The organism is Klebsiella sp. 4_1_44FAA (genome assembly GCF_000238715.1).
Classification (GTDB): Bacteria; Pseudomonadota; Gammaproteobacteria; order Enterobacterales; family Enterobacteriaceae; genus Klebsiella; species Klebsiella pneumoniae.
Genome location: NZ_JH414805.1, coordinates 144,493 through 199,574, shown reverse-complemented (window position 1 = coordinate 199,574; position 55,082 = coordinate 144,493). Strand labels below are relative to the sequence as shown.

The window sequence follows — 55,082 nt, the reverse complement described above, 5'->3', positions numbered from 1 at the left end:
CTGAGTTCCCGGGCGGCAGCGGCAACGCCGATGCGCTCCGCAAGCTTCAGGGCTTCGCTGCGGAATTCAGGCGAATGCTGTTTACGTGGTTTCTTACTTACGGTTGCTGATTTAGTCATGTGAGATACCTCTGTCTGGGAGTTTACTCACTTAGTCGCGTGTCCACTATTCGCGGGTAGGATCATCCGCCCGCACCGGCACAGACATACCTTCGAACTTTTACTGCCGCTGAAAGGCCGATTTGTAGTGCTGAATTTTGATGACCACGGCGTGGTCACCAACCGGGTGGTGCTGGGTGAAACCTGTACGGCGCTGGAAATGGAGGCTGGCACCTGGCATACGGTGCTCTCGCTCGACGCAGGCGGCATGGTATTTGAAGTCAAACAAGGCGCTTATCAACCGCTTGCCGAAATGGACACTATGGCCTGGGCGCCTGCTGAAGGCCAGCCAGGCACTGCCGAAATGATGGCCTGGTATGCCATCGCGCAACCGGGTGACCGCTTCCTGTCTATGCCGCAATAACTACAGGTAGGTTCGACAGGCGCCGCAGGCGTCTGTTTGATACTTCCTGCCGACCACAAAGTTTGCCAAATTGACCGTCCCTTTTTTCGTGCTCCGCTCATACTCACCTTAAATATTGCTGCTAAACAGGAAGAAACGCTTATATTCAGCAAACTATTTTTCTCTACGAATAAGAGATGATAAGATAACGGGAAAGAGTAAATATCGGCAGCAAAAACAATAAAAACAGCCAATTTATCGATATATTATTCTCAATGTGAATGGATTTTGTTAATCAGGTAAAGGAAGTCAGCAGAAAAAATAAATCATTGTTATTGATGCTTTTGCTCACCATGGCGATTTATTTTTTCATCGACATACAATTCTTATGAATATTACAGAACGGAATATCTGGAAGCTAAATAATTTACCGCCAATGGAGTATTGCTCTCTGGCGCGGGCGCAAAAATTATTAAACTGCGAACTGGAAGACATTCTTCACTGGCATGATATTGGCGCAATCAATCTATGTCTTAAGCTTAACCCAACGCCGGGAATATTAAAAATCGCCGTCCTCTCCCATCAGGAAAAAGAGGTAACCAGCGCGTTTAATCCATTTACCTCAGTCGAGGCAGGAGAAACAGTCTGGTCGCATCACTCCCATATCCGCAGCATTCTGCGGCTTGAAGGCGATATTCCGACGATGGAAACCCTGCGCGGAAATACGGTAACCCAGTTCAACGTAAAGGTATTTGCTTCAGGGCTCTGGCATCCACACTGTCGGAACCTAATGGCGCTGCTGGAGGCGCCAGATGATATTCTTTACGAAAACCGCCTCAGCATGATGCTGCCGGATAAACCATTTGTTTATTGTCATTTCATTCCAGAGGAAGACGAACGCCCCTCGATATCATTGAACCGCATCTATATCACCAGCCAGGCCATTGAGAAAATATACGCCCACAGTATTAGCGCCCGGCCTATGGACGTGACGAAAAATCCGCTACTGGATCAAACCCGTTACATCCAGCAGGAATTAACCGTCCTGCCGCAAAGTGAGGTATTGCTGGAATTTATCCATTATCTTATTCAGTCCCATACTGTATTTAATGAGAAGTTGCAGAGTATGGCTGAGCCAGACAAGACTCAGCTCTTTCATCACGTGCTGGAAAGGCTTAAGGAAGAAGGCATGCTTATAGAGAATGCCCAGCCCGATGAAGGCGATATCGGCAGCGAAGCCAGCCGTGAGTCGCAGTTCGCCGGCGAGTAACGTAGTCCTTCAGGCAAGGGACTGGCGGTTTTCCTGCTCAATCGTTATCGCGTTCTCTCGGGCCAGGGTGATGAATTCGCGCGCTGCGGCGCTCTGCCAGGCGCCCTGCCGCTGCAATAAACAGGCCGTGCGCTGCAGCAGCGCAGGTCTTAGCTCAATCGCCACCACATCATCAAACTGCCCGGCGATCGCCGCCGGCAGCAGCGTTGCTAACGTTGTGCTTCGAATAACCGACAGAACGGCCCCGATGGAGTTGGCCTCCATCCGCACGTCTGGTTCGAGCCGATGAAGGCGGCAATAACGATCAATCTGCTCGCGGGTAGCAAACTCGCTGCTCAGTAAAATTAGCGGCTGGGCGTCGAGAGCCTGCAGTTGCAAGTCGCGCTCTCCTGCCAGCGGATGCGCACGGCTCACCACCAGCGCAAGCGTTTCCGTCAGCAGCGGCTGAACCACAATTTCCTGTGACCGGCAATCGTCAAAGGCAATCCCCACATCCAGTTCATCCTCCAGCAGCATCGCCTCCATCCGCTCCTGGTTCATCTCCTGGATAAGCACTTTTACTCCAGGGTAGCGTCGGTAGTACGCCTCCATCAGCGGGCCCAGCATATAGGTAGTGAAAGTTGGCGTCATAGCAATGCGGAGTTTACCGTGCTGGAGATCTTCTGCGTCATGCAAGGCGCGCCGACCTTCCTCAAGCTCGCGTAACGCGCGACGGGCATACTCCAGCCAGATCTCACCGGCATCGGTCAGGCGAATACGTCGGCCAGAGCGGTCGAAAAGCTGAACCTCCAGCATCGCTTCCAGCTGGCGTATCTGCTGTGACAGCGCAGGCTGGGAGACATGCAGCGCCGCGGCGGCGCGGGAAAAGCCACAATGTTCAGCCACAGCGATAAAGTAGGAAAGTTGGCGCAGAAGCATCGGCCCACCTATAAGAAATTCCAATAGGCATTATCATAAATAAGTCTTTTAACTTATGAAACAAGAGACGTACCCTCTTCGCACGACCCTCAACATATTTCACCTTTAACATCGTTTTATGCAGGAGTGACTATGTCCGCTCACGATCGTTATCTTCAGCGCGCATTAGTGCTGGCAAAACAAAACATTGCTGACGGTGGGCGCCCCTTCGGCGCCGTGCTGGTGCGGAATGATGAGATTGTCGCTGAAAGCGTCAATACCTTTCATCTGAGCGGTGACCCAACGGCGCATGCCGAACTGAACGCCGTTCGCGATCTTGCCGCCAGACTGGGAAGCGCGGTGTTGCGTGAATGCGTCATCTATGCCAGCGGACAACCTTGCCCTATGTGCCTGAGCGCGCTCTATTTAACCGGCGTGCGGGAAGTGTTTTTCGCCAATAGCAATCAGGACGGGGAGCCTTTTCAGCTCTCGACCGCCGCGATTTATCAGCAGCTGCAGCAGACGCTGGCCCAGCAAACGCTGCCGATCCATCATCGCCCGCAGCCGGAGGGAACTGAACTTTATCAGCGCTGGGCGGAACGGCAGTCATGACACCAGCGCTGCGACAGAACCTGACGCTGGCAGTCCTGGTACTGACTGGGATCAATATGCGGCCGCTGCTTACCTCCATTGGTCCTTTGCTGCCGGACATCCGCGCAGCCAGCGGCATGAGCTATACCCTGGCCGCACTCCTGACCGCGCTGCCGGTGATCGCGATGGGGGTGCTGGCGCTGGCCGCTGGCTGGGTCGATCGCTATATCGGTCAAAAGCGCAGTATTGCGCTGAGCCTGCTGATTATCGCGGCAGGCGCCCTGCTGCGGGAAATCGCTCCGAATAGTGGCTTACTACTCACCAGCGCTCTGGCCGGAGGAATTGGCATCGGCATTATTCAGGCCGCCATCCCGGCGGTAATTAAGCACCTCTTTCCCCGACGGACGCCGCTGGTGATGGGACTATGGTCAGCGGCGCTGATGGGCGGCGGCGGGTTAGGCGCCGCGTTCACCCCATGGCTGGCGTCACATAGCGCGGCCTGGCATGATGCGCTAGCCTGGTGGGCGCTCCCTGCGCTCCTGGCTCTGCTCAGCTGGCTGGCGATTTGTCGGCATTTGCCTGGCGCACCGCATCAGACCAGCGCTTCCCCCCGGGTCGCGATTATTGGCCAGCGCCGCGCCTGGACGCTGGGACTCTATTTCGGACTGATCAATGCCGGTTACGCCAGCCTGATCGCCTGGCTGCCTCCTTACTACATCCAGCTAGGCGACAGCGCCCAGTACAGCGGTTCGCTGCTGGCGCTGCTGACCGTCGGGCAAACCGCCGGCGCGCTGCTGCTCCCGGCGCTGGCTCGCCAGGAGGATCGGCGCCAGCTTCTTCTGCTAGCGCTGGCGCTACAGCTGATTGGCTTCTGCGGCTTTATCTGGCTGCCAGAGCATTTCTCTGCGCTCTGGGCCATTGCCTGCGGCGTGGGGTTGGGCGGCGCGTTTCCTCTGTGCCTGGTGCTGGCGCTGGATCACGCCGGACAACCGGCGGTGGCCGGCAGGCTGGTAGCCTTTATGCAGGGGATCGGATTTATCATCGCCGGTCTGTCGCCCTGGCTTTCCGGCCTGCTGCGTAGCCTGAGCGGGAACTACACGCTTGACTGGTCCTGGCATGCGATCTGCGTCCTGCTACTCATGGCGCTGACGCTGCGCTTTATCCCGGCACACTACCCGGCCGAGTGGCGACAGCGCGCCTCAGACCTGCCCTGAACCGACGGCGGCGCGTGGCAAAGATAATGCCGCGCGCTCTCGTTGGCCTTCTCCGCCCGCCCCATCGCTAAAACCCGTTTCCTTCGCGTCGCTGGCGCTAAATTTATTACCCTGTGAAATTAATGTGTCGCCGAATCACGACACTCGTAAGTAACTAAAAATTAATAAAAAAATGCCTCTTGTTTCCCTGATTTTTTAGGCGTACATTAGCGCCATCTGGAGCACTAAACGCACAGAATTACGGGCTGCTGCAGGGTGAAGTTACACTGGCGACAGCCCTTGAAAAACAGAACAATTAATTCATTTGAACGTCGCACAAGCGCGTGGAGTGATGAGTCGTGAAATACTTCTTTATGGGCCTCTCTTTTATGGTCATCGTTTGGGCCGGTACTTTTGCCCTGATGATCTAGACTGCAGCGGTGTCAAAAAAAAACGGGAGCCTTCATGCTCCCGTTTTTATTTTGCCGTGCTGCCCGCAGCGCTAGCTCGCGGAGGCCAGCAGACCATCCGCGCGGAACATCGCCTTGATACCGCGGATCGCCTGGCGCGTACGGTCCCGGTTCTCGATCAGCGCGAAGCGGACGTGGGTATCACCATAGTCGCCAAAGCCAATCCCCGGCGAGACGCAAACCTTCGCTTCATTAAGCAGCTTTTTCGCAAACTCCAGCGACCCCATGGCGGCGTAAGGTTCCGGTATTTTCGCCCACACGTACATAGACGCTTTCGGACACTCCACCATCCAGCCGGCCTCATGAAGCCCTTTGACCAGCACATCGCGACGGCGCTTATACTGTTCGGCAATATCGCGCACGCACTGCTGATCGCCCTCCAGCGCAGCTATCGCCGCCACCTGCAGCGGAGTAAAAGTCCCGTAGTCATGATAGCTTTTGATACGAGCGAGGGCATTCACCAAAGTCTTATTACCCACCATAAAGCCAATGCGCCAGCCGGCCATGTTATAGCTTTTCGACAGGGTAAAGAACTCGACGGCGACATCCCGCGCGCCGGGCACCTGCATGATGGAGGGCGCTTTCCAGCCGTCATACACGATATCGGCATAGGCCAGATCGTGGACGACCAGAATGTCATACTGCTTCGCCAGAGCGACAACCTTTTCAAAGAAATCCAGTTCGACGCACTGCGCGGTCGGATTTGAGGGAAAGCCAAGGATCATCATCTTCGGCTTCGGATAGCTCTCGCGGATGGCGCGTTCCAGCTCGTTAAAGAAATCCACCCCTTCCACCAGCGGCACTGAGCGCACCTGCGCCCCGGCGATTACCGCGCCATAGATATGAATCGGATAGCTGGGGTTCGGCACCAGTACGGTGTCGCCATGATCCAGCGTCGCCAGCATCAGGTGCGCCAGCCCCTCTTTCGAACCAATGGTGACGATCGCTTCCGATTCCGGATCGATATCGACGTTATAGCGTTCTTCATACCAGCGTGAAATGGCGCGACGCAGGCGCGGGATCCCCCGCGAGGTAGAGTAACCATGGGTGTCAGGCCGTTGAGCAACGGTGCAGAGTTTTTCCACGATATGCGGCGGCGTCGCGCCATCGGGATTACCCATACTGAAATCGATAATATCTTCGCCGCGCCGACGCGCAGCCATTTTCAGTTCAGCAGTAATGTTAAAAACGTACGGAGGGAGACGATCGATACGCGTAAAACGGCGTTCAGGACTGGATTCAGCCATAGGTTCCTCTAATTAACGTTAGCGCCCGGACCGTCCGAGCGACGCTGCCGCTGTTGCGGCTCGTTTAGAAAATAACCTGAAAAAATTCATGTTGTCGAGAGGCCCGTTAAAAAATATTCCCTGGCATATAAAACGGGTATCGACTGCGCTAAATGCGGCAGTTCATTGGCGGAATAATCCCGGGTTGTATAAAAGTGGTAACACACTGATATCTTTCTTAACACAGAATATTATCGTTAATGGCGAAGACCGCCGCTATCGCGATGCTTTTTAATTAATCCCCTTTAAAAAGTGCGACTTTTCCGCTTTATGGTTCCACGGCTGGTCTTCTGCCGTCAGGTTTTTTATCATGTCCCTTTCTGGCCACTGACGCGGCGCACCCATGCACGAAATCTTTACTATGATGCTGGCGGTCTATGATCGTGCGGCCCTGATGCTTATTTGCCTCTTTTTCCTTATTCGCCTGCGCCTGTTCCGCGAACTGTTGCATAAGTCGGCCCATACTCCGAAAGAGCTGCTGGCGGTGACAGCCATTTTCTCGCTGTTCGCGCTATTTAGTACCTGGTCCGGCGTCCCGGTTGAGGGGTCCCTGGTGAACGTGCGCATTATCGCCGTGATGTCCGGTGGGATCCTGTTTGGTCCCTGGGTGGGCGCGATTGTCGGGGCGATTGCCGGCGTGCACCGCTATTTGATTGATATCGACGGCGTGACCGCGGTGCCCTGCTTTATCACCAGCATTGTCGCCGGCCTGCTGTCGGGGTTGATTAATCGTAAAGTGGCCCGCGAACAACGGTGGAAAATCGGCATTCTGGCGGGGATGATGTGTGAAACTCTGACCATGATCCTGGTGGTGGTCTGGGCGCCTTCCCTGAGTCTCGGCGTAGATATTGTTTCGAAAATTGGTATCCCGATGATCCTCGGCAGCGTCTGCATCGGCTTTATCGTGCTGCTGGTGCAGAGCGTTGAAGGGGAAAAGGAGGCCAGCGCGGCGCGGCAGGCGAAACTGGCGCTCGATATCGCCAACAAAACCCTGCCGCTGTTTCGACACGTTAACAGCGATTCTCTGCGCCAGGTTTGCGAGATTATCCGCCGCGACATTACCGCCGACGCGGTGGCGATCACCAATACCGAGCACGTGCTGGCCTACGTGGGCGTCGGTGAAGCCAACTATCAACGCCACGACGATATGATTAGCCCCACCACCCGGCAGGCGATTCGTTATGGGAAAATCATCATAAAAAACAATGACGAAGCCCACCGTACCCCGGAGATCCACTCCTTGATGGTGATCCCGCTGTGGGAAAAAGGGGTGGTGACCGGCACGCTAAAAATCTATTACTGCCACGCCCATCGCATCACTTCGACGCTGCAGGAGATGGCGATTGGCCTGTCGCAAATAATCTCCACCCAGCTGGAAGTCTCCCGCGCCGAACAGCTGCGGGAGATGGCCAACAAAGCGGAGCTGCGCGCCCTGCAAAGCAAAATTAACCCGCATTTTTTATTTAATGCGCTGAACGCGATCTCCTCCTCGATTCGCCTTAATCCGGACACCGCGCGCCAGCTCATTTTTAATTTGTCGCGCTACCTGCGCTATAACATCGAATTAAAAGACGATGAGCAGATTGATATCAAACGAGAGCTGTATCAGATCAAAGATTATATCGCTATTGAACAGGCGCGATTCGGCGACAAGCTGACGGTCATCTACGATATTGACGACGACGTCAGCTGCGTGATCCCGAGCCTGCTTATCCAGCCGCTGGTGGAAAATGCCATTGTTCACGGTATTCAACCCTGTAAAGGCAAAGGCGTGGTGACGATCGGCATTAACGAGTGCGGCAATCGGGTACGCATCAGCGTTCGCGATACGGGCAACGGTATCGATCCCGCCGTGGTCGCCCGCGTGGAAGCCGATGAGATGCCGGGTAACAAAATCGGCCTGCTCAATGTGCATCATCGGGTGAAACTTCTCTACGGCGAGGGTTTGCATATCCGCAATCTGACGCCGGGAACCGAAATCGCCTTTTATGTCCCCAATAACTCTACGCCGCAGGCGCTGACGGAGTCGCTGTTGTCATGAGCGGAGAAAAGATGAAAGTTATCATTGTGGAGGATGAGTTTCTGGCCCAGCAGGAGCTCTCCTGGCTTATTAACACCCATAGCCAGATGGAGATCGTCGGCAGCTTTGACGACGGCCTGGACGTGCTGAAATTTCTCCAGCACAACAAGGTCGACGCCATCTTTCTCGATATCAATATTCCGTCGCTCGACGGGGTTCTGCTGGCGCAAAACATCAGCCAGTTTGCCCATAAACCTTTTATCGTCTTTATCACCGCGTGGAAAGAACATGCGGTGGAATCCTTTGAGCTGGAAGCCTTTGACTACATCCTGAAACCTTACCAGGAGTCGCGCATCATCAATATGCTGCAAAAGCTGACCACCGCCTGGCAGCAGCAAAATAACGCTGCTTCAGGATTAGCCAGCGCAGCGCCACGGGAAAACGACACCATCAATCTGATCAAAGATGAGCGGATCATCGTCACCAGTATTCATGATATTTATTATGCCGAGGCACATGAAAAGATGACATTCGTCTATACCCGCCGGGAGTCATTCGTCATGCCGATGAACATTACTGAATTCTGCAGCAAACTGCCCACCGCGCATTTCTTCCGCTGCCACCGCTCGTATTGCGTAAATCTCAGCAAAATTCGGGAAATTGAGCCGTGGTTCAACAACACCTATGTGCTGCGCCTGCGTGACCTGGAGTTTCAGGTTCCGGTCAGTCGCAGTAAAGTGAAAGAGTTTCGCCAGCTGATGAATCTGTAGAGAGCGGAAAGCACCGCCATCCGGGCTACGACGGTAGCCCGGGAGAAGAATGCTTAAAGCACCTGGCCCAGCGTCTGACGCAGATGCGCGCCGGAGCCCAGCAGGCCTGGGTTATCATGCACAATCAGGTAAACCGGGATATCCTGAACATAAGCTTTAAAACGGCCTTTGTCTTCAAAACCGCCGCGGAAACCAGAGGCTTTAAAGAACTCCAGGAAGCGCGGCACGATGCCGCCGGCGATATACACCCCGCCAAACGTCCCGAGGGTCAGCGCCAGGTTACCGCCGAAGCGTCCCATAATGACGCAGAACAGCGACAGCGCCCGACGACAGTCGGTGCAGCTGTCCGCCAGCGCTCGCTCGGTCACCTCACGCGGCTGCAGGTTCTCCGGCAGTCGGCCGTCCGATTTGACAATCGCGCGATACAGGTTGACCAGCCCGGGACCTGAGAGCACGCGTTCTGCGGAAACATGCCCCAGCTCGGCGCGTAGCTCTTCCAGAATGATCCCTTCTTCTTCGCTGTTCGGGGCAAAATCAACATGACCGCCTTCGCCCGGCAGGCTGACCCAACGCTTATCAACGTGGACCAGATGCGCCACGCCGAGCCCGGTCCCGGCGCCATAAACGGCGATCGGTTTGCCCGCTACCGGCGCACTGCCGCCAAACTGAATAAGGTGCTCAGCTTTCAGCATCGGAATGGCCATTGAAACAGCGGTAAAATCGTTAATTATCTCCAGATGGGCAAAGCCGAGGTTGCGCTTCATTTCGGCGATAGAGAAAGCCCAGGTATGGTTGGTCATCGCCACCCAGTCGCCGGTAATCGGGCATGCGATGGCAATACAACCTTCGTTGACCGTTACCTGGTGCTCCTCGAGGTAGACGCGCACCACTGCCTCCAGACTGGGGTAATCGAGCCCGGAATAGGTCTTTGCACGAGAGATCTCTCCACTCGCCAGATCACATAGCGCCAGGCGGGCGTTGGTCCCCCCGACATCTCCTACTAAAGCAAATTTTGTCATTCCGTTACGGCTCCGCTAAAGTCAAAATAAATCTTTTGGCACACTGTAAATTCATGGCGGCTTAACAACAACGTCCAACGCGCAGACGCCCCTTGTTTAGCGACACAGGTCACATTTAGTTTGTAATCTATGCAAGGTAGCCTGTAAAGGACGCGCCGGATATCAGATGTCATCTTAACTTTATCGTTTCAGCACCATTTGCATCGACGGTCTCCGCTGACGAAGGCAAAGTAGTGCTCCAGCACTTTTACAAGGACATTTCCATGCTCCATCCTCGCGCCAGAACAATGCTGATCCTGTCGGTGCCGGCCATCCTGATAGGTATCGCCTGCAGCCTGATCCTGATCGTGGCGATGAAGGTTGCCGCGCTGCTGCAGCGCGTGCTGTGGAGCAATCTGCCCGCGCAGTTGGGGGTGAGCGCCGACAGCCCGCTGTGGATCATCGCCATGCTGACGGCGACAGGCATCGCGGTGGGTCTGGTCATTCGTTACAGCCCCGGGCACGCCGGGCCGGATCCAGCGACCGAGTCGTTAATCGGCGCTCCCATTGCCACCGGCGCGCTGCCCGGACTCCTGGCCGCACTGATCCTCGGCCTCGCCGGCGGCGTCAGCCTCGGCCCGGAGCATCCGATTATGGTGGTGAATATCGCGCTGGCTGTCGCCGTCGGCTCCCGTCTGTTTCCGCGCGTCAGCTCGCTGGACTGGACCATCCTCGCGGCCTCAGGCACCATCGGCGCCCTCTTCGGTACCCCGGTTGCCGCCGCGCTGATTTTTTCGCAAACCCTCAATAGCAGCAACGATACGCCACTGTGGGATCGCCTCTTTGCTCCCCTCCTCGCCGCCGCCGGCGCGTTGACGACGGGTCTGTTTTTCCATCCCCATTTTTCGCTGCCGATCCCGCACTATGGTCAGATGCGCTTCGTTGATATTCTCAGCGGCATTATCGTCGCCCTGATCGCTATCGCCGTCGGCATGGTGGCCGTCTGGTGTCTGCCGCGACTGCATGCCCTGATGCATCGGTTGAAAAATCCAATCCTGACCCTCGGCATCGGCGGGCTGCTGCTGGGGATCGTGGGGACGATAGGCGGGCCCTTAACGCTATTTAAAGGGCTGGATGAGATGCAGCAGCTGGCCTTCAGCCAGACGCTAACCGCCGCGGATTTTCTGCTTATCGCGCTGGTCAAACTGGCGGCCCTGGTTCTTGCCTCAGCCAGCGGCTTTCGCGGCGGGCGAATTTTCCCGGCGGTGTTCGTCGGGGTAGCGCTGGGGCTGATGCTGCATGCTCATGTTGACGCGGTGCCGGCGGCAATCACCGTTTCCTGCGCGATCCTCGGCATGGTGCTGGTCGTCACTCGCGACGGCTGGTTGAGCCTGTTTATGGCCGCCGTGGTGGTCCCGGATACGACTTTGCTGCCGCTGTTGTGTATGGTGATGCTCCCGGCCTGGCTGCTGCTGGCCGGGAGACCGTTGATGATTGCCAAACGGCATACCGATTAAACGCGGCTGTTTCGCTCCTCAAGGGCCTGCGTCACCGCGCGCAGGAAATCGGGGATATCCATTTTCGGCAGCATCACTTCTACCAGAGTGAGGGTATCGGAGGTGATGCTCTCCGTCATCGCCTCCCGCAGTTCAGACGTCTGAGTGACCCGTCGGCAGCGCGAAGCAACGTCAGGGGCGAAGGCTTCCGGCAGCCGCTGCCAGTCCCACAGAGCGATGTCATTGTAGCGCTGCTCTGGACCATGAATCGCCCGTTCCACGGTATACCCTTCGTTATTCAGCAGCAGAATAAGCGGCTTTTGCTTATCACGCAGCATGGAGCCCATCTCCTGAATGGTCAGTTGGGCCGCGCCATCGCCGACAATTAGCACCACCCGCCGCTCCGCCGCCGCGGTTTGTGCGCCATAGGCGGCCGGGAGAGTAAAACCAATCGAGCCCCACAGCGGCTGGACGATCAGCGATGCTTCAGAGGGCAGCTTCAGCGCCGCAATGCCAAAGGCGGCCGTCCCCTGATCGGCGAGAATAATATCCCCCGGACGCAGGGCGCCCTGCACCGTCGCCCAGAAATTTTTCTGGGTCAACTCGCCTTCAGCGCCCTCCTCAGCCTCCGGCGCCACGATCTGAGGTGTAGCCCACTCCGCCGCCAGCGGGGCGGAAAGCGTCATCAGCGCGGCCAAAGCCTTATCCATCGGCACCCCGCTGAACCAGTGATCGCCCACCCTGACGGCGAAGGGCTGGATCTCAATAGTCTTTTCCCGCGCCAGATGTTGGGTAAATCCTGCGGTGATGGTGTCGGTGAAGCGCGTGCCAATGCAGATGATGGTGTCGGCGTTTTCAATCGCCTCCCGGGTCTGCGGCGCGCTGGCAATCCCGCTGTAGGTGCCGACAAACCCGCTCTGCTGCTCATCAAACAATCCCTTACCCATGAGCATCGTCGCATGGGCGACAGGCGTTTTCGCCACCCACTCCCGGAGCGTCTTCTGCAGGCCATAACGTTGCGCCAGGAAGTCCGCCAGCAGGGAAATGCGTCGGCTGCCCCGCAGCAGGCGGCTGGCATGTTCGCAGAACCCGGCAAGCTGGTTTTCATCCGCCGGAGCGGGCTCCACCAGCAAGCGCTGGGCTGGGGCAATCGCTGCCGCTCTGGCGACATCGGCTGGCAGCATCAAATAGCCGGGGCGATGATGCGTCAACATATCGCGCAGCACACGGTCGATTTCATGGCAGGCGTTGCCGGCGGTCAGCAGCGCCTGGCTACAGGTGATCTGCTCGCTCATGCGGGCGAAATGGCGAAAATCGCCATCGCCGAGGGTATGGTGCAGCAGTTCGCCGCGCTGCTGGGCGCCGGTAGAGGGCGCACCGACGATATGCAATACCGGAATATGTTCCGCATAGCTACCCGCAATGCCGTTCAGCGCGCTCAATTCGCCGACGCCGTAAGTGGTCAGCAGCGCACCGGCCCCTTTGATGCGCGCATAGCCGTCAGCGGCATATGCCGCATTCAGCTCGTTGGCGCAGCCGACCCACCCCAAGGCGCTGTGCGCGATGACGCGATCGAGAAACTGTAAGTTGTAATCTCCCGGCACGCCGAACAAGCGGTCAATACCGCAGTCGACAAGGCGATCCAGCAGATAATCCCCAATAGTGTAGGTCGGTTGCATATCCATTATCCTCATTTTGGTGCAGGTGTAATTTGAGTATTGAATAAGCGATCCGCCTGTCCAGATGGGAGGTGATAATGGCAGTGTAAAGCAATAATTACGCAGAAAAAGCAGTGTACTCCACGCAGAACATTGTTTAGTGTAAACGTATACACACCCTGTTTTGTCGGCGGAGGAAGAATGGTTTACCAGGCAAGCACCACGCGATATCAAACGATGGAGTACCGTCGCTGCGGCCGCAGCGGTCTGCAACTACCGGCCATTTCCCTTGGCCTGTGGCATAACTTTGGCGATGAAACGCGAGTGGAAACCAGCCGGCAGATGCTCCTGCACGCTTTTGACCTCGGTATAACCCATTTCGATTTGGCCAACAACTATGGGCCGCCGCCGGGCTCGGCGGAAAGCAACTTTGGCCGCATTCTGAAAGAGTCGCTCCTGCCTTATCGCGATGAGTTAATCATCTCCACTAAAGCAGGCTACACGATGTGGGACGGCCCTTACGGCGACTGGGGATCGCGAAAATATCTGGTAGCCAGTCTTAACCAGAGCCTTAAACGCATGGGATTGGAATACGTCGATATTTTTTACCATCACCGGCCTGATCCACAGACGCCGCTGATGGAAACGATGCGTGCGCTCGATCATCTGGTTCGTCAGGGTAAAGCACTATATGTCGGGATCTCCAACTATCCTCTGGCCCAGGCGCGGGAGGCGGTGAAGATCCTTAACGACCTCGGCACCCCCTGCATCATTCACCAGCCTCGCTACTCGATGTTCGAACGCGGCGTGGAAGAAGGATTGCTGGATTTTCTGCAGACGGAAGGGATTGGAAGCATAGCGTTTTCACCGCTGGCCGGTGGGCAACTTACCGACCGCTATCTCAACGGCATTCCGGCCGACTCGCGCGCCGCCAGCAGCAGTCGTTTTCTGCAGCCGGAGCAACTGACTCCAGCCCGATTAGAAAAAATTCGTCAGCTTAACAGGCAGGCGGAAGCGCGTGGGCAGAAGCTGTCGCAGATGGCGCTGGCCTGGGTGTTGCGTGAAGAGAAAGTCACCTCGGTGCTGATCGGCGCCAGCAAAACCGCGCAACTGGATGATGCCGTCGGCATGCTGCAGAATCGCCATTTCACCACCGAGGAGTGCGCGGCCATTGACGCCATCCTTGCGCTGTAAAGCAAATGTTACTTTAGCAAAAAGTGCTCTTTCCTGCGCTTTCGGAGTTCGTCCGATGCGGCGGGTCTTTACCGGCCCGTAATATCAGGTTAACAGGCCGCTTACGGCCCCGATCGTGAAGGAGAAGAGTATGTTCAGGTCACTGATTCTGGCAGCAGTACTGCTGGCCGCAGGGCCACTGGTCGCTAACGCTGGTGAAATCACCCTGCTGCCGTCGGTAAAATTACAAATAGGCGATCGTGACAATTACGGTAACTACTGGGACGGTGGCAGCTGGCGCGACCGTGATTACTGGCGTCGTCACTATGAATGGCGTGATAACCGTTGGCATCGTCATGACAACGGCTGGCACAAAGGCTGGTACAAAGGCAGAGATAAAGCCTGGGAGCGCGGCTATCGTGCTGGCTGGAACGACCGCGATGACCACCGCGGCGGCTGGGGACGCGGCCCGGGTGGGCGCGGTCACGGTCATGGACATGGCCATCACTAACAAACGAAAAGGGGAGCCCATCGGCTCCCCTTTACTTTATTCAGCATCAGGAATCAATTAATCCACCCCGAGCAGCGACCCCACTATTAACCAGCCGTTCAGGCTCACCACAATAGCGACTATCGCCCAGCCGATGCCTCTCACCCAACGGGTATTCACCAGGTCCCCCATCAGCTTCGCATTGCTGGTAAATATCAGCAGCGGCACCAGGGCAAGCGCAATGCCAAAGCTGAGCAACACCTGACTCATTACCAGGATGCGCGTAGGATCCAGCCCCAGCAGAATGACGACAAACGACGGCAGCATGGTGATCGCCCGGCGAAACCACAGCGGAATATGAAAGCGGATAAATCCCTGCATAACGACCTGACCTGCCAGAGTGCCCACCACGGTCGACGATAAACCGGCGGCAATCAGGCTGAGGCCAAAGATGGTCGCCGCCGCGTGGCTCAGCAGCGGCTCCAGCGTCATGTAGGCCTGATCGAGATCGGCGACGCCGGTATGGCCATTAAAGTGGAATGCCGCCGCAGCGGTCGCCATCATCGCCAGATTGACGAACCCGGCAATGGTCATGGCGATCGCCACATCCCAGCGGGTCGCGTTATAGCGTTCTTTTCGCGTTCCGCCATGCAGATGCTGGGTAAGCGAGGAATGTAAGTAGATAACGTGCGGCATAATGGTCGCCCCCAGTACCCCGGCGGCTAAGAATACCGCCTCCCCGTTGGGCAGCGTGGGGATCACCAGCCCTTTCGTCAGAGGAGCCAGCGCGGGCTGGGAAAAGATCAACTCCACGACATAGGCCACGGCGACAAACAGCAACAATCCACCGATCACCTTCTCCAGTGGTTTTTGCCCGCGCCGCTGCAGCATCAGGATCAGAAAAGTCGCCACCCCGGTCAGCACCGCCCCCTGCAGAAGCGACACGCCGAGTACCAGCTTAAAGCCAATTGCGGCGCCGATAAATTCAGCCAGATCGGTGGCCATGGCGATAATTTCCGCCTGTACCCAGTAAAACCAGACAACAGGACGCGGGTAATGGTCGCGGATCTGCTCGGCCAGGTTTTTGCCGGTGGCAATGCCCAGTTTGGCAGAAAGCACCTGGATCAGCATCGCCATCAGGTTAGCCCACACCACGACCCACAGCAGCTGGTAGCCAAAGCTGGCGCCGGCCTGAATGTTAGTGGCGAAATTACCCGGATCGATATAGCCAATGGCAGCGACGAAAGCCGGGCCCATTAAGGCGAGCTTCACCTTGCGCGCGGCGCGACTACTGCTATTCTCAACGCGACTGCTAGTCATCTTCTGCCTCTGGAAATATAGCCTTTGCTATGTTTCATGCTATCAAAATGCGAATGATTATCAAGTTCATTTAGAATGGAGATAATGATTGCTGTGATAGAAGGGAACAATAGCTGGCCGGAAATGAAATACGGGCGTCAGAAAACGAGATCCAGCCCGCTATTAAGAGTAGTACAAGAATGCAACTTTTAAAACCTTTACGTAACATAACAAAAGTGGATGTTGGATCACTATTTTTGCCATTGGTCACAGTTCCTTGCAATAGTGTGCAATTGATCTCGTTTTCTTTAAAGCCGTTGCATAGAATGTGCACGGAAATTTAACCTGCCTCATATTTGGAGCAACTATGGACCGCGTCTTGCATTTTGTCCTCGCGATCGTTGTGGTGGCTATACTGGCCCTGTTGGTCAGCCATGACCGCCAAAAGATCCGTATTCGTTATGTTGTTCAACTGCTTGTCATTGAAGTCCTGCTGGCCTGGTTCTTCCTCAACTCCGATATTGGTCTGGGTTTTGTGAAAGGATTTTCCGAGATGTTTGAAAAACTCCTCGGGTTTGCCAACGAAGGGACAAACTTCGTGTTCGGCGGCATGAACGATAAAGGCCTGGCCTTCTTCTTCCTCAAAGTTTTGTGCCCTATCGTCTTCATTTCGGCTTTGATCGGCATTTTGCAGCATATTCGTATCCTGCCGATTGTCATTCGCGCGATCGGTACCGTCCTGTCGAAAGTTAACGGCATGGGCAAGCTGGAGTCCTTCAACGCCGTGAGCTCGTTGATCCTCGGCCAGTCGGAAAACTTTATCGCGTATAAAGATATTCTCGGCAAAATGTCGCGCAACCGCATGTACACCATGGCGGCGACGGCGATGTCCACCGTGTCCATGTCCATCGTAGGCGCTTACATGACCATGCTGCAGCCAAAGTATGTCGTTGCGGCGCTGGTGCTCAACATGTTCAGCACCTTTATCGTTCTGTCATTAATTAACCCTTACCGCGTGGAAGAGAGCGAAGAAAATCTGCAGATGTCGAATCTGCACGAAGGTCAGAGCTTCTTCGAGATGCTGGGCGAGTATATTCTGGCAGGTTTTAAAGTCGCGATTATCGTGGCGGCGATGTTGATCGGCTTCATCGCGCTGATCTCGGCGCTGAATGCCCTGTTCGCCACCGTGACCGGTTGGTTCGGCTATAGCATTTCCTTCCAGGGTATCCTCGGCTATATCTTCTACCCGGTCGCCTGGGTGATGGGTGTGCCGGCAAGCGAAGCGCTGCAGGTGGGCAGTATTATGGCTACCAAACTGGTCTCCAATGAATTCGTCGCCATGATGGATCTGCAGAAAATTGCCTCGACGCTCTCCCCGCGCGCGGAAGGCATTATCTCTATCTTCCTGGTCTCCTTCGCCAACTTCTCATCTATCGGCATTATTGCCGGGGCGATCAAAGGTCTGAACGAAGAACAGGGCAACGTAGTTTCTCGCTTCGGTCTGAAGCTGGTGTACGGCTCCACGCTGGTTAGCGTGCTGTCCGCCTCGATTGCGGCGCTGGTTCTGTAACAGACGTCAGTCATCTGAGCCGGGCAATGCCCGGCTTTTTTTTGCCCGTCATTCACCCAGCGGCTGTGGTTTACCGATCAGATAACCCTGCAGATAATTCACGCCCAGCTCCAGCAAGCGCGCTTTTTGCGGTTCGCTTTCGACATATTCCGCCACCACGCTCATCTGTTTCGCCCGCGCCATCTCGACAATCGATTTCACCATGATGGCGTCCAGCGGGTCCGTGAGGATGTCGCGGACGAAGCAGCCGTCAATCTTAATGATATCGGCCTGTAGATGTTTCAGACGTTCATAGTTCGCATAGCCGGTGCCAAAGTCATCAATAGCGATGGCGCAGCCAAACGCGCGCAACGCTTCAAGATTTTGCCGACTGGTGTCCGCATTAGAGAAGGCCTGCTCTTCGGTCACCTCAATAGTTATAAGTTCTGGCGAGACGCTATAGCGTTGAAACAGCGCGATAATCTGCCCTGCGCTGTTCTTTTGCATCAGAGTTGCAGGCAGCAGGTTGACCGAGAAGCGCTGGCCGGGATGCTTATGGAGCATACTGAACAAGGTCTCCAGCACCAGCATGTCAAAACGTTGGCTGAGGTTAAACTGCACAATCAGCGGAATGAATCGGTCGGGCATAATGACGCTATCGCCACAGCGCATGCGCGTGAGGATCTCATGATAACCCTCCCCCTCCGGATTCTGAATCGGTTGCGCATAGAGCATCAGCGCGCGATCTTTGAGCACTTGCTTGACGCGCATAAGGAGGCGCACCTGCTCGGTAGTTTGATCCACCACCAGATCCTGCTCCTCGTCCAGCGCCAGCACCCGACGTTCACTGCCCGCCTGTTCGGAAAGCCAGCTTAGCTGGCCCAGCATCTGGTAAAGTCCCTCACCCTGACCGTCATCGCGGCCCCAGGCCGCGCCAAACTCCAAATCCAGCGGCTGATTGTGCCAGCTGAACTTTTTGTGGTTGAGGACCGCGACCATATGGTTCAAGCGGGACGACGGCTCCGGTCCATCAAGCACGAGGATCAGTTCGCTGCCCGGTACCTGGAAGACTTTATCCGCCGCTCCCAGCAGCGGTTGCAGCGCCCGAATAATCTGCCGTTTACAGTCCACCCCCATCATCAGACCATAATGCCGACTGAGAAAGTCGAGATTATCAATACGCAGGCTGCAGATAGCCTGCTGAGGACAGCTCTGTAAATGGCTCTCCAGCGCGCGCAGGTTAGGCAAGCCGGTCAGCGGATCCTCTTCCGCCTGGCTACGCCAGCGGCGTTTGTTGCGGTCGCTGCGGGCATAGATGTCGGCCATATAAAACAAACAGATAGTAAAGGAGATCAGAACCGACAGCACAAAGGAGAGTGAATACTCGCTTTGCACCCCCTGGAGAAAGTTTTTGTTATATACCACCAGCAAAAAGGCCGAGACAGACCATGAAATACGCAATAGCGCATGGCCTATTCGACTGATACCGATAAAGTAGACAATAAAAATAACCGGAACTAAATAACCGGCAATAAATTCAGACTGATACGGCGCACACAATAGCGTTAATATCACCGCCAACGCGATAAACCAATATAGGGTAAAGGAGCGATATTGCGGTGCCAGCCACGGTAAACATTCCTGCTGCCAGAAACGTCGGGCGTAGCGCGGACTGATAATCATCCGCATTGGATAATAAAGAAACGTCGTAAAAATTAATGCCGCACTGATTAAACTTTGGATATCTATTACAGTATAAATCAACGGCATACTACCAAAGTAACTGGTAATAGCTAATGGAAACGCAAAATATTGTCCGGCGAGATACATGGTGATTTTCAGGAGCACCGGCGCGAAGAAGCCGCCCCAGAAGATCCGCGCCCCCATATGTTTTGCCGTTGGACCGCAGCGCCAGCGCTTCCCCACCAACAGTCGCAGAATAGCGCAGGAGACAAACACGGCGAACAGTTGACAAAAAAGTAAGATAAACGCCTGCGGCAGCGTTAATTTAATGAGAAAACTATTGGTGATGGCAAACGCGAGAATTAATGGCGCAATCGCATAGCGGCCAAAGATAAAAATAACAGAAAACATCACGCTGATTGGCAGCCAGGCAATATAAATAAGGTTGCCGTCAATTATCGTTTGCGGTGAAATAAAACGAGCCAGCGGAATAGCGACTAAACAAATGATAAAGGCCAATAGAGTTTTTTTGATATTAATGTTAATTTTGTCAAGCATTATTGTTAATTAAAGCTCCAGAAACCTCATCACGTTTAATGGGGGAAATGTTATGTTGCTTATTTAGGGCAGGCAAGGCGAATTATCAGGAAAAAGTCTGAAATTACTTTCGATTTTAATTGCTGGAGATTAACTGACGTAACCAGAAAGTGCTTTACATGAAACCCGCTAAAAACAAAAACCCCCGCCGAAGCGAGGGTTCTGAATTTTGGTGGAGCTAAGCGGGATCGAACCGCTGACCTCTTGCATGCCATGCAAGCGCTCTCCCAGCTGAGCTATAGCCCCACAGGACTTCTTTACGAACCAAATCCGCTGGGTGCAGAATTTGGTGGAGCTAAGCGGGATCGAACCGCTGACCTCTTGCATGCCATGCAAGCGCTCTCCCAGCTGAGCTATAGCCCCGTAACGTAAAGCGTGTCGTGTTGACGGGCGGCATAATATGAATTCCTCGCTCAGGTGTCAACGGCAAAATTATCCTTCCCGATTCAATCGCTGAAAAAGCAGGCAACTTGCTGACATTGCGAGCCTTATCGCAGTCAGAGGTTAAACAGGTCACCTTTTCACGTAAAAGGATGCTATAACATGGGCAGCTAATTCCCATACATTTACTCAGGAAATAGTATGCTCAAGGAACGAATGACACCTGAAGAAATTGCCCATCTAACCGGCTACAGTCGGCAAACTATCAATAAGTGGGTGCGGAAAGAAGGCTGGCAAACCTCTCCGCGACCTGGCGTCCAGGGCGGCAAAGCGCGCCTGGTCCATGTCAATGAGCAAGTCAGGGAGTTTATCCGCAGCGCCCAGCGCGTGGCGGAGACGCCCGGCATCTATTCTCCCCATGATAGCGATCTGGAATCGCTGCTGCTGACCCTCAGTAAAGAACTCACCCCCAGCGAGCAGAAGCAGCTTATGTCATTGTTGCTGCGCGAGGGGATCACCGGGTTACTGCTTCGGTTAGGGATCCGCGATCGGTAAACCATGATGAAACTGAAAGATAAAATGACGCCCGCAGAGCTTGCCGACTGCCTGGGGCTGGCCAGACAAACGATCAATCGCTGGGTTCGCGAGAAACAATGGCGCACCGAAGCAATACCCGGCGTTAAAGGGGGGCGAGCGCGACTGGTGGTTATCGACCAACCGGTACGCGAGTTTCTGACCAACATCCCTGCCAGACGCCATCTGCTTACCGACAATCATCTCGCGGAATCGCCAGGTGCATACCTGGTCAATGAGGCAGACGCGATCTGGCGGCAAATCACGGAAACCCTACAGCTGATGACTCCGGCAGAACAGCTGCAGCTCCGCGATCTGCTGGCCCGGGAAGGGATTAGCGGTTTTCTTGCCCGCCTCGGCATCGCCAGTCCGGAATAACAGACAAAAAAAACGGCAGGGTAACCTGCCGTTGTTTCAGCTGCGTCGCCGTCAGGACGCCTGGCCTTCGCGTTCAGCGATAAAAGCCAGCGCTTTATTGATACGATCTACGCTACGGGATTTACCGATAGCATGGACAGTAACGTCTAGCGCAGGAGATTGCCCTGCCCCGGTAACCGCCACGCGCAGCGGCATACCGACTTTACCCATCCCCACCTCCAGCTCATCAGCAGTTGCCTGAATCGCGTGATGGACGTTTTCCGCCGTCCAGTCGCTAATCGCCGCCAGCTTATCGCGAACCACTTCCAGCGGCTGACGCGCCACTGGACGCAGATGTTTTTTCGCGGCGTCGGCATCGAATTCAGCGAACTCTTCATAGAAGTAGCGGCAGCTCTGGGCCATCTCTTTCAGCGTCTTGCAACGCTCGCCCAACAGTTTCACCAGCTCAGCCAGCTGCGGGCCGTTGCGAGTGTCGATATTTTCCTGCTCGATATGCCACTGCAGATGCGTTGCCACATACTCCGCCGGCAGGGTATTGATATAGTGATGGTTTAACCACAGCAGTTTATCGGTGTTAAAGGCACTGGCGGATTTGCTCACCGCGCCCAGCGAGAAGAACTCAATCATCTCTTCGCGAGTGAAAATCTCCTGATCGCCATGAGACCAGCCCAGGCGCACCAGATAGTTGAGTAGCGCTTCCGGCAGGTAGCCGTCGTCGCGATACTGCATCACGCTCACTGCGCCGTGGCGCTTGGAAAGTTTTTTACCGTCATCGCCGTTGATCATCGACACGTGCGCATAAACAGGCACCGGCGCATTCAGCGCTTTGAGGATGTTGATCTGGCGCGGCGTGTTGTTGATATGATCTTCGCCGCGGATCACGTGAGTGATCGCCATATCCCAGTCATCTACCACCACGCAGAAGTTATAGGTCGGGGAACCATCGGTACGGCGAATGATCAGATCGTCCAGTTCCTGGTTGCTGAACTCGATAGGTCCGCGGATCTGATCGTCAAAAATAACCGAACCTTCCTGCGGGTTGGCGAAACGCACGACGCACGGCTCATCGTCAGCATGGTGCTCGTGGCTATGGCGGCAGCGGCCATCGTAACGCGGCTTCTCACCCTTCGCCATCTGCTCTTCGCGCAGCGCTTCCAGACGTTCTTTCGAGCAATAGCATTTGTAAGCGGTACCGGCTTCCAGCATCTCATCGATTACGTTGTTATAACGATCGAAACGTTTGGTCTGGAAATAGGGGCCTTCGTCCCATTGCAGATTCAGCCAGTTCATGCCATCCATGATGGCTTCAATTGCTTCCGGGGTGGAGCGTTCGAGATCGGTGTCTTCAATACGCAGCACAAACTCACCGCCGTGGTTACGGGCAAAAAGCCAGGAATAGAGAGCAGTACGCGCACCGCCAACGTGCAGATAGCCGGTTGGGCTTGGCGCGAAGCGAGTTTTGATTTTCATGAATTGGCCTTACGTTTAATAAAGATGCCGATAGCCGGCAATGTCCGGTGGAAATTATGGGTCAATATTCTAACACCGTGGGCTGATTCCTCAATGTTGTTCCCATCGGAACGTCACGGTTTGCCATTTTTGTTTATAAATCATGCTATGGCGCCGGTTTCGCGATCGCTTTGTTTAATTTTACGACGAACGAACGAATTCTTTAGAAAAGGCGTTGACTCATTTTCAACTCTCCCTATAATGCGACTCCACACAGCGGGGGTGATTAGCTCAGCTGGGAGAGCACCTCCCTTACAAGGAGGGGGTCGGCGGTTCGATCCCGTCATCACCCACCACTACTTAACGTAGTCTCCGCCGTGTAGAACAGAAAATTGAGAAGTGGGTGATTAGCTCAGCTGGGAGAGCACCTCCCTTACAAGGAGGGGGTCGGCGGTTCGATCCCGTCATCACCCACCACTTTCTCGCCAGCTGGATTTTCTGTCAAAATGTGAAGTACCGAAGTGGGTGATTAGCTCAGCTGGGAGAGCACCTCCCTTACAAGGAGGGGGTCGGCGGTTCGATACCGTCATCACCCACCACTTCGGGTCGTTAGCTCAGTTGGTAGAGCAGTTGACTTTTAATCAATTGGTCGCAGGTTCGAATCCTGCACGACCCACCAATGTAAAAAGGCGCCCTAAAGGCGCCTTTTTGCTATGCGCGGAACATGGCCCTGCCACGAGTCCCTCCGCAGCAATCCCCTCTGTCAGCGCTGATATAGCGGATCTTCAACCCTGGCGGCGGTTAAATTCTCCCCTTCTTCACGCACAATTTCCCATAACGCCTGAGCGGCGGTCGACAGCGAGCGATTTTTCCTGCATGCCAGCATCAGCTGCCGCTCCATCACCGGAGTCAGCCGTTTCACCGTCAGATGGCTCCCCTGCGGTAACGGTAGCGCCAGCGCCGGCAGAACGCTGATGCCAATTCCCGATTCTACCATCGGAAACAGCGTTGCCGGGTGGCCAATCTCCTGGACGATGTTCGCCCGGATAGCCAGTCTGCTGAGGGCCGCATCGATCAGCGGGCGGCTGCCGGACGCATAATCCTGCAGGATTAGCCTTTCATCCTGCAGCGCCTGCCACGGCACTTCTGTCAGGCTGGCAAAAGGATGATCCTCCCGGCAGAGCAGCAAAAATGGTTCCGCCAGAACCACTTCACACTGAAGGTCTGCCGCCGGGCCCGGATCAATCACGATGCCAAAATCCACTTCCCCCTGGCGGATACTCTCCAGCACCCACTGCTGGGGCCGATCGTGCAGCACAAAATCGATATCGGGATAACGACGATTGCTGTGAGCAATACACTGCGGAATAAGGTGGGCGGAAATCGTCTGACTGGCGGCGACCTTGACGGTGCCGCTCAGCTGCTGGCCTACCCGCCCGGCGTCACGCAGGGTAATCGTCAACTCATCAAGCAAACGTTCCAGCCTGCCCGCCAGCTGCTGACCCGCCTCGGTGAGCACCACTTCGCGAGTAGTACGGTCGAGCAGACGGACGCCGGTCTGATGCTCCAGCTCCTTGACGCTATGGCTGACGGCCGACTGACTTAAGCCAATCATCTCCCCTGCCCGGCTGAAGCTTCTGGCCCGGGCGACGGTGACAAATACTTTTAACTGACGCAGAGAGTAATTCATCTTTTTTATTCATGAATAGATGCAATAAATCAATTTTATTTCTCAAATGAAAAAAAGCACAATAGCGCATCTCTTTTCAGGAGCGTTTATGAAACTTTTCCGTATTCTCGATCCGTTTACGGCAACGCTAATCACCGTTGTCCTGCTGGCCTCATTCTTCCCGGCCCGTGGCGCTTTCGTCCCCTTCTTTGAACATCTGACCACCGCCGCCATCGCGCTGCTGTTCTTTATGCATGGCGCTAAACTCTCCCGGGAGGCGATTATCGCCGGCGGCAGCCACTGGCGTTTGCATCTATGGGTGATGTGCAGCACCTTTATTCTCTTCCCGCTACTCGGGGTTCTGTTTGCCTGGTGGGCGCCGGTGAATGTCGATCCGATGCTCTACAGCGGCTTTATCTATCTGTGCATTCTGCCGGCCACCGTGCAATCCGCTATCGCCTTTACTTCGCTGGCCGGGGGCAACGTCGCGGCTGCGGTTTGCTCAGCCTCGGCCTCCAGCCTGCTGGGGATCTTTGTTTCCCCGCTACTGGTGGGGGTCCTGATGAACCTTCACGGCGCAGGCGGCAGTCTGGAGCAGGTCGGTAAAATTATGCTGCAGCTGCTGCTGCCTTTCGTGCTCGGTCACTTATCGCGGCCGTGGATTGGCGACTGGGTGGCGAAGCATAAGAAGTGGATTGGTAAGACCGACCAGACCTCGATTCTGCTGGTGGTTTACTCCGCCTTTAGCGAGGCGGTGGTGAATGGCATCTGGCATAAAGTCGGTCTGGGATCGCTGCTGTTTATCGTAGTGGTCAGCCTGGTGCTGCTGGCCATCGTCATCGCGGTCAACGTCTTTGTCGCCCGCCGCTGCGGCTTTAACAAAGCCGATGAGATTACCATCGTCTTCTGCGGTTCGAAAAAGAGCCTGGCCAACGGCATTCCGATGGCCAATATTCTCTTCCCGACCTCCATCCTCGGCATCATGGTGCTGCCGTTGATGATCTTCCACCAAATCCAGCTGATGGTCTGCGCGGTGCTGGCGCGGCGCTACAAGCAGCAAACCGATGCGCGTCTCGCTGAGGAAAAGGCCAACGCGGCCAAAGCCTAACGCGCTTTCTTCAGGGGCTGGACCAGATCGCTCAGCCCCTCAGTTTTAATCAGCAGGGTCAACGCCATCAGCTCGCCAAGATGCCCGGCAGGGAATTGATCCTTACGCGCGAACCACAATAAATACTCTTCCGGGACATCGATTAAGCGACGTCCCTTGTATTTACCGAACGGCATTTCGGTATTGGCTATCTCGACCAGCTGCGCTTTATCCACGTTATTCTCCCAGCAGACGCATCATTTCGGCTTCGTCAATCACCTCGATGCCCAGCTCCTGCGCTTTCGCCAGCTTAGACCCCGCCTCTTCGCCGGCAATCACCAGGTCGGTTTTCTTCGACACGCTGCCTGCCACCTTCGCCCCCAGCGCCACCAGACGCGCTTTGGCGTCATCGCGCGACAGCTGGCTGAGGCTGCCGGTAAGGACCACGGTTTTGCCTGCAAACGGGCTATCAATCTCTTCCGCCTTCACCACCACCGGCGCAGGCCAGCGAACCCCCTCCGCCAGCAGTTGCGCAATGACATCGCGGTTGCTCTCTTCGGCAAAGAAGTTGAAGGTATGGGTAGCGACGACGATGCCGACATCAGGAACTTTCTGTAGCTCCTCAATGGAAGCCTGCTCCAGGGCTTCGAGAGTGCCGAAATGCGCCGCCAGGCCCGCCGCCGTCGCTTCTCCTACCTCGCGAATACCTAAGGCGTAGAGGAAGCGTGCGAAGGTCGTCTCTTTGGCTTTCTCGAGGGCGTTGACTACGTTTTGCGCGGACTTCGGCCCCATCCGATCCAGCCCGGTCAGTTTCCCCGCCGTCAGCCGGAACAGATCCGCCGGGGTATGGACGTACTCTTTCTCCACCAGCTGGTCGATGATCTTGTCGCCCATGCCGTCAACGTCGAGCGCGCGACGGGAGACGAAGTGCTTGAGCGACTCTTTGCGCTGCGCGCCGCAGATCAGGCCGCCCGTACAGCGGGCTACCGCCTCGCCTTCCACCCGTTCAACGTCTGACTGACATACAGGACAGTGGGTCGGGAAGACGACATCCCGGGCATCCGCCGGACGCTCGGAAAGCACCACGTTAACCACCTGCGGGATCACATCGCCTGCCCGGCGAATCACCACCTTGTCGCCGATTTTCAAGCCTAAGCGTTCAATTTCATCGGCATTATGCAGGGTGGCATTGCTCACCAACACGCCGGCAACATGGACCGGCTCCAGACGCGCCACCGGCGTAATCGCCCCGGTGCGGCCCACCTGGAACTCCACGTCCCGGACGAAGGTCATCTGCTCCTGTGCCGGGAACTTAAAGGCCACGGCCCAGCGCGGCGCGCGGGCGACGAAACCCAGCTGTTCCTGCAGCGCCAGCGAATCGACTTTGATCACCACGCCATCAATGTCAAAGCCCAGGTGGGGACGCTCTTCCTCGACTTTACGATAGTAAGTAAGCACTTCCTCGGGGGTGTGGCACAGGGTGACGCGATCGCTCACCGGCAGCCCCCATGCTTTGAACTGCAGCAACCGAGCCGAGTGGCTGGCCGGCAGCTCGCCGCCCTCCAGCACGCCCACGCCGTAGCAGAAGAAAGTAAGCGGTCGCTTCGCAGTGATGCGCGGATCGAGCTGGCGCAGCGAACCCGCTGCCGCATTACGCGGGTTAGCAAACACTTTCCCGCCGGTGCGGCGAGCTTCCTCATTGATTTTTTCAAACCCGGCCTGCGGGAGGAACACTTCCCCACGTACCTCAAGGCGTGCAGGAATATTCTCGCCATGCAGCTTGAGGGGGATGGCGCGAATAGTTCGCACGTTAGAGGTAATATCTTCGCCGGTGGTGCCGTCGCCGCGGGTTGCCGCCTGCACCAACACGCCGTTTTCATAGAGAATGCTCACCGCGAGGCCGTCGAGCTTAAGCTCGCAGCAGTAGGTAAGATGATCTGTGCTTTTCAGGCGATCCTGTACCCGCTTGTTGAAGGCGAGAAAGCTCTCTTCGTCAAACACGTTATCCAGCGACAGCATCGGCACTTCATGGCGGATCTGGCTAAAGGCGGTGAGTGGCGCCGCCCCCACCCTCTGAGTTGGCGAATCCGGGGTAATCAGCTCCGGGTGCTGGCTCTCCAGCTCGCGCAGCTTGCGCATCAGGCGGTCATATTCCGCATCCGGCACTTCCGGCGCGTCCATAACGTGGTACAGATATTCATGATGGCGAAGCGTGGTTCGCAGTTCAGTCAGTTGTTGTTCGATTGGTTCCATATCACACCATCAATGATAAAAAACCCCCGACAGGCGGGGGTTGAGAAAGGATTGAGTTAACGCGGAACGTCAGGCGTTCGCGTCTTTCACTTCGCGAATACGATCCTGGTATTCACGCAGTTTTTGCGGCGTCATCATGCGACGCTGATCGTCAAGCACCACGCCGCCCACTTCGTCAGCGATATACTGCGCAGACTGCAGCATCAGCTTGAAGTTCTGCAGTTCATCGCCGTAGGAAGGGACCTGCATAAAGATAGTCACCCCAGGGGTCATCATATCCGCCATGCTGTCCGGATTGAAGGTTCCCGGTTTCACCATGTTGGCCAGACTGAACAACACCGGACCGCTGCCGTCCGGACTTAGGTGGCGGTGGAAAATATTCATTTCACCAAACTTAAAGCCGGCCTGCTGGATACTGTTGATCAGCACTTCACCGTTAAGCTGGGCGCCATGATGCGCGGCGACGTTCATCACAATGACCGTCTCTTTGCGCTCTTTCGGCTGCGGCGCGGCGGGCTGCTGCGGCTCTACCGGCTGCGGTTCCGCGACGGCGGGCTGCGACGCGGCAACAGGCTGTGGCGCAGGCTGCTGCGGGGCGGCTGGCTGCGGCTGAGCGACGGTCGGCGTCACCGGTTGCGGCGCGACAGGCTGCTGCACAACAGGCTGCGGCTGGTGTTGCGGTTGTACGGGCGGCTGCGCAGGTTGCGGCTGTTGCCAGCCAGTCTGCGGAGCCGCATGCGGCGCAGGCTGTTGCTGCGGTGGAACCGGGGCCTGGCGCGGCGGCTGCGGCGGCTGGCGAACCGGTTCTTCAGGACGCGCAGGCTGCTGCATCTGGCGCTCGTAAGGCGGCTGGTACTGGTGCTGCGGCGCCTGACGAGGGGCTTCATGCTCCCCATGCGCGCCGTGCGGGGCGTGAGTCACCGGATGAACGCGGACTTCTCCTACGCCTTCAACATTATCATCAAAGTCGTCGTTTTCCGACTCATCGTCGCGCGACTTCATACGTTTCAGTGGGCGATCGCGAAACATCGAAGAACGTTCTTTACGGCTGGTCCAGAAACCATGTACCAGTAAAGCGATTATGGCGATCGCGCCAACAATGATTAATATCAGACGCAAATCCTGCATCATTATATTCTCTGTTGTTCTAACACCTTGCCACCACGGCAAACATTTACTCACTAAGAGTATTTGCCGATTACCTCAAGTGCAAGTGCGTCGGTCGCTTTCACCACATAAAGATGAACTAAATCGTGCTTTTTGCTGTTTTTTCGAACATTTCCTAACTGGTTATTGTCTGACGACCCGATAAAATAAGCGAGCATTCACACCGGATGTTAAAAAAGGAGCAATGCCTGGCTATGGTTTCATCATCCGCACCGACCCCGCGCAGCGGCGTTTATTATTTTTCGCAGGGCTGGAAACTCATCGGGCTGCCGGGCATACGGCGTTATGTCTTCCTGCCTTTACTGGTTAACGTGCTGCTGATGGGCGCTGCCTTCTGGTGGCTGTTTACCCGTCTCGGCAGCTGGATCCCCTCGCTGATGAGCCATGTGCCGGACTGGCTGCAGTGGCTAAACTACCTGCTGTGGCCGGTGGTAGTGCTCTCAATCCTGCTGGTGTTTGGCTACTTCTTTTCGACGATCGCCAACTGGATAGCCGCGCCGTTCAGCGGCCTGCTGGCGGAACAGCTGGAAGCGCGCCTGACCGGCGCTACCCCGCCGGACGTCGGCGTCTTTGGCATCATGAAAGATATTCCGCGGATTATGAAGCGTGAGTGGCAGAAGCTGGCCTGGTATCTGCCGCGCGCCATCGTGCTGTTGCTGCTCTACTTTATTCCCGGCGTTGGCCAGACGGTAGCCCCGGTACTCTGGTTCCTGTTCAGCGCATGGATGCTGGCGATTCAATACTGTGATTATCCCTTTGATAATCACAAGGTTCCCTTCAAAACCATGCGCGAAGCGCTGCGCAGTCGCAAAGTGATGAATATGCAGTTTGGGGCGCTCACCAGCCTGTTCACAATGATCCCGGTGTTAAACCTGGTGATCCTCCCGGTGGCTATCTGCGGCGCCACCGCCATGTGGGTCGATTGCTATCGCGATAGACACGCCAGCTGGAAATAGCGGTAACACCTTCACTTGGGGACGGCAAAGGCCGCTCCCTTATATCGCGCTTATTCCTTCTTGCTTATCATTATTTCCCTTCCGCATATAGATATGCTAAATCCTTACTTCCGCATATTCTTTAAGCGGGTATGCTGATGCCGTACCCCCAAATTTCATACAGTTAAGGACGGGCCATGAGTAAGATTTTTGAAGACAACTCCCTGACTATCGGTCATACGCCGCTGGTACGACTGAACCGCATCGGTAATGGCCGTATCCTGGCAAAGGTAGAATCTCGTAACCCGAGCTTTAGCGTAAAATGCCGTATCGGCGCCAATATGATCTGGGATGCTGAAAAGCGCGGCGTTCTGAAACCTGGCGTGGAACTGGTCGAGCCGACCAGCGGCAACACCGGTATCGCCCTCGCCTACGTGGCGGCGGCCCGCGGCTACAAACTGACGCTAACCATGCCGGAAACCATGAGCATCGAGCGTCGTAAGCTGCTGAAAGCCCTGGGCGCCAACCTGGTGCTGACCGAAGGCGCCAAAGGCATGAAAGGCGCTATCCAGAAAGCGGAAGAGATTGTCGCCAGCAACCCGGAACAATTCCTGCTGCTGCAGCAGTTCAGCAACCCGGCTAACCCGGAAATCCACGAGAAGACTACCGGCCCGGAAATCTGGGAAGATACCGATGGTCAGGTGGATGTGTTTATCTCCGGCGTAGGTACCGGCGGAACGCTGACCGGCGTCAGCCGCTATATCAAAAACACCAAAGGTAAAAAAGATCTGATCACCGTCGCCGTTGAACCGACCGATTCCCCGGTGATCGCCCAGGCGCTGGCGGGGGAAGAGCTCAAGCCGGGTCCGCACAAAATTCAGGGTATCGGCGCCGGCTTCATTCCTGGCAACCTGGATCTGAAGCTGGTCGACAAAGTGATCGGCATTACCAACGAGGAAGCTATCTCCACGGCGCGCCGCCTGATGGAAGAAGAAGGCATCCTGGCGGGTATCTCTTCCGGGGCCGCCGTTGCCGCCGCGCTGAAGCTGCAGGAAGATGAGGCCTTTACCAATAAGAATATTGTGGTTATCCTGCCTTCCTCAGGTGAGCGTTATTTAAGCACCGCGCTGTTCGCCGATCTCTTCACTGAGAAAGAGCTGCAACAGTAGTGCCAGCTTGTAAATAATGTGTAAAAAAGCACCTTTTCGGGTGCTTTTTTGTGGCACACGTCAAAGTTTTACCCCTCCTGGCATTGATTCACCTCGTAGGGTCTGGTATTTAACCAGCACATTTATTTTGATGCGCGAAATTATTCAGAAGAGGATTTCCGCCAGCTGAATCGATTTTATGATTTGGTTCAAGTCTTCCTTTCGCGGCATAATGTTTAATGACGTGCTAGACGTCAATGGCCCGCAGGTCTTCGCAGCGCCAGGCGCTGCCGACGCCAAGGCCGGAAACGTAACGCCGGCGCTAACAATACAGGCTAAAGTCGAGTCGTTAGACTAGACTTTAGGTCCACAACACTAAACCTATAAGTTGGGGAAATATAATGTTCCAGCAAGAAGTTACCATTACCGCTCCGAACGGTCTGCACACCCGCCCTGCTGCTCAGTTTGTTAAAGAAGCTAAAGGCTTCACTTCTGAGATCACTGTAACCTCCAACGGCAAAAGCGCCAGCGCCAAAAGCCTGTTCAAACTGCAGACTCTGGGCCTGACCCAGGGCACCGTAGTGACCCTCTCCGCTGAAGGCGAAGATGAGCAGAAAGCTGTTGAGCATCTGGTTAAACTGATGGCTGAACTCGAGTAAGTTCACGGGTTCTTTTTCATATCAGTCACAAGTAAGGTAGGGTTATGATTTCAGGCATTTTAGCATCCCCGGGTATCGCCTTCGGCAAAGCATTGCTGCTGAAGGAAGATGAAATTGTCATCGACCGGAAGAAAATTTCTGCCGATAAGGTTGATCAGGAAGTCGAACGTTTCCTGAGCGGCCGCGCCAAGGCCTCCGCCCAGCTGGAGGTCATCAAAACCAAAGCTGGTGAAACTTTCGGTGAAGAAAAAGAAGCCATCTTCGAAGGGCATATTATGCTGCTGGAAGATGAGGAGCTTGAGCAGGAAATCATAGCCCTGATTAAAGATAAGCACATGACTGCCGACGCGGCAGCCAATGAAGTTATCGACGGTCAGGCCACTGCCCTGGAAGAGCTGGATGATGAATACCTGAAAGAACGTGCGGCTGACGTACGTGATATCGGTAAGCGCCTGCTGCGCAACATCCTTGGTCTGGCAATCATCGATCTGAGTGCGATTCAGGATGAAGTCATCCTCGTCGCCGCCGATCTGACCCCGTCTGAAACCGCACAGCTGAACCTGAAAAAAGTGCTGGGTTTCATCACCGATGCGGGCGGTCGTACCTCCCACACCTCTATCATGGCGCGTTCCCTGGAATTGCCGGCCATCGTGGGCACCGGCAGCATCACGGCGCAGGTGAAGAACGGCGACTATCTGATTCTCGACGCGGTGAACAACCAGGTTCTGATCAACCCGTCTAACGAGCAAATTGAAGCGCTGCGTAGTCTGCAGGTTCAGGTTGCGGAAGAAAAAGCCGAACTGGCGAAACTGAAAGATCTGCCGGCGATTACCCTCGACGGCCATCAGGTTGAAGTCTGCGCCAACATTGGTACCGTTCGCGATGTCGAAGGTGCTGAGCGCAACGGCGCCGAAGGCGTAGGCCTGTATCGTACCGAATTCCTGTTCATGGACCGTGACGCGCTGCCAACTGAAGAAGAACAGTTTGCGGCTTATAAAGCGGTGGCTGAGGCCTGTGGCTCTCAGGCCGTTATCGTCCGTACCATGGATATCGGCGGCGACAAAGAGCTGCCGTACATGAACTTCCCGAAAGAAGAGAACCCGTTCCTCGGCTGGCGTGCCGTGCGTATTGCGATGGATCGTAAAGAGATCCTGCGCGACCAGGTTCGCGCCATCCTGCGTGCCTCCGCTTTCGGTAAGCTGCGCATTATGTTCCCGATGATCATCTCTGTTGAAGAAGTGCGTGCGCTGAAGAAAGAGATCGAAATCTACAAACAGGAACTGCGTGACGAAGGTAAAGCATTTGACGAATCCATTGAGATCGGCGTGATGGTGGAAACACCGGCTGCGGCGACTATTGCTCGTCATCTGGCCAAAGAAGTTGATTTCTTTAGTATCGGCACCAATGATTTAACGCAATATACTCTGGCAGTTGACCGTGGTAATGATATGATTTCACATCTTTACCAGCCGATGTCACCGTCTGTACTGAATCTGATTAAGCAAGTTATTGATGCTTCTCACGCTGAAGGTAAATGGACTGGCATGTGCGGTGAGCTTGCGGGCGATGAACGTGCTACACTTCTGTTGCTGGGTATGGGGCTGGACGAATTCTCTATGAGCGCCATTTCCATCCCGCGCATCAAGAAGATTATTCGTAATACGAACTTCGAAGATGCGAAAGTATTAGCAGAGCAGGCTCTTGCTCAACCGACAACGGACGAGTTAATGACGCTGGTTAACAAGTTCATTGAAGAAAAAACAATCTGCTAATCCACGAGATGCGCGGCCCAAATTACTGCTTAGGAGAAGATCATGGGTTTGTTTGATAAATTGAAATCTCTGGTTTCTGATGACAAGAAAGACACCGGAACTATTGAGATTGTTGCTCCCCTCTCCGGTGAGATCGTCAACATTGAAGACGTGCCGGATGTGGTTTTTGCGGAAAAAATTGTGGGCGATGGGATTGCCATCAAACCGACTGGCAACAAAATGGTCGCGCCGGTAGACGGTACCATTGGTAAAATTTTCGAAACCAACCACGCGTTCTCTATTGAATCTGATAGCGGCATCGAGCTGTTCGTTCACTTCGGTATTGATACCGTTGAACTGAAAGGCGAAGGCTTCAAGCGTATCGCTGAAGAAGGTCAGCGCGTGAAAGTCGGCGATCCGGTTATCGAATTTGATCTGCCGCTGCTGGAAGAGAAAGCCAAGTCGACTCTGACGCCGGTGGTTATCTCCAACATGGACGAGATCAAAGAGCTGATCAAACTGTCCGGTAGCGTGACCGTGGGTGAAACCCCGGTAATCCGCATCAAGAAGTAATGCTTGCTGCATAAAAATGGCGCCGAAAGGCGCCATTTTTTTTTATACCGCGCAGGTTACCGGTCGATAGCACTTCTCGCGAGACAAGACGCGCAATCCCTCCGGGGTGCTCTCCAGAATTCGCCGCTCGCTGTCAGCGACCAGCAGTTCGCACTGATATCCACCGGCCAGGCCGAACAGCGACCGCGCCACGCAGGCATCCTCCAGCGCCGCCTCACCTGTCGTATCAAAATGACCAACAATGCGTCCCTGCTGGCGGATCACTAACCGATAGCTTTTCATCTGCTTTGCTCCAGCGGCGGTAGGATCAATTCGTCACACCCCTGGGCGGCAGTCCAGTTCATCACCTCCAGCACGCGCTGGGCAGCAGCCTGCGTCGCTGCCCCCAGCGCCAGGCCGGAAAGCAACCCGCTCACCAGCTCCGCGCAGAACAGATCGCCGGTTCCTTTTAAGTCTGTCTCCACCCGCGGGTGAACCACCACTTCCACTGCATCGGCCGTCACCACCAGCACATTGATCGTCGAATCGGCCTCTCCGGGCGCGCTGGTGATCACCACCCATTTGAGGGTGTCCGACAGCAGGCTTCGCGCCGCGGCGACCGCCTCCTGCCGATCGCGACAGCGCTGGCCGCTCAGCGTCTCCAGTTCGAACAGATTGGGGATGATCCCTTGCGCCAGCGGCAGCAGGTGCTGACGATAGGCGTCCGGGATCTCAGCCTTGACATAGATGCCGCTGTCGACATCGCCGATGACCGGATCCACCAGAATGCACAACCCGGGATGGCGGGCCCGTACGCGCGTCAGCCACTGCGCCAGGCGTTCGATTTGCACAGCGCTGCCCATATAGCCGGTGGTGACCGCACGCAGTTCGCGCAGCGCGTCGCGCTCCTCCAGCGCCTGCAGATACCCGACAAACCACTCTTCCGGAATAATGCCGCCATAGAACGTCTCATAATGGGGCGTATTGCTGAACAGCACCGTCGGCACCGCCAGCACGCGCAGACCATGCTGTTTAATCGCCGGAACCGCGATGCTATTGCCGACGCTGCCATAGACTACCTGCGACTGCACGGCGACGATATCCACTTCCGACGCCCGGCTTTTGTCGTGAAAGAGCACTGATTGTATATCATCCTGCTGGCCCATCTTTTCTCCCCCCGCTGGACAGCGGGTCACGCACTGATTATGATTCGTCCTATGCTAAATTCCATTTTGTCATAGGTCAATAATGTTAGCCGGAAAAACCGCCAGCGAAATCTTCGATAACATCCGCCATCTGGTGCAGAGCGGCGGGTTGCAGCCCGGAGAGGTTCTGCCGCCGGTACGTGAACTCGCCAGCCAGCTTGCAGTGAATCGCAACACTGTCGCCGCCGCCTATAAACGGCTGGTGACCTCCGGGCTGGCCGTCAGTCAGGGACGCAACGGTACAGCCATTAAAGCGCGGGACACACTGCCGGCGCTGGAGGGAGGTGACCCAACGACCCCGCTGAACGATATCTCCAGCGGCAATCCGGATCCGGCCAGACTGCCTGATTTACCCCGCTATCTGGGCCAGATTGCCCGCACGCCCCGCCTGTATGGCGATGCGCCCATCGAGCCGCGGCTTGGCCAATGGGCCGAGGCGTGGTTTGCCAGAGAGATAGCCGTTCCCTTTGCGATGAATCTCGCCAGCGGGGCGATAGACGCCCTGGAGCGCCTGCTGTGCGCTCTGCTGCTCCCCGGCGACGGCGTTGTGGTGGAAGATCCCTGTTTTCTCAGCAGCATCAATATGGTGCGTTACGCCGGTTTTACCCCCTGCCCGGTGGCGGTGGATGCCGAAGGGATGGATCCTGACGGCCTGGAGGAGGCGTTACGCAACGGCGCACGGGCGGTGATCTTAACCCCGCGCGCGCATAATCCTACCGGCTGTAGCCTGACGGAAACCCGGGCGCATGCCCTGCGGGAGGTGCTAGCCCGCTATCCGCAGGTACTGGCGATTGTTGATGACCATTTTGCCCTGCTGTCGGCCACGCCATGGCACTCCCCTCTTCCTGCAAGCACCCAACGCTGGGCGCTGGTGCGCTCGATGTCAAAAACCCTCGGACCAGATCTACGGCTGGCCTTTATCGCCAGCGATGCCGCTACTTCAGCGGCGCTGCGCCTGCGGCTTAACGCCGGCAGCCAGTGGGTCAGCCATCTGCTGCAGGACCTGACGCTGGCCTGCCTGACCGACGAGGCGTTTATCGCCTCGATGACGGAGACCCGTCGTCACTATCGCCAGCAGAATGAGAAACTGGCGGCGGCGCTGGCCCGGTACGGCTACAGCCATGCTACGCCAGGGGATGGCCTCAATTTCTGGCTGCCGCTGCCAGCGGCGAGCCAGCCCTACGCCTTACGCCTGGCCCGCGCCGGCTGGCTGGTCCGGGAGGGAGAGGTGTTTGGCATCCGGACGCCCTCCCACGGGCTACGCCTGTCGCTGGGCCGTCTGAGTGACGCTGAGATTTCCCGCCTGGCGGCCGATATTGCGCAGGCCTTAGACGCCCCCTGACGCAGGCAGTCCACCGAACGTATCGGGGAGTGATGGCAGCTGCCGACAAATTAATGAAAAATAAACGACAGCAGGCTAGTCTTACCTGCATGCCCTGATCGCCGAGGCGGACAAATCGCTCACAACAAGGAGCACCAGAGATGCATCACGCTGACCCGGCACTGAAAGCAGTCATTGAAGCCTGCGATCGCGCTATCTCGCAGGAAGATTACGATACCCTGATGAGTTATTACGCAGAAGACGCCGCGCTGGTCGTCAAACCGGGCATGGTGGTCAGAGGGAAAGAGAATATCCGCAAAGCCTTTATCGCCATTGCCGACTATTTCCAGCACCGACTGGTGGTGACTCAGGGGAAAATGGAGGTTATTGAAGGCGGCGGCAATGCGCTGGTGATTATGGAGACCCGGCTGGATATCCCGACGGCGGACGGGATATCCCAGGTTACGCGACGCGCCACCTATGTCTTTCAGAAGCAGGGCGAACGCTGGCTGTGCACCGTCGATAACTCCTACGGCACCGACCTGCTTGATGATTAAATGCCCGCCCCCTGGCTAAAGTGTTCTTCGCCGAACACGCCGGTGGAAAGGTAACGATCGCCGCGATCGCAGACAATCGCCACCACCACCGCGCCAGGATTTTCGCGGGCTATGCGTAACGCGCCCGCTACCGCGCCGCCCGAACTGACGCCGCAGAAAATGCCTTCCCGCACCGCCAGCTGACGCATGGTGTTCTCGGCATCCTGCTGATGAATATCCAGCACCGTATCCACCAGCGAAGCGTTAAAGATCCCCGGCATATACTCTGCCGGCCAGCGGCGGATCCCGGGAATACTGCTCCCCTCCTCCGGCTGCAGGCCAACAATGGTCACCGGTTTACTCTGTTCACGCAGAAAACGTGACACGCCGGTAATGGTGCCGGTGGTCCCCATACTGGAGACAAAGTGGGTGATACGCCCCGCGGTCTGCTGCCAGATTTCCGGGCCGGTGGTGGTGTAGTGGGCGTAGGGGTTATCCGGGTTGTTAAACTGATCGAGCAGTTTGCCTTCTCCGCGCTGGGCCATTTCCAGAGCCAGGTCGCGGGCCCCCTCCATCCCTTGCTCTTTGCTGACCAGGATAAGCTCGGCGCCGTAAGCGCGCATCGCGGCCCGACGCTCCTGGCTCATGTTGTCGGGCATCAGCAGCTTCATCCGGTAGCCTTTCAGCGCGGCGATCATCGCCAGCGCAATACCGGTGTTGCCGCTGGTCGCTTCGATCAGCACGTCGCCGGGCTGAATTTCGCCGCGCTTTTCCGCTTCGACGATCATCGACAGCGCGGCGCGATCTTTCACCGAGCCGGCCGGATTATTGCCTTCGAGTTTGACCCAGACTTCGCTGCCGTTGTCCGGTCCCAGACGCTGAAGTTTGACCAGTGGGGTATTGCCGATGGTTTGTTCGAGTGTATTCACGATTTTTACTCAATAAAAAAGCCGGGCGGCGCTTCGCTTACCCGGCCTGGCAGACGCGTGATAATTCCAGACCGGGTAAGCAGAGCCTCACCCGGCAAAAGCACATTGATTTAAGCTATCAGGCCGACTCCGCCAGAGCAAGCTCGCCGCGCGGCTCGATACGCTCGGTACCGTTGTACAACCGCGCGTTTTGCAGCCCGACGAACAGCCGTTCGCCGCGGGACGGCGCCTCATCGCCCGTTAACACCACGCTCAGCGGTTCGTCATACCACCCCAGAGGCTGAACGACTAATTGGGTGTAGTGCCCTTTCGGACTGGCCTCCAGGACCTGCACCGGCAGCGGCGAATCCAGGCTGGTCCGCCGGCTGATGTCCACTTCCCATGGGCGCAGGAACAGGTCCACTGGCCCCTGGTATGCCGGGGTATAGCCTAACGGCCAGCGGTGGGCGCCGACGTGGAACTGTCCACCGCGGATGACCCCCTGCAGGCGGTTCACTTCCCCCATAAACTCCAGCACGAACCGGGTAGACGGCTCACGCCATACGCGCTCCGGGGCATCGGCCTGTTCGATGTTGCCCTGGCTCATGACCACCACCCGGTCGGCAACTTCCATCGCCTCTTCCTGATCGTGGGTGACGAACACGCTGGTGAATTTCAGCTCTTCATGCAGCTGACGCAGCCAGCGGCGCAGCTCTTTACGCACCTGCGCATCCAGCGCACCGAAAGGTTCATCCAGCAGCAAAATTTGCGGCTCCACCGCCAGGGCGCGCGCCAGCGCCACGCGCTGCTTCTGGCCTCCGGACAGCTGCGCCGGATAGCGATCCGCCAGATGGGCCAGCTGCACCATCTCCAGCAGTTTGGTCACCTTGGCTTTAATCGCCGCCGCATTGGGGCGTTCGCGGCGCGGCAGCACGGTCAGGCCAAAGGCGATGTTATCGAACACCGTCATATGGCGGAACAGCGCATAGTGCTGGAAAACGAAGCCCACTTTACGGTCGCGAGCGTGCATCCGACTGACGTCGGTACCGTGGAAGCGGATATGACCGCTGGTCTGATGCTCCAGACCGGCAATAATTCGCAGCAGGGTGGTTTTTCCGGAGCCCGAGGGCCCCAGCAGCGCAACCATTTGTCCGGAAGGGATATCCAACGAGATATCATTCAGCACCTGGGTGCGACCAAACGATTTCTTAATATTGGCAATCTCAATGCTCATGATTTCCCTCCTGTTGCGCGCGTTCTTTCTGATTGGCCAGACGCCATTGCAACATACTCTTTAAAAACAGGGTCAGAATAGCCATTAACGTCAGCAGGGCGGCGGCGGTAAACGAGCCGACGGTGTTGTAATCCTGCTCCAGTAGTTCAATTTGCAGCGGCAGCGACAGCGTTTCGCCGCGGATCGAGCCGGAAACCACCGACACCGCGCCAAATTCGCCGATGGCGCGGGCGTTGGTCAGCACCACGCCGTACAGCAGCGCCCAGCGAATATTGGGCAACGTCACCCGGCGGAACATCTGCCAACCGGACGCGCCCAGCAGCACCGCGGCCTCATCTTCATGACTGCCCTGACTCATCATCACCGGCACCAGCTCACGCACCACAAACGGACAGGTAACAAAGATGGTCGCCAGCACCATGCCTGGCCAGGCGAACATGATTTGCAGATTATGCGCGTCAAGCCAGCCGCCCAGCGGACCGTTAGAGCCGTAAAACAGCAGATACACCAGACCGGCCACCACCGGCGAGACGGCGAACGGGATATCCAGCAACGTCAGCAGCAGCTGGCGCCCCGGAAAGGTAAAACGTGTCACCAGCCAGGCCAGCAAGGTACCGAACACCAGGTTCACCGGTACGGTAATCAATGCAATCATCACCGTCAGCCAGATGGCATGCAGCATGTCCGGGTTCGCCAGGTTTTCCAGCACCGGCATCAATCCTTTGCTGAAGGCCTGGATAAAGATGTAGAGCATCGGCACCACAAGGATGAAGGCGGAGACCAGCATCCCGACGCCAATCAGAAACCATTTTCCCCAGTTGATACGGGGCGCGTCGTAGCGTTTCAATTGAGTAACTTCCGCCATTAGTGACCTACCACGCGTCGACCAAAGCGACTCTGCAGGGTATTGATGGAAAACAGCAGCAGCAGTGAGGCGGCCAGGATCACCGAGGCGATGGCGCTCGCCGCCGGATAGTCAAACTCCTGCAGACGAATAAAGATCATCAGCGACGTCACTTCCGTCTTCCACGCGATGTTGCCGGCGATAAAAATCACCGCGCCGAATTCGCCGAGGCTGCGGGTAAACGACAGAGCAATGCCCGCCAGCAGCGCCGGCGACAGCTCCGGCAGCACCACCTTGCGGAAACTCTGCCAGCGCGTGGCGCCCAGCGTTTCCGCCGCTTCCTCATACTCGGGCCCCAACTCTTCCAGCACCGGCTGCACGGTGCGTACCACAAACGGGATGCTGGTGAAGGCCATCGCCACGGCGATACCGAGCCAGGTATAGGTGACTTTAATATCGAACTTCGCCAGCCATTCCCCGTAAATACCGTTCACCGAAAACAGCGAGGCCAGAGTCAGACCGGCTACCGCCGTCGGCAGCGCAAACGGCAGGTCCATTAAGGCATCCAGCAGCGTGCGGCCCGGAAAACGATAGCGGGTCAGGATCCAGGCCATCAGCAGACCAAAGACGCCGTTAAAAATCGAGGCCACAAACGCCGACAGCAGCGTCACCTTATAGGCGGCCACCACCTGCGGGTTGGTGATCACATCCCAGTACTGCGCCCAACTCATCTGCGCCAGCTGCATCACCAACGCGCTGAGCGGTAATAACAAAATCAGACAGACAAACAGCAGGCTGGTGCCAAGGCTCAGGGTAAAGCCCGGCAGCACGCGCTTGGACGACACAGCAAACATTACTTACGCCCCGCCGCCAGCAGTTTGTCCAGTTCGCCGCCGCTGGCGAAGTGGGTTTTCATTACCTCAGGCCAGGAGCCAAACTTATCTTCCACGCGGAACAGCTCGGTCTGCGGGAATTTATCCTTCAGAGCATCCATCACTTTCGGGTTGTTTACCCGATAGTAGTAGTCGGTAATGATAGTTTGCGCCTGTGGCGTATAGAGCCAGTTCAGGTAGGCTTTCGCCGCCTTTTCCGTGCCATTGGCTTTGACGTTTTTATCGACCCAGGCTACCGGGAACTCCGCCAGAATGTTGGTTTTCGGGATAACCACTTCAAATCCCTGCGCCTCATACTGCTTGCGAATATTATTCACTTCCGATTCGAAGCTAATCAGCACATCGCCGAGGCCGCGCTCGGCGAAGGTGGTGGTCGCTCCGCGCCCGCCGGTGTCAAAGACTTCGACGTTCTTGAGAAACTGAGTCATAAACTGTTCGGTTTTAGCTTTATCGCCGCCATCAGCTTTATCCGCCGCGCCCCATGCCGCCAGGTAGGTGTATCGGGCGTTACCCGAGGTTTTCGGATTCGGGAAGATCAGCTTAACGTCAGAGCGAACCAGGTCGTTCCAGTCATGAATGTTTTTCGGATTGCCTTTACGCACCAGGAAACCCATCGTCGAATAGAACGGTGAGCTGTTGTTCGGCAGACGGCTTTGCCAGTCGGCCGGGATCAGGTTGCCTTTGTCATGCAGGATCTGCACGTCCGTCACCTGGTTGTAGGTGACCACGTCCGCCTTCAGGCCCTGCAAAATAGCCAGCGCCTGCTTGGATGAACCGGCATGCGACTGCTTGATGGTCAGCTTGTCCCCACCATTGTCTTTCGCCCACTGCTGCTCAAAAGGCGGGTTAAGGGCGGCAAACAGCTCGCGGGAGACATCATAGGAGCTGTTCAGCAGCTCCGTCGCCTGCGCCTGCGCCACCAGCAGCATGGAAGCCGCCAGCGCCAGATATCCTTTTTTCAGTGATTTAACGGCCATTGCGCACCCTTATCAACGTTGAACATTTTCTGTTGATCATCATATTTATAACGGGTACGAAAGGAGTAACGGTTTTATATACCGTTTGGCGATTTGGAAGTCGAAAAGGGAATAAGCAACTGGCAAAGCTTAGCTGAAAGCGGCTCGCAGATTAGACGGGTCATTGTGACAAACGGCAGCCAGGCGTGCACTGTGTTTATATGAAAAACACACAGATATTTGCTCGTCAGCTCAGACGTAGCTTAACGCCCGCAGAACGTCGACCAGGGTACTGACTGCGCAACCGCCGTTTTGCTAGCGACACGTTTCGCCGTCAGCACCCCGTTGGCCCCTATATTCTCGATTTCGCCTGCTGCGCAATATGGCTGGCGATTGAACTGGACGGCGGCCAACACGATGACGCCGCACCCGCTGGCTACAGAGCGAGGGATGGCGTGTTTTACGCTTCTGGAATATTGAGTTTGAAGAGCATGGTGATGCGGTGATGGAGGGGATACTTGAAGCGCCTGAGTCGCCGATGCCCTCACCCCTCCCCTCTGACTGATGCAGAGGGAGTAAAAGAATCCGCACGCAGATTCCATAACCGCACCTTACCGTCCCCTCTCCCCTTTGGGGAGAGGGTTAGGGTGAGGGGAAAATTACAGCGCCTGGATACGCTCCAGCGACGGCGCGAAGTAATACCCGCCGGTCACCGGTTTGGTGAAGCGCAGCATCGCGTCGCGTTTACCGTCGGTATCGCCAAACATGCTCAGCAGCTGCTGCTCGATGTTATACAGGCGTGCGCAGTAAGCGCAGAAATAGAGGCCATGGGTGCCGCTGGCGGTGCCGTACGGCAGGCTCTGACGGACGATTTTCAGCCCTTTGCCATCTTCTTTTAAGTCCACGCGGCTCAGGTGCGACGTGACCGGACGTTCATCGCCATCGATCTCTTCGTTAGCGTCTTTAGTACGGCCGATCATCATCTCCTGATCCGGCACGCTCATGCGGTTCAGCTGTTTGAGATTATGCTCCCAGCGCTGGACGAACACGTAGCTGCCGCCCGCATCCACGCCGTCTTTAATGACCGCCACTTCGCGGCGGGTTTCTTCCCCCGCCGGGTTTTCGGTGCCATCGACGAAGCCGCTGAGGTCACGCTCTTCCACCCAGCGGAAGCCGTGGATCTCTTCTTTCACGTCGATAGCGTCGCCAAAGGCGGCCAGCGCGGCCTGCGCCACCGAGAAGTTAACTTCATGACGGGCGGATAAAATATGAATCAGCAGGTCATACTGGGTGGACGGCGCCAGCCCTTTGCCATAGACCGGGAAATCTTTTAACTCATCCGCCCCTTCGCCGCCGCTCAGCTGACGCCAGACGTTATTGCCGAACGCCACCACCGCACCGAGTTTTGCGTCGGGGAATTTAGCCTGGAAGGTGGCCACGTTATCGACAAAAATTTTGCTCGCTTCGCGCAGGGCGTTAACGTCCCCTTTGAGATTGGCTTCAATCCAAATCGCCGCGCGGCAATGTTCCGGCAAAATGCCGCTCTGAACCTGAGACATCGCTCCTCCTGAAATGATGCAACCACAACGCTGTCGCGTTGCTAACGCGCCATTGTAACCGTTTTTCAGAGCTGTCGTGTCTCTTCAGATCAATTTAGCGACGCCAGATAATCTTGCTGACCTTCCAGTTTTTCAGCGTATCGTCGGAGGGCATCAGCTCGTCCGGACCGCTCCAGTGGCCAGTGAAGGCATAGCTGATATGCTGGCTCCCCTCGGCCTGACACTCGACGACCGCCCCGTTGTCATGGCTGCCTTTCTGGCAGTTGCCGAAGGCTTTGCTGTACAGGTCGCTAAACGGTGTGCCGATTTTCACGCCGCTGGCGGTTTTGATATCCGCATCACGCACGTCAATCCGGCTGATAGCACCGTTGTCGCCATTGATGGTCAGCGCCACGCTGTTGTTTTTCAGCGCTTCAAAGTAGTGGACGATATTGCCCTTATCGGTCTTCATTCCGCTGCGTAAACGGTAGTCGCTGCCCAGCGCATCGCTAATCGCATGTTCATTGAGCGGCGTGGAGGCCGTCAGTTTACCCACTCCCTGCTCGGTCACCTCGGTGGAAGCGCCAAACCAGTTCCACGGATAGGCCGCCGACCAGTTGACTGCGCTCATCGTGGAGCAGCCGGTCAGCGCCAGCGGAAGTGCACAGAGCATTACACGTAGCGATTTCATATCTCAATCCTTTCTGAGTCATTCAACGCATGTTGGAGTTCACGATCGGCAAAAAGTGCCATTAAAAGGTGGTCTGGTGAAAACAGGCGCCCAGGCGACGGCTGGTTAACAGCCACCACAGGGCATAGCCATCCGCGACCAGCAGCGCAATGGTCAACGAGGAGGGAGATTCGCCGCTCAGCCATAGCATCGGCTGCCACAGCAACAGCAGCACTTGCGATAGCACCAGCAGCCAGCGCATCGCCCGCCACAGGCGCGGCAGGCGCTGACGATAGCCACTAAGCAGAAAGGCCAGCACCGCCGGCACGCCTGGCAGTAAACCAAGCCAGAAGCGCTCGTGATCGGGATAGAACAGATTAAGAATCGCGTCGCCCTGCTGGCGCGATGCGCCGGCCATCAAAAACAGCACCCACGTGCGGGCCTGCAACAACAGCACGCACCAGAAAAGCAAAGGCAGGCGCAGACGGCCATGGGCATCAAAATCGGCGGGGATAAACTCAGTATTCTTCATCTTCGATCAGGCGCTTGCCCAGGGTCAGGACATCGGCGTACTCATAGCCCAACCGCTCGTACATTCCCTGCACCACATCATTGTCTTCACGGACCATAATGTTGATTTTCGGGCAGCCGCGGGCAATCAGCTTTTTCTCCAGACGGTTGAGCAGCGCGTTCGCGATACCCCGGCCGCGATATTCCGGATGGACGCCGAGATAATAGGCCGATCCGCGATGACCGTCATATCCGCCCATCACCGTGCCGACCACTTCGCCATTCACTTCAGCCACCAGAAACAGGCTGACGTCGTGATTCAGCTTGCGCTCAATATCCATCTCCGGATCGTTCCACGGGCGCAACAGATCGCAGCGCTCCCACAGCGTCACAACCTCTTCGAAATCCTGCTGGCGAAAAACGCGAATCTCCATGGTATTCCCCACCATTGACGGTTAAAAACAGTGATTATGGCGCGAATATAACTGATAGCCAATATCAGGCGAAATCAGCGACAAAAAATGGCATAATATGACTTTGTCATGTATTGAAATGAAAAGTAAAACAATTCTTATTTTGAATGGTCGTAACGGCAAACGCGATACGATATAACATTGGACATCACTTGTTTACAATTCAGGCCGAATGAGCACTTTTAAACCCTTAAAAATACTTGCTTCGCGCCGTCAGGTGCTGAAAGCCGGGCTGGCTGCGATGACGCTGAGCGGCGTCGCCTCACAGGTCAGCGCAAAAGAACAGCCACTGAAAACGTCAAATGGACATAGCAAACCCGCCGCCAAAAAGGCCGGGGGTCGCCGGATTGTAATGTTAGATCCGGGCCACGGCGGCATCGATACCGGCGCTATCGGCCATAACGGCTCGAAAGAGAAGCATGTGGTGTTGGCGATCGCTAAGAACGTGCGCAGCATTTTGCGCAGCAACGGCATCGACGCCCGCCTGACCCGCACCGGGGATACCTTTATCCCGCTGTACGACCGCGTGGAGATCGCCCATCAGCACGGCGCCGATCTGTTTATGTCAATCCACGCCGATGGCTTCACCAACCCGAGCGCCGCCGGCGCCTCGGTGTTCGCCCTGTCAAACCGCGGCGCCAGTAGCGCCATGGCGAAATACCTCTCCGATCGCGAAAACCGCGCCGATGAGGTCGCCGGTAAGAAAGCGACGGATAAAGACCATCTGCTGCAGCAGGTACTGTTCGATCTGGTGCAGACCGACACCATCAAAAACAGCCTGACGCTGGGCTCGCATATCCTGAAAAAGATCAAGCCGGTACATAAGCTGCACAGCCGCAATACCGAGCAGGCGGCGTTCGTGGTGCTGAAGTCACCATCCATACCGTCTGTGCTGGTGGAAACCTCGTTTATCACCAACCCGAACGAGGAGAAACTGCTCGGCACCACCGCCTTCCGGCAGAAAATCGCCACCGCGATTGCCAACGGCATTATCAGCTATTTCCACTGGTTCGATAACCAGAAAGCCCATTCGAAGAGACGTTAATGAAACCCGATGCCGCGCAGGTAAAAACTTTTCTGCTCCAGCTCCAGGACAACCTCTGTCAGCAGCTGAGCGCCGTGGATGGCGCGCCGTTTATTGAAGATGCCTGGCAGCGGGAAGGCGGTGGCGGCGGACGCAGCCGGGTGCTGCGCGAAGGCCGGGTGTTCGAGCAGGCGGGGGTCAACTTTTCCCACGTCCATGGCGACGCCATGCCTGCCTCCGCCACCGCGCACCGCCCGGAGCTGGCCGGACGCAGTTTTGAAGCCATGGGCGTCTCGCTGGTGGTTCATCCGCTGAACCCCTACGTGCCCACCAGCCATGCCAACGTGCGGTTTTTTATTGCCGAAAAGCCTGGCGCCGACCCGGTGTGGTGGTTCGGCGGCGGCTTTGATTTAACCCCTTACTACGGCTTTGAAGAGGATGCCGTCCACTGGCATCGTACCGCCCGCGATCTGTGTCTGCCGTTCGGCGAGGAAGTCTATCCGCGCTATAAAAAATGGTGCGATGATTACTTCTATCTCAAGCACCGCCAGGAGCAGCGCGGCATCGGCGGTCTGTTCTTTGACGACCTGAACACCCCGGATTTTGACCACTGCTTCGCCTTTATGCAGGCGGTCGGGAACGGCTATGCTGACGCCTATTTACCTATCGTCGAACGCCGGAAAGCCACGCCGTACGGCGAACGCGAGCGCCACTTTCAACTCTACCGTCGCGGCCGCTATGTCGAGTTCAATCTGGTCTGGGACCGCGGCACCCTGTTCGGCCTGCAGACCGGCGGGCGTACGGAGTCGATTCTGATGTCGATGCCGCCGCTGGTGCGCTGGGAATACGATTATCAGCCCGAGCCCGGCAGCCCCGAGGCGGCGCTGAGCGAGTTTATTCAGGTGCGCGACTGGCTGTAACGGCCGGATGGCGGCTGGCCACCCGGTAGCGGAGTCTCTTCCCTCACACCCACTGGCGCAGGCGATGGTGCAGCGTCATCGACGGTTTCTCAGCAAACAGCTGCTGATAGTCGGTGGCGAACTGCCCCAAATGCCAGAATCCCCACTGCATGGCCGCCTCCTTGACCGTCTCGCGCTCTGACCAGGGGCTTATCAGCTCCCGACGCACGGCGTTCAGGCGGATCCGTTTGAGCCAGGCGTTAGGACCAATCCCCAGTATCGCATGGAAGGCGTTTTGCAAGGTGCGACGGCTGACGTACAGCTGCTGGCACAGATCGAGAACGGTTAACGGCTCCGCGCTGTTTTCCAGCACATATTCGCGCGCCTGCGCCAGCAGGCGGCGGTAGCTCTGGTGGCTGACGCTCTCTGCACTTACCATCGGCTGCGCTTCTTCCAGCATCGTGCCCATCGCCAGCAACAGATTATCCCGCAGGACTTTACGCACGGCCGGCTGATGAAGGGTATCCGGATGCTCGCTAAAGGTGGCCAGCGCCTGCTGGACAAACCCCCACAGCGCGGCCTTATGCGGCTCGCGGACCGCCAGCGCTGACTGGTTGCGTAGCATATGTAGCACCCGTTCCGGGTGGTGCAGGAAACTGGCGTGACGCGCAATTACCTCCTGCGAAATCACTACCCCGAGAATGGTGTAATCATCCGGCGTGCTGAGCTCGAACTCCGTACCGCCGGGACGGGTGGCGATTTCTGCCCGGCCCAGACACTGCGAGCCGATAAACCCCTGTTCACCCCGGGTCGCCGGAATGCCAAACCAGAAGGAGTTCGGCCAGACCAGGCAGGACTGGCGCAGCGCCAGCCCGGTATATTCGCGGAAGACCTGGATCTCATCGAGCAGGATTTCGGTAAACTCGCCGCGAAACTGCCCCGGATGCAGCTGATCGTAGATCTGTTGCCAGGCGGTAATGGTCAGGGCGTGCTCATACACATCGGTTGTGTGTCGTTGATGAATATTGTCAATTTCAACCTGAGGCGTCAGCCTGGTGTCTTCCGGCAACGCCTCGCAACAGAGATGGTGCAAATTTGCAGAACGACGCTTTTTCATAATCGTTAAAGCCGGGGGCAAGCCGCTCCCGGCACCTCCGACAGGTTATGGATTTTTGAGACGATAGCGGCTACTGCGTTTTCGTAGCGTCCCTGCGGAAAAGAGCTGCTCCAGCGCCTGGCGGGCCTTATCCAGCGGCCAGGCAAAATGCGCGGCGACCTCGCCGGCCGTCATGCCCTGACGAACTGAAGCCAGCAGCGTCAGTAAGGCTTCCGATGAAGCCGGGTCAGCAGGCGGCATGGGCGCTGGCGGCGGTGGCTGAAAACCGCCGATCAGCCGCTGGGTATCCTCTTCCGGGCGACCAATTTCCCGACGGCTGATCACGCAGCCGGTCCGCCGGGCAGCGGCGGCCCCGGCATCCAGCGCGGCGCGGCAGGCCGCCAGGTCGCCCTCCACCACCAGCGTTAACCTGCCCGGGTCGAGCACTTCATGACTGAGCAGGCGCACATTGGCCGCCTTAAGCATGGCATCCGCAGCGTCTACAGCCGCGACCATGCCCTCCACTTCGAGCAATCCCAGCGCATTGATCATCGCTCCCTCCATTACGCACGCTGTACAGGATGACGGGCAATATCGAGAACGGCATCGGTAAAGGCATTGCAGGCGGCTTTACAGGCGGCCTGGCTTCCCGTCAAAAAGGCGGCCGAATAGTTGGTTTCCGATGGCGGCGGGACGTAGGTCACCAGCTGAACGTCGGCCGACTTCATCGCCGCATCGATACCAAACGTCGCCTCCAGCGGCGGCGCCACCAGATAAGCAATCGGATCGCCCAACGCGATGCCAGCGGCCGATGAAAGATAAGAGCCGGTACGCGACACCACGTGCGCCAGAAAGGCGGTATCTTGCGCGTCGTTAGCCCACTGGAATGCCGCCCCACCTTCAATATGCGCCATCATGGCATCCAGCCCGGCGCGAACTTCCGCCGGGTTCGGGCCGCCAAGCATGATCAGTACTTCGCCGGCGGTAGGCGACGGACCATGGGCCGCGCCGGCGTAGAGGGAGCGGCCATAGACCACCTCCACCATCGCCTGCTTTGTCGCTTCGTCGGCGGCAATATACGTCACATCGTCAGAATCTGCCGTGATGAGTCCGAGGCTACGTATATGCGACGGTAATTTAAGCTCGCGCGCGAAACCGTCATTCACCGAGGCAATCACGCGCATCGCGGTGACCGAGGGTCGAATCAAATCTAATGCTGGCATGATGCCTCCTTAACGGCTCATGTTGATGCCGGAGGCTTTCTGCTCCAGCATGCGTTTGGCTAAATCCACGATCACCGCGGCGGCTTCTACCGGCGGGGTGCCGCCCTGGTGGATATTGGAGATACAGGTCCGGTCGGCCTCGACGGTGGTCGCCACCCGCGGGGAGTACACCGCGTAGCAGGAGAGGCTCTCCGACTGGCCGAGCCCCGGGCGCTCGCCAACCAGCAGGATCACCACCTTCGCGCCGAGGATCTCGCCGATCTGATCTTCAATCTTGACGCGGCCATAGCGCACGAAGAACGGCGTCCCGACCTTCAGACCCGCCTGTTTCAGGCCGGCAAGCAGCGGCGGCAGGATCTCTTCGTAGTTGGCGGTGATGGCATCGGTTGACAGGCCATCGGAGACCACCACCTGCACATCCGGATCCATCACGCACTGCGCCTTCAGCGCATCAATCGCTTCCGGACTGAGGCGACGGCCCATATCCGGACGCGTCAGGTAGAGGTTCTTATCGCTAATCTCGGAACGCACTTCCAGCAGCCCCTGCGCTTTCACCCACGCTTCCGGCACCTCTTTAAGCACCGTGTCTTTCGAGCGCGAGTGATCGGCCAGGAAGCGCAGCAGCGCCTGAGTGCGCGGACGCGGGCCGGCGCGGCCGGTGCAAACGCGCGCCGCGGTACTGCGTTTTAGTTCGGTCAGTACTTCGGCGCGGTGCGGATGTTGTACCCCAATCCAGGCTTTCGCTTCCGCTGAGCCCAGGTCCAGCGCGCAGCTTTCCACCACCGCTTCGCTGGCGCAGGCGGCATGGCAGGCCGGCGTCGACGCTGCGGGGGCCTGCGGCTGCGACTGTGGTTGTCCCATTGACGCCATTACGCTGCGTACAATGTCTTCAATCTGTTTTTGATCCATGATGTGTCATCCCCGCGTCATCAGAAGAACAGTGACGGATCGCCCGCCCGTTTGGTCAGGCGACCATTTGCCATAATGCCCATCGTTTCCAGCCAGCGTTCAAACTCCGGCGACGGCCGCAGGCCCAGCAGCTGGCGCACGGTCGCGGTATCGTGGAAGGCGGTGGTCTGGTAGTTGAGCATGATGTCGTCGCCGAGCGGCATGCCCATGATGTAGTTGCAGCCTGCGGTCGCCAGCAGGATCATCAGGTTTTCGTTGAGGTTCTGGTCGGCATCGGCATGGTTGGTATAGCAGCAGTCGCAGCCCATTGAGATGCCGCTCAGCTTGCCCATAAAGTGGTCTTCCAGTCCGGCGCGAATGATTTGCCGGTCGTTATAGAGATACTCCGGCCCGATAAAGCCCACCACGGTGTTGACGAGGAACGGATCGTAGTGCCGCGCCAGGCCATAGTTACGCGCTTCCATGGTCACCTGATCGGCGCCGAAGTTAGCGCCCGCGGAAAGCGCCGAGCCCTGCCCGGTTTCAAAGTAAAGACAGTTCTCCCCGGCGATGCGGTTAAACTCCGCCCCCACCGCCCGCGCTTCATCGAGCATCGCCAGCTCGACGCCGAACTCTTTAAGCCCTTTTTCACTGCCGCAGATGCTCTGGAAGATAAGCCCCCCCGGCGCGCCGCGGCGGATGGCTTCAATCTGGGTGGTGACGTGCGCCAGCACGCAGCCCTGGGTCGGGATGTTAAACTTGTCGATCACCCCGTACACCGTATCCAGCACCCGGCTCAGGTTCTCCACGTCGTCAGTGACCGGGTTGACGCCAATCACCGCGTCGCCCGCGCCGAAGGAGAGCCCTTCATAGATTTGCGCGGCAATACTCTGCACATCGTCGCGGGTATCGTTCGGCTGCAGGCGGCAGCTAAAGGTCCCCGGCAGACCGATGGTGGTATTGGCTTTTTTGATCACCGGCATTTTTTTACCGCCGTAGATCAGATCGGCGTTGGAGCAGATCTTGGCCACCGCAGCCACCACCTCGGAGGTCAGCCCTTTGCGGACAAAGGCGATATCGTCGCTGGTGACCTCGTCGTTGAGCACGTATTCCCGCAGGTCGCTGATGGTCCAGTGTTTAATCCGCTGATAGGCGGTTTCGTTCACGTCATCCTGGATCAGGCGCGTAACGCAGTCCTCCTCATACGGGATCACCGGGTTATTACGGATATCGGCCACCGTCATATCGGAGAGCACCTGCTTGGCGGCCACGCGCTGCTGCGAACTCTCCGCCGCTACCCCCGCCAGCACATCCCCCGAACGCAGTTCGTTGGCTTTCGCCAGCACCTCTTTTACATCCTTAAACTGATAAACATTGCCGAACAATGTGGTCTTTAGTTTCATAAGTCGTTCCCTCAGGAAGGAAATGCGAGTGATTTCACCGTCACCGGCACAACCGATCCGCCAAAAAGAGGCGTACCAATGTCGATATAGTCTCCCGCCCGGATGCTCACCTCATCGATGACCGCCAGCGGAAGGTGTGGAAGCTGTGGCCGCAGCAGCATGCCCAGCGCTTTGCCAAAATCCTGCTCGGCCACCAGCAGCAGCGGACGGGGATTGGGAAAGCGGGCGACAAACGCCAGCAGGGCGTCAATTACGGTCAGTAAGGTGGCGTAGCGCACTGGAAGTGAAGCGGGAAGCGCCAGCACGTAAGCGTCCGCCTCGGGAGCCAGATCGAGCTGCGTCAGCGCCTGGAGCCAGGCGTTCGGCAGATCGGCGGCATCCTGCGGGATAGCCACCGGCAGATTGCGCAGCGGCAATGGAACCCCCTCCAGCCAGATGGTGCTCCCGGACAGGGACAGCGTATGCGCCCCGGCGCCAATCACCGTGGCGCGCACGGTTTGCGCCGGGAACTGCACGTTCATCTCACGCAGGCGCGGATGCTCGTGCAGGGCCGTGGCCAGCAGCGGCCCGATATCGGAAAAAACAGAAAGGATCGGCGGGCTGATGGCGGTAGCACTCCCCCACTCCGCCGGAAAGGGTAATCACCTCCGGCTGAATACCCGCAGGCAGTACTTCGGTTTGCATCAGCCCCTGCGCCAGCGGTGAGAGGGTGCCGTCGATCACCTCGACGATCAGCGCCGCCATCCGGCGCGCCACCTGCGCCAGCTGCCCGGCGGTCAGCGCCAGGGCGTTAGTGCCGGCGCCAAACAGCGCATCGACAATCCGCTGCCCCGGCGGGTGCGCGTGGACCACGCGCCCCTGAGCGTCGGTTTCCAGCAGGCGGCCGCCGACGTTGAGGCAGGCGGTGGCGCTGACGTTTCCGGCGTCAAACAGGGCATAGTTCGAGGTACCGCCGCCAATATCGATATTGAGCACCCGGCACATCCGCTGCCGGGACAGGGTCTGCGCCCCGGCGCCGTGTCCGGCAATGACCGACTCCAGATGCGGCCCGGCGCTGGCGACGACAAAATCGCCCAGCGACTGCGAGAGCGCCATCACCGCCGGGCGGGCATTGCGGGTTTTCGCGCTTTCGCCAGTGATGATGATCGCCCCGGAATCCACCGCTTGTGGAGCGATCCCTGCGGCCCGGTACTGAGCCAGAATCAGCGCCTCAAGCTCGGCCTCTTTCAGTTCTCCCTGTTTATCAACCGGCGTAAAGAAGACCGGGCTTTGCCAGCTAATGTCGCGTTTGATGAATTCATAACGCGGCACCTGGGAAACCGCCGCGCGGTTCACCAGCTCGAGGCGCGAGAAGATCACCTGCGTGGTGGTGGTGCCGATATCAATACCGACGCTCAACAGCTGGCGCGTGTTCACGAGTGCGCCTCCGCTTCGTTGTTGGCAGGCGCCGGTACGTTTTCATCTTTTGGCACCAGCAGCATTGCCACGCCAATCGCGGTAACGCCGCCGACCAGCTTGCCGACAATCATCGGAAAGATCATGGCGTTCATGTTGGCCGCCGCAAAACCGAGATGGTCGCCGAGGGCGAACGCCGCTGACACCGAGAAGGCGCAGTTGATCACTTTTCCGCGGGTATCCATCTGCTTCATCATGCCGAACATCGGGATATTGTTCGCCAGGGTAGCGACCATGCCGCCGGCAGCCATATTGTTGATTTTTAGCAGATTACCAACGCGCATCAGCGGCTTTTCAAACCAGCGGGTCAGCAGGAGCACCATCGGATAAGCGCCGAGCAGCACGCAGGAGATAGAGCCAATGACTTCGATGGCGCGCATCACCTCGCCGGGCTGGTCGCCAGGCGCCATAAAGATCGGATCGAGCCCCGGGATCAGCTCCCAGCCGAGCAGGAACTTGATCACCGCCGCCGCCAGGCCGATGGTGATCAGCGCCACGAGGAATTTGGCGAAGATCTGGAAGCCGTTGATCATTTTTTCCGGAATAAACTTCAGCCCCAGCGCCACCAGCACGGCGACGATGATCACCGGGATCATATTCATCAGGATCAGCGCGAAGGTAAACTCTACCGGCTGGCCGTTGATCTCCACCCCGGAATACATCGCCACCAGACCGCCGGCGATACAGCCGATGGGGAATGGTGACAATGCCCGCCAGCACGCCGAGCGCCAGCCAGCGGCGATCGGTTGGTTCGATAATGCCGAGCGCCACCGGAATGGAGAACACAATGGTCGGACCCATCATAGAGCCGAGGATCAGTCCTGAGTACATCCAGGCCGCCACGTCGCCGCCCGCGAGTTCTTTAGCGAGGAAGAAACCGCCCATGTCGCACGCCAGCAGCGTGCCGGCGAACATCGACGGGTTGGCGCCGAGCATCTCATACAGCGGAATAATCACCGGACCAAGCAGATGAGCCAGCACTGGCGCCAGGGCGGTCATCCCGACCATCGCCAGGCCCAGCGCGCCCATCGCCATAAACCCTTCTTCAAACTGACCGCCGGATCCCTCAATGCTTTTCCCCAGTTTGCCGAGAAAGCGCGCCGAGCCGCCGAACTGCGACAGGATCCTGTCCACGGCGGCAATCAGCATAAAGAACATCATGATGTACATGATGATTTCGTTAATTCCCATAGCCCTTACTCCCTGTCATTTATGATTTGTAGATACTGTGAATACCGGGACATTAGCCGCACTCAGGCTACTTTCCCGGGCCGCGGCGTGAACGCCTTACCCGGGCTACGGCATAGCAGACGGCTGTGATCCTGTAGCCCGGCTAAGCGCAGCGCGAGCCGGGAAAGCCACAGCCACACGCCTCCGGGAAAATCGGCATTTATTGCGCCGCCGCGTACAGCTCGATAATCTGCACCCGGCTGGCGGTGCGTGGATTGGTGCGCAAACAGATGTCCTCCTGCGCCGCTTGCGCCCAGGCGTCGTAGTGCGCGGACGTCGCGCCAGCCTCCGTCAGCCGCATCGTCAGACCGACCTCGGCGATCAGCTCGCGCACGGCGGCGATAGCCTCGCGGTCATCGGTTTTCTTGCCGGTTAACGCCCGGCCGATCTGGCTGAAGCGCGCCCGGCGCACCATGCGGTTAAACTCCATCACCGTTGGCAGCAGCATGGCGTTGGCCAGACCGTGCGGAATATGCAGCGCCGCCCCCGGCTGATGCGCCATGGCATGGCATAGCCCCAGCCCGGCGCTGGAAAACGCCATCCCCGCCATGCAGGAAGCCAGCAGCATGTTCTCCCGCGCCGCCAGATCCTGACCGCAGCCCACCGCTTTCGGCAGCGCCTCGCCGATCATGGCTATCGCCCCCATCGCCAGACTGTCGGTAAACGGCGTGGCGTGGCGGGCGCTGTAGGCCTCGACGGCGTGGGTCAGCGCATCAATCCCGGTCATTGCCGTGATATGCGGCGGGACGCCCTCGGTCAGCGCGGCGTCGAGGATCGCCACATCCGGCATCAGCGAGGCATGCGCCAGCACCTGTTTGCGTCCACTCACCGCA

General features: G+C 57.1%; 52 protein-coding genes, 6 tRNA genes and 5 pseudogenes. 29 read left to right on the top strand and 34 right to left on the bottom strand.

Annotation, left to right across the window (positions count from 1 at the left end):
- Positions 1-119, bottom strand: a pseudogene (locus tag HMPREF1024_RS29265) (IS3 family transposase); the annotation flags it as partial.
- A 64-nt stretch (positions 120-183) separates the two neighbouring features.
- Here HMPREF1024_RS29265 and HMPREF1024_RS04355 point away from each other — a divergent pair.
- Positions 184-522, top strand: a pseudogene (locus tag HMPREF1024_RS04355) (WbuC family cupin fold metalloprotein); the annotation flags it as partial.
- 367 nt (positions 523-889) lie between these two features.
- A complete protein-coding gene (locus tag HMPREF1024_RS04360) occupies positions 890-1,771 on the top strand; it encodes a hypothetical protein (protein ID WP_009309554.1) in 882 nt (293 codons plus the stop codon).
- Between the two features lie 9 nt (positions 1,772-1,780).
- Here the strand turns inward: HMPREF1024_RS04360 and cynR are convergent, their stop codons facing one another.
- Positions 1,781-2,689 (bottom strand): transcriptional regulator CynR, encoded by a 909-nt coding sequence (gene cynR, locus HMPREF1024_RS04365; RefSeq protein WP_002913369.1) that lies wholly within the window; start codon positions 2,687-2,689, stop codon positions 1,781-1,783.
- Between the two features lie 132 nt (positions 2,690-2,821).
- Between cynR and HMPREF1024_RS04370 the strand changes: the two genes are divergently transcribed.
- The 3 genes from HMPREF1024_RS04370 (at position 2,822) to ypdK (ending at position 4,883) form a co-directional block, all read left to right on the top strand.
- Positions 2,822-3,280: a nucleoside deaminase gene (locus HMPREF1024_RS04370; protein ID WP_009309549.1), complete on the top strand. Its 459-nt coding sequence runs from the start codon at positions 2,822-2,824 to the stop codon at positions 3,278-3,280.
- Entirely contained in the window at positions 3,277-4,473 is a 1,197-nt protein-coding gene (locus HMPREF1024_RS04375) for a cyanate transporter (protein ID WP_009309548.1), read from the top strand. Before HMPREF1024_RS04370 ends, HMPREF1024_RS04375 begins: the two co-directional genes overlap by 4 nt.
- Positions 4,474-4,811: 338 nt before the next feature.
- Complete coding sequence (gene ypdK / locus HMPREF1024_RS30815; protein ID WP_099119320.1) at positions 4,812-4,883, top strand: membrane protein YpdK; 72 nt, start codon at positions 4,812-4,814, stop codon at positions 4,881-4,883.
- Positions 4,884-4,954: 71 nt separating this feature from the next.
- Here ypdK and alaC read toward each other — a convergent pair whose 3' ends face one another.
- Positions 4,955-6,169, bottom strand: a complete 1,215-nt coding sequence (gene alaC / locus HMPREF1024_RS04380) for an alanine transaminase (protein WP_002913372.1) — start codon at positions 6,167-6,169, stop codon at positions 4,955-4,957.
- A gap of 88 nt (positions 6,170-6,257) precedes the next feature.
- Here alaC and HMPREF1024_RS0127410 point away from each other — a divergent pair, with 88 nt between their 5' ends.
- Positions 6,258-6,443, top strand: coding sequence for a phytanoyl-CoA dioxygenase (locus tag HMPREF1024_RS0127410; protein ID WP_004188912.1), 186 nt, complete (start codon positions 6,258-6,260; stop codon positions 6,441-6,443).
- Here HMPREF1024_RS0127410 and HMPREF1024_RS31450 read toward each other — a convergent pair.
- Complete coding sequence (locus HMPREF1024_RS31450; protein WP_004153200.1) at positions 6,440-6,553, bottom strand: hypothetical protein; 114 nt, start codon at positions 6,551-6,553, stop codon at positions 6,440-6,442. The two genes, HMPREF1024_RS0127410 and HMPREF1024_RS31450, sit on opposite strands and share 4 nt — an antisense overlap.
- Between HMPREF1024_RS31450 and HMPREF1024_RS04385 the strand changes: the two genes are divergently transcribed.
- Together HMPREF1024_RS04385 and HMPREF1024_RS04390 are read left to right on the top strand one after the other, a co-directional pair.
- A complete protein-coding gene (locus tag HMPREF1024_RS04385) occupies positions 6,552-8,249 on the top strand; it encodes a sensor histidine kinase (protein WP_004149230.1) in 1,698 nt (565 codons plus the stop codon). The two genes, HMPREF1024_RS31450 and HMPREF1024_RS04385, sit on opposite strands and share 2 nt — an antisense overlap.
- Positions 8,250-8,260: 11 nt before the next feature.
- Positions 8,261-8,998 (top strand): LytTR family DNA-binding domain-containing protein, encoded by a 738-nt coding sequence (locus tag HMPREF1024_RS04390; RefSeq protein WP_009309547.1) that lies wholly within the window; start codon positions 8,261-8,263, stop codon positions 8,996-8,998.
- Between the two features lie 53 nt (positions 8,999-9,051).
- On the opposite strand, the gene glk is transcribed toward HMPREF1024_RS04390, so the two are convergent.
- Positions 9,052-10,017: a glucokinase gene (gene glk, locus HMPREF1024_RS04395; protein ID WP_002913377.1), complete on the bottom strand. Its 966-nt coding sequence runs from the start codon at positions 10,015-10,017 to the stop codon at positions 9,052-9,054.
- A gap of 263 nt (positions 10,018-10,280) precedes the next feature.
- Between glk and HMPREF1024_RS04400 the strand changes: the two genes are divergently transcribed.
- Positions 10,281-11,513 (top strand): ion channel protein, encoded by a 1,233-nt coding sequence (locus tag HMPREF1024_RS04400; RefSeq protein WP_009309546.1) that lies wholly within the window; start codon positions 10,281-10,283, stop codon positions 11,511-11,513.
- Here HMPREF1024_RS04400 and HMPREF1024_RS04405 read toward each other — a convergent pair.
- Positions 11,510-13,171 (bottom strand): alpha-keto acid decarboxylase family protein, encoded by a 1,662-nt coding sequence (locus HMPREF1024_RS04405; protein ID WP_009309545.1) that lies wholly within the window; start codon positions 13,169-13,171, stop codon positions 11,510-11,512. The two genes, HMPREF1024_RS04400 and HMPREF1024_RS04405, sit on opposite strands and share 4 nt — an antisense overlap.
- A gap of 180 nt (positions 13,172-13,351) precedes the next feature.
- Here HMPREF1024_RS04405 and mgrA point away from each other — a divergent pair, with 180 nt between their 5' ends.
- A complete protein-coding gene (mgrA, locus tag HMPREF1024_RS04410; RefSeq protein ID WP_004174934.1) occupies positions 13,352-14,344 on the top strand; it encodes an L-glyceraldehyde 3-phosphate reductase in 993 nt (330 codons plus the stop codon).
- 130 nt (positions 14,345-14,474) lie between these two features.
- Complete coding sequence (locus tag HMPREF1024_RS04415; RefSeq protein WP_002913419.1) at positions 14,475-14,834, top strand: DUF2502 domain-containing protein; 360 nt, start codon at positions 14,475-14,477, stop codon at positions 14,832-14,834.
- Between the two features lie 57 nt (positions 14,835-14,891).
- On the opposite strand, the gene HMPREF1024_RS04420 is transcribed toward HMPREF1024_RS04415, so the two are convergent.
- On the bottom strand, positions 14,892-16,133 hold the full coding sequence (locus tag HMPREF1024_RS04420; RefSeq protein WP_002913421.1) for an Nramp family divalent metal transporter: 1,242 nt from the start codon (positions 16,131-16,133) through the stop codon (positions 14,892-14,894).
- A 346-nt stretch (positions 16,134-16,479) separates the two neighbouring features.
- On the opposite strand from HMPREF1024_RS04420, the gene nupC reads away from it, so the two are divergent.
- A complete protein-coding gene (nupC, locus tag HMPREF1024_RS04425) occupies positions 16,480-17,682 on the top strand; it encodes a nucleoside permease NupC (protein WP_002913423.1) in 1,203 nt (400 codons plus the stop codon).
- Positions 17,683-17,730: 48 nt separating this feature from the next.
- Here nupC and HMPREF1024_RS04430 read toward each other — a convergent pair whose 3' ends face one another.
- The 3 genes from HMPREF1024_RS04430 to HMPREF1024_RS04440 form a co-directional block, all read right to left on the bottom strand.
- Positions 17,731-19,902 carry an EAL domain-containing protein gene (locus tag HMPREF1024_RS04430; RefSeq protein WP_004151096.1) on the bottom strand — a complete coding sequence of 724 codons (2,172 nt, stop codon included), beginning with the start codon at positions 19,900-19,902 and terminating at the stop codon, positions 17,731-17,733.
- Positions 19,903-20,111: 209 nt separating this feature from the next.
- Positions 20,112-20,187: transfer RNA gene (locus HMPREF1024_RS04435), tRNA-Ala, on the bottom strand.
- Positions 20,188-20,228: 41 nt separating this feature from the next.
- Positions 20,229-20,304 (bottom strand) — tRNA-Ala (locus HMPREF1024_RS04440).
- A 219-nt stretch (positions 20,305-20,523) separates the two neighbouring features.
- On the opposite strand from HMPREF1024_RS04440, the gene HMPREF1024_RS04445 reads away from it, so the two are divergent.
- Both HMPREF1024_RS04445 and HMPREF1024_RS04450 read left to right on the top strand, forming a co-directional pair.
- Entirely contained in the window at positions 20,524-20,877 is a 354-nt protein-coding gene (locus HMPREF1024_RS04445) for a YfeC-like transcriptional regulator (RefSeq protein ID WP_002913434.1), read from the top strand.
- A gap of 3 nt (positions 20,878-20,880) precedes the next feature.
- Complete coding sequence (locus HMPREF1024_RS04450) at positions 20,881-21,273, top strand: YfeC-like transcriptional regulator (RefSeq protein ID WP_002913435.1); 393 nt, start codon at positions 20,881-20,883, stop codon at positions 21,271-21,273.
- A 51-nt stretch (positions 21,274-21,324) separates the two neighbouring features.
- Here HMPREF1024_RS04450 and gltX read toward each other — a convergent pair whose 3' ends face one another.
- Positions 21,325-22,743: a glutamate--tRNA ligase gene (gene gltX, locus HMPREF1024_RS04455; RefSeq protein ID WP_004145598.1), complete on the bottom strand. Its 1,419-nt coding sequence runs from the start codon at positions 22,741-22,743 to the stop codon at positions 21,325-21,327.
- A gap of 259 nt (positions 22,744-23,002) precedes the next feature.
- Between gltX and HMPREF1024_RS04460 the strand changes: the two genes are divergently transcribed.
- The 4 genes from HMPREF1024_RS04460 (at position 23,003) to HMPREF1024_RS04475 (ending at position 23,401) form a co-directional block, all read left to right on the top strand.
- Positions 23,003-23,078: transfer RNA gene (locus HMPREF1024_RS04460), tRNA-Val, on the top strand.
- A gap of 45 nt (positions 23,079-23,123) precedes the next feature.
- Positions 23,124-23,199, top strand: a tRNA-Val gene (locus tag HMPREF1024_RS04465).
- 46 nt (positions 23,200-23,245) lie between these two features.
- A tRNA-Val gene (locus tag HMPREF1024_RS04470) sits at positions 23,246-23,321 on the top strand.
- A gap of 4 nt (positions 23,322-23,325) precedes the next feature.
- Positions 23,326-23,401: transfer RNA gene (locus HMPREF1024_RS04475), tRNA-Lys, on the top strand.
- 84 nt (positions 23,402-23,485) lie between these two features.
- Here HMPREF1024_RS04475 and HMPREF1024_RS04480 read toward each other — a convergent pair.
- Positions 23,486-24,412, bottom strand: coding sequence for a LysR family transcriptional regulator (locus tag HMPREF1024_RS04480; RefSeq protein ID WP_002913438.1), 927 nt, complete (start codon positions 24,410-24,412; stop codon positions 23,486-23,488).
- A gap of 88 nt (positions 24,413-24,500) precedes the next feature.
- On the opposite strand from HMPREF1024_RS04480, the gene HMPREF1024_RS04485 reads away from it, so the two are divergent.
- Positions 24,501-25,499 (top strand): bile acid:sodium symporter family protein, encoded by a 999-nt coding sequence (locus tag HMPREF1024_RS04485; RefSeq protein ID WP_002913439.1) that lies wholly within the window; start codon positions 24,501-24,503, stop codon positions 25,497-25,499.
- Here the strand turns inward: HMPREF1024_RS04485 and HMPREF1024_RS04490 are convergent.
- From HMPREF1024_RS04490 to zipA, 3 genes are all read right to left on the bottom strand, one after another.
- On the bottom strand, positions 25,496-25,714 hold the full coding sequence (locus HMPREF1024_RS04490) for a DUF3820 family protein (protein WP_002913440.1): 219 nt from the start codon (positions 25,712-25,714) through the stop codon (positions 25,496-25,498). The genes HMPREF1024_RS04485 and HMPREF1024_RS04490 overlap by 4 nt on opposite strands.
- 1 nt (position 25,715) lies before the next feature.
- A complete protein-coding gene (gene ligA / locus HMPREF1024_RS04495; protein ID WP_009309544.1) occupies positions 25,716-27,731 on the bottom strand; it encodes an NAD-dependent DNA ligase LigA in 2,016 nt (671 codons plus the stop codon).
- 69 nt (positions 27,732-27,800) lie between these two features.
- Positions 27,801-28,862 (bottom strand): cell division protein ZipA, encoded by a 1,062-nt coding sequence (gene zipA / locus HMPREF1024_RS04500; protein WP_004180822.1) that lies wholly within the window; start codon positions 28,860-28,862, stop codon positions 27,801-27,803.
- Positions 28,863-29,092: 230 nt separating this feature from the next.
- Here zipA and cysZ point away from each other — a divergent pair, with 230 nt between their 5' ends.
- The 5 genes from cysZ (at position 29,093) to crr (ending at position 33,964) form a co-directional block, all read left to right on the top strand.
- Entirely contained in the window at positions 29,093-29,854 is a 762-nt protein-coding gene (cysZ, locus tag HMPREF1024_RS04505) for a sulfate transporter CysZ (RefSeq protein WP_004174922.1), read from the top strand.
- Between the two features lie 176 nt (positions 29,855-30,030).
- On the top strand, positions 30,031-31,002 hold the full coding sequence (gene cysK / locus HMPREF1024_RS04510) for a cysteine synthase A (RefSeq protein WP_002913498.1): 972 nt from the start codon (positions 30,031-30,033) through the stop codon (positions 31,000-31,002).
- Between the two features lie 380 nt (positions 31,003-31,382).
- The gene (gene ptsH / locus HMPREF1024_RS04515; RefSeq protein ID WP_002913505.1) at positions 31,383-31,640 is read left to right on the top strand and encodes a phosphocarrier protein Hpr; all 258 of its coding nucleotides are present in this window, start codon (positions 31,383-31,385) and stop codon (positions 31,638-31,640) included.
- Positions 31,641-31,684: 44 nt separating this feature from the next.
- Positions 31,685-33,412: a phosphoenolpyruvate-protein phosphotransferase PtsI gene (gene ptsI, locus HMPREF1024_RS04520; protein ID WP_009309543.1), complete on the top strand. Its 1,728-nt coding sequence runs from the start codon at positions 31,685-31,687 to the stop codon at positions 33,410-33,412.
- A gap of 42 nt (positions 33,413-33,454) precedes the next feature.
- Positions 33,455-33,964, top strand: a complete 510-nt coding sequence (gene crr, locus HMPREF1024_RS04525) for a PTS glucose transporter subunit IIA (RefSeq protein ID WP_000522253.1) — start codon at positions 33,455-33,457, stop codon at positions 33,962-33,964.
- 42 nt (positions 33,965-34,006) lie between these two features.
- Here the strand turns inward: crr and HMPREF1024_RS04530 are convergent, their stop codons facing one another.
- Positions 34,007-34,246 (bottom strand): hypothetical protein, encoded by a 240-nt coding sequence (locus HMPREF1024_RS04530; RefSeq protein ID WP_002913605.1) that lies wholly within the window; start codon positions 34,244-34,246, stop codon positions 34,007-34,009.
- Positions 34,243-35,109 (bottom strand): pyridoxine/pyridoxal/pyridoxamine kinase, encoded by an 867-nt coding sequence (gene pdxK, locus HMPREF1024_RS04535; protein ID WP_009309542.1) that lies wholly within the window; start codon positions 35,107-35,109, stop codon positions 34,243-34,245. The genes HMPREF1024_RS04530 and pdxK overlap by 4 nt, the downstream gene beginning before the upstream one ends.
- Positions 35,110-35,191: 82 nt before the next feature.
- Here pdxK and ptsJ point away from each other — a divergent pair, with 82 nt between their 5' ends.
- Both ptsJ and HMPREF1024_RS04545 read left to right on the top strand, forming a co-directional pair.
- Entirely contained in the window at positions 35,192-36,490 is a 1,299-nt protein-coding gene (gene ptsJ, locus HMPREF1024_RS04540; RefSeq protein WP_009309541.1) for a transcriptional regulator PtsJ, read from the top strand.
- Positions 36,491-36,630: 140 nt separating this feature from the next.
- Positions 36,631-37,026: a nuclear transport factor 2 family protein gene (locus HMPREF1024_RS04545; RefSeq protein WP_004174913.1), complete on the top strand. Its 396-nt coding sequence runs from the start codon at positions 36,631-36,633 to the stop codon at positions 37,024-37,026.
- Here HMPREF1024_RS04545 and cysM read toward each other — a convergent pair.
- The 5 genes from cysM to cysP all read right to left on the bottom strand — a co-directional run bounded on the left by cysM (position 37,023) and on the right by cysP (position 41,861).
- Positions 37,023-37,934 (bottom strand): cysteine synthase CysM, encoded by a 912-nt coding sequence (gene cysM, locus HMPREF1024_RS04550; RefSeq protein ID WP_004145610.1) that lies wholly within the window; start codon positions 37,932-37,934, stop codon positions 37,023-37,025. The two genes, HMPREF1024_RS04545 and cysM, sit on opposite strands and share 4 nt — an antisense overlap.
- 118 nt (positions 37,935-38,052) lie before the next feature.
- On the bottom strand, positions 38,053-39,147 hold the full coding sequence (cysA, locus tag HMPREF1024_RS04555) for a sulfate/thiosulfate ABC transporter ATP-binding protein CysA (protein ID WP_002913623.1): 1,095 nt from the start codon (positions 39,145-39,147) through the stop codon (positions 38,053-38,055).
- Positions 39,137-40,012 carry a sulfate/thiosulfate ABC transporter permease CysW gene (gene cysW / locus HMPREF1024_RS04560; RefSeq protein WP_002913625.1) on the bottom strand — a complete coding sequence of 292 codons (876 nt, stop codon included), beginning with the start codon at positions 40,010-40,012 and terminating at the stop codon, positions 39,137-39,139. Before cysW ends, cysA begins: the two co-directional genes overlap by 11 nt.
- Positions 40,012-40,845: a sulfate/thiosulfate ABC transporter permease CysT gene (gene cysT / locus HMPREF1024_RS04565; protein ID WP_002913626.1), complete on the bottom strand. Its 834-nt coding sequence runs from the start codon at positions 40,843-40,845 to the stop codon at positions 40,012-40,014. The genes cysW and cysT overlap by 1 nt, the downstream gene beginning before the upstream one ends.
- On the bottom strand, positions 40,845-41,861 hold the full coding sequence (cysP, locus tag HMPREF1024_RS04570; protein WP_002913628.1) for a thiosulfate/sulfate ABC transporter substrate-binding protein CysP: 1,017 nt from the start codon (positions 41,859-41,861) through the stop codon (positions 40,845-40,847). Before cysP ends, cysT begins: the two co-directional genes overlap by 1 nt.
- 275 nt (positions 41,862-42,136) lie before the next feature.
- Here cysP and HMPREF1024_RS29260 point away from each other — a divergent pair.
- A pseudogene (locus HMPREF1024_RS29260) lies at positions 42,137-42,405 on the top strand (DUF559 domain-containing protein).
- A 94-nt stretch (positions 42,406-42,499) separates the two neighbouring features.
- Here HMPREF1024_RS29260 and HMPREF1024_RS04575 read toward each other — a convergent pair.
- The 4 genes from HMPREF1024_RS04575 to HMPREF1024_RS04590 all read right to left on the bottom strand — a co-directional run bounded on the left by HMPREF1024_RS04575 (position 42,500) and on the right by HMPREF1024_RS04590 (position 44,992).
- Positions 42,500-43,399 carry a Dyp-type peroxidase gene (locus HMPREF1024_RS04575; RefSeq protein WP_004145614.1) on the bottom strand — a complete coding sequence of 300 codons (900 nt, stop codon included), beginning with the start codon at positions 43,397-43,399 and terminating at the stop codon, positions 42,500-42,502.
- 94 nt (positions 43,400-43,493) lie between these two features.
- A complete protein-coding gene (locus HMPREF1024_RS04580; RefSeq protein WP_009309540.1) occupies positions 43,494-44,069 on the bottom strand; it encodes an RpoE-regulated lipoprotein in 576 nt (191 codons plus the stop codon).
- A 61-nt stretch (positions 44,070-44,130) separates the two neighbouring features.
- Positions 44,131-44,580: a DUF2919 domain-containing protein gene (locus tag HMPREF1024_RS04585; RefSeq protein WP_002913635.1), complete on the bottom strand. Its 450-nt coding sequence runs from the start codon at positions 44,578-44,580 to the stop codon at positions 44,131-44,133.
- Positions 44,567-44,992, bottom strand: a complete 426-nt coding sequence (locus HMPREF1024_RS04590; protein ID WP_002913637.1) for a GNAT family acetyltransferase — start codon at positions 44,990-44,992, stop codon at positions 44,567-44,569. The genes HMPREF1024_RS04585 and HMPREF1024_RS04590 overlap by 14 nt, the downstream gene beginning before the upstream one ends.
- Positions 44,993-45,203: 211 nt before the next feature.
- Between HMPREF1024_RS04590 and amiA the strand changes: the two genes are divergently transcribed.
- Both amiA and hemF read left to right on the top strand, forming a co-directional pair.
- Positions 45,204-46,076 carry an N-acetylmuramoyl-L-alanine amidase AmiA gene (amiA, locus tag HMPREF1024_RS04595; protein WP_002913639.1) on the top strand — a complete coding sequence of 291 codons (873 nt, stop codon included), beginning with the start codon at positions 45,204-45,206 and terminating at the stop codon, positions 46,074-46,076.
- Positions 46,076-46,975, top strand: coding sequence for an oxygen-dependent coproporphyrinogen oxidase (hemF, locus tag HMPREF1024_RS04600; RefSeq protein WP_002913641.1), 900 nt, complete (start codon positions 46,076-46,078; stop codon positions 46,973-46,975). The genes amiA and hemF overlap by 1 nt, the downstream gene beginning before the upstream one ends.
- Positions 46,976-47,018: 43 nt before the next feature.
- On the opposite strand, the gene eutR is transcribed toward hemF, so the two are convergent.
- From eutR to HMPREF1024_RS04630, 8 genes and pseudogenes are all read right to left on the bottom strand, one after another.
- The gene (gene eutR, locus HMPREF1024_RS04605; RefSeq protein WP_002913642.1) at positions 47,019-48,071 is read right to left on the bottom strand and encodes an HTH-type transcriptional regulator EutR; all 1,053 of its coding nucleotides are present in this window, start codon (positions 48,069-48,071) and stop codon (positions 47,019-47,021) included.
- A gap of 45 nt (positions 48,072-48,116) precedes the next feature.
- Positions 48,117-48,602: an ethanolamine utilization microcompartment protein EutK gene (eutK, locus tag HMPREF1024_RS04610; protein ID WP_004151997.1), complete on the bottom strand. Its 486-nt coding sequence runs from the start codon at positions 48,600-48,602 to the stop codon at positions 48,117-48,119.
- An 11-nt stretch (positions 48,603-48,613) separates the two neighbouring features.
- A complete protein-coding gene (eutL, locus tag HMPREF1024_RS04615) occupies positions 48,614-49,273 on the bottom strand; it encodes an ethanolamine utilization microcompartment protein EutL (RefSeq protein ID WP_004174905.1) in 660 nt (219 codons plus the stop codon).
- A gap of 9 nt (positions 49,274-49,282) precedes the next feature.
- Positions 49,283-50,182: an ethanolamine ammonia-lyase subunit EutC gene (gene eutC, locus HMPREF1024_RS04620; protein WP_004174901.1), complete on the bottom strand. Its 900-nt coding sequence runs from the start codon at positions 50,180-50,182 to the stop codon at positions 49,283-49,285.
- 20 nt (positions 50,183-50,202) lie between these two features.
- Positions 50,203-51,564, bottom strand: a complete 1,362-nt coding sequence (gene eutB, locus HMPREF1024_RS04625; RefSeq protein ID WP_004152001.1) for an ethanolamine ammonia-lyase subunit alpha — start codon at positions 51,562-51,564, stop codon at positions 50,203-50,205.
- An 11-nt stretch (positions 51,565-51,575) separates the two neighbouring features.
- Positions 51,576-52,980: pseudogene (eutA, locus tag HMPREF1024_RS0127380) on the bottom strand (ethanolamine ammonia-lyase reactivating factor EutA).
- Positions 52,977-54,210: pseudogene (gene eutH / locus HMPREF1024_RS30810) on the bottom strand (ethanolamine utilization protein EutH). Before eutH ends, eutA begins: the two co-directional pseudogenes overlap by 4 nt.
- Before the next feature lie 199 nt (positions 54,211-54,409).
- Positions 54,410-55,082, bottom strand: a 673-nt coding sequence (locus HMPREF1024_RS04630) for an iron-containing alcohol dehydrogenase (RefSeq protein ID WP_009309535.1), incomplete at its 5' end; no start/stop codon positions are given.

Bases quoted from the DNA above. Each gene is read 5' to 3' on its own strand.
- HMPREF1024_RS04360 (WP_009309554.1), top strand. From the start codon at position 890: ATGAATATTACAGAACGGAATATCTGGAAGCTAAATAATTTACCGCCA.
- cynR (WP_002913369.1), bottom strand. From the start codon at position 2,689: ATGCTTCTGCGCCAACTTTCCTACTTTATCGCTGTGGCTGAACATTGT.
- HMPREF1024_RS04370 (WP_009309549.1), top strand. From the start codon at position 2,822: ATGTCCGCTCACGATCGTTATCTTCAGCGCGCATTAGTGCTGGCAAAA.
- HMPREF1024_RS04375 (WP_009309548.1), top strand. From the start codon at position 3,277: ATGACACCAGCGCTGCGACAGAACCTGACGCTGGCAGTCCTGGTACTG.
- alaC (WP_002913372.1), bottom strand. From the start codon at position 6,169: ATGGCTGAATCCAGTCCTGAACGCCGTTTTACGCGTATCGATCGTCTC.
- HMPREF1024_RS0127410 (WP_004188912.1), top strand. From the start codon at position 6,258: ATGTTGTCGAGAGGCCCGTTAAAAAATATTCCCTGGCATATAAAACGG.
- HMPREF1024_RS04385 (WP_004149230.1), top strand. From the start codon at position 6,552: ATGCACGAAATCTTTACTATGATGCTGGCGGTCTATGATCGTGCGGCC.
- HMPREF1024_RS31450 (WP_004153200.1), bottom strand. From the start codon at position 6,553: ATGGGTGCGCCGCGTCAGTGGCCAGAAAGGGACATGATAAAAAACCTG.
- HMPREF1024_RS04390 (WP_009309547.1), top strand. From the start codon at position 8,261: ATGAAAGTTATCATTGTGGAGGATGAGTTTCTGGCCCAGCAGGAGCTC.
- glk (WP_002913377.1), bottom strand. From the start codon at position 10,017: ATGACAAAATTTGCTTTAGTAGGAGATGTCGGGGGGACCAACGCCCGC.
- HMPREF1024_RS04400 (WP_009309546.1), top strand. From the start codon at position 10,281: ATGCTCCATCCTCGCGCCAGAACAATGCTGATCCTGTCGGTGCCGGCC.
- HMPREF1024_RS04405 (WP_009309545.1), bottom strand. From the start codon at position 13,171: ATGCAACCGACCTACACTATTGGGGATTATCTGCTGGATCGCCTTGTC.
- mgrA (WP_004174934.1), top strand. From the start codon at position 13,352: ATGGTTTACCAGGCAAGCACCACGCGATATCAAACGATGGAGTACCGT.
- HMPREF1024_RS04415 (WP_002913419.1), top strand. From the start codon at position 14,475: ATGTTCAGGTCACTGATTCTGGCAGCAGTACTGCTGGCCGCAGGGCCA.
- HMPREF1024_RS04420 (WP_002913421.1), bottom strand. From the start codon at position 16,133: ATGACTAGCAGTCGCGTTGAGAATAGCAGTAGTCGCGCCGCGCGCAAG.
- nupC (WP_002913423.1), top strand. From the start codon at position 16,480: ATGGACCGCGTCTTGCATTTTGTCCTCGCGATCGTTGTGGTGGCTATA.
- HMPREF1024_RS04430 (WP_004151096.1), bottom strand. From the start codon at position 19,902: ATGCTTGACAAAATTAACATTAATATCAAAAAAACTCTATTGGCCTTT.
- HMPREF1024_RS04445 (WP_002913434.1), top strand. From the start codon at position 20,524: ATGCTCAAGGAACGAATGACACCTGAAGAAATTGCCCATCTAACCGGC.
- HMPREF1024_RS04450 (WP_002913435.1), top strand. From the start codon at position 20,881: ATGATGAAACTGAAAGATAAAATGACGCCCGCAGAGCTTGCCGACTGC.
- gltX (WP_004145598.1), bottom strand. From the start codon at position 22,743: ATGAAAATCAAAACTCGCTTCGCGCCAAGCCCAACCGGCTATCTGCAC.
- HMPREF1024_RS04480 (WP_002913438.1), bottom strand. From the start codon at position 24,412: ATGAATTACTCTCTGCGTCAGTTAAAAGTATTTGTCACCGTCGCCCGG.
- HMPREF1024_RS04485 (WP_002913439.1), top strand. From the start codon at position 24,501: ATGAAACTTTTCCGTATTCTCGATCCGTTTACGGCAACGCTAATCACC.
- ligA (WP_009309544.1), bottom strand. From the start codon at position 27,731: ATGGAACCAATCGAACAACAACTGACTGAACTGCGAACCACGCTTCGC.
- zipA (WP_004180822.1), bottom strand. From the start codon at position 28,862: ATGATGCAGGATTTGCGTCTGATATTAATCATTGTTGGCGCGATCGCC.
- cysZ (WP_004174922.1), top strand. From the start codon at position 29,093: ATGGTTTCATCATCCGCACCGACCCCGCGCAGCGGCGTTTATTATTTT.
- cysK (WP_002913498.1), top strand. From the start codon at position 30,031: ATGAGTAAGATTTTTGAAGACAACTCCCTGACTATCGGTCATACGCCG.
- ptsH (WP_002913505.1), top strand. From the start codon at position 31,383: ATGTTCCAGCAAGAAGTTACCATTACCGCTCCGAACGGTCTGCACACC.
- ptsI (WP_009309543.1), top strand. From the start codon at position 31,685: ATGATTTCAGGCATTTTAGCATCCCCGGGTATCGCCTTCGGCAAAGCA.
- crr (WP_000522253.1), top strand. From the start codon at position 33,455: ATGGGTTTGTTTGATAAATTGAAATCTCTGGTTTCTGATGACAAGAAA.
- HMPREF1024_RS04530 (WP_002913605.1), bottom strand. From the start codon at position 34,246: ATGAAAAGCTATCGGTTAGTGATCCGCCAGCAGGGACGCATTGTTGGT.
- pdxK (WP_009309542.1), bottom strand. From the start codon at position 35,109: ATGGGCCAGCAGGATGATATACAATCAGTGCTCTTTCACGACAAAAGC.
- ptsJ (WP_009309541.1), top strand. From the start codon at position 35,192: ATGTTAGCCGGAAAAACCGCCAGCGAAATCTTCGATAACATCCGCCAT.
- HMPREF1024_RS04545 (WP_004174913.1), top strand. From the start codon at position 36,631: ATGCATCACGCTGACCCGGCACTGAAAGCAGTCATTGAAGCCTGCGAT.
- cysA (WP_002913623.1), bottom strand. From the start codon at position 39,147: ATGAGCATTGAGATTGCCAATATTAAGAAATCGTTTGGTCGCACCCAG.
- cysW (WP_002913625.1), bottom strand. From the start codon at position 40,012: ATGGCGGAAGTTACTCAATTGAAACGCTACGACGCGCCCCGTATCAAC.
- cysT (WP_002913626.1), bottom strand. From the start codon at position 40,845: ATGTTTGCTGTGTCGTCCAAGCGCGTGCTGCCGGGCTTTACCCTGAGC.
- cysP (WP_002913628.1), bottom strand. From the start codon at position 41,861: ATGGCCGTTAAATCACTGAAAAAAGGATATCTGGCGCTGGCGGCTTCC.
- HMPREF1024_RS04575 (WP_004145614.1), bottom strand. From the start codon at position 43,399: ATGTCTCAGGTTCAGAGCGGCATTTTGCCGGAACATTGCCGCGCGGCG.
- HMPREF1024_RS04580 (WP_009309540.1), bottom strand. From the start codon at position 44,069: ATGAAATCGCTACGTGTAATGCTCTGTGCACTTCCGCTGGCGCTGACC.
- HMPREF1024_RS04585 (WP_002913635.1), bottom strand. From the start codon at position 44,580: ATGAAGAATACTGAGTTTATCCCCGCCGATTTTGATGCCCATGGCCGT.
- HMPREF1024_RS04590 (WP_002913637.1), bottom strand. From the start codon at position 44,992: ATGGAGATTCGCGTTTTTCGCCAGCAGGATTTCGAAGAGGTTGTGACG.
- amiA (WP_002913639.1), top strand. From the start codon at position 45,204: ATGAGCACTTTTAAACCCTTAAAAATACTTGCTTCGCGCCGTCAGGTG.
- hemF (WP_002913641.1), top strand. From the start codon at position 46,076: ATGAAACCCGATGCCGCGCAGGTAAAAACTTTTCTGCTCCAGCTCCAG.
- eutR (WP_002913642.1), bottom strand. From the start codon at position 48,071: ATGAAAAAGCGTCGTTCTGCAAATTTGCACCATCTCTGTTGCGAGGCG.
- eutK (WP_004151997.1), bottom strand. From the start codon at position 48,602: ATGATCAATGCGCTGGGATTGCTCGAAGTGGAGGGCATGGTCGCGGCT.
- eutL (WP_004174905.1), bottom strand. From the start codon at position 49,273: ATGCCAGCATTAGATTTGATTCGACCCTCGGTCACCGCGATGCGCGTG.
- eutC (WP_004174901.1), bottom strand. From the start codon at position 50,182: ATGGATCAAAAACAGATTGAAGACATTGTACGCAGCGTAATGGCGTCA.
- eutB (WP_004152001.1), bottom strand. From the start codon at position 51,564: ATGAAACTAAAGACCACATTGTTCGGCAATGTTTATCAGTTTAAGGAT.